We start from the raw sequence: 55499 nt of genomic DNA, 5'->3' as shown, positions 1-55499 counted from the left end.
CCTCGACACAAACCAGCATCATATCGAGCGCATCGGGAAAACCGCCCTCGATCTCTTCTTTGCGTGCGCCGATGCGGCGTGTGACCCAGTATTTGGGTAGGTAATAGCCAATCGCACCGGGGCCGATTGTCCACATCATGGTCTTTTGTGTGGTCATCTCGACCTCGACGATGATGTTGGTATAGACCACACCGATGATCAGGCCGATGATCCCCAGCGCCATCTGCGCAAAGTAGAACATGCGCACCGCATCGCGTGACTGATAGCCCGCCTGACGCAGCTCAAGCTGCTTCTGGCTCATTTCCTCGACGTCTTTTGGTTCAAGGAAGGTCGCGAATTTCTCCAGCTGGGCGTTGCCCTCTTTCTGGCGCAGCGTTGCGGGCGCGTCGCCGCCGCCTTTGCGTGGCGCGCTTTCCTGCCGCTTGAGCTTGTCCAGCGGATCTTCGGGTTGGTTCATCATCATGGCGACGGTCGCCAGCACCAGAATGGTGCCGATCACGCCGAGGATAATGATAAGACCAAATGGCCCCATGACATCCGATATGGCTGTGTTGATGGAGTTGAACATGACTGCCCCTTACACTTTGATGTTTGTGAGCACGCGCATCACAAGAAGGTTTACGCCCAGAAAGATGCCGACGAAGAAGCATGCGGGGATGAAGTAAGGGGTTTCCTTGACCTCGTCGTAATAGTTGGGATCACCCACGCTGATCACCACAAGCGCCATCAGCGGGAAAGCCGACAGGAACTTGCCCGACCACTTCGCCTCGGCCGTGATTGCCTTGACGCGGCGAAACAGGCGGAAGCGGGCGCGGATCACCTTGGCCAGACCCGCGAGGATTTCGGCGAGGTTACCACCTGATTGCTGCTGGATGGTCACGGCGACAGCGAGAAAGCGCATGTCTTGCATGTCCAGCCGCTCTGCCATGTCTTTCAGCGCCTCGCCCACATCGCGGCCATAGGCGGCCTCGTCCGAGATTACGCCGAATTCGGATGCCAGCGGGTCCTGAATTTCTTTGGACACAATCGCCAGCGCGTTGGTGAACGGGTGGCCTACGCGCAAACTACGCACCATCAACTCAACTGCGTCGGGCAACTGCTCTTCGATGAGGGCCATACGTTTGTTGGCCTTCATGGATATCCACATGAATACCGCGCCAACACCCATCCCCACAGACATCACCAGACGCACGGGGGCCTCGGTGGCGGTGCCGATGGTCAAACCCAGAAATACGATCACTGAAATGCCGGCCATCACCAGCAGCAATTGCTGCGGGGTAAAGGCAATCGCCGCCTTTTGCGCCTTGTCCGACAGAAGGGAATAGAGCGGGATTGTCCGCGCTTTCATGTGCTGCTGCATTTCCTTGCGCAGCTTGTCCAACACCTCTTCGCGGCGCTGGCCCTTCTCTAGCATCTCAAGGCGGCGGTTAACGCGGCTGTTCAGCGAGATGGATTTGCCGAAGGCAACAAGATACAGGCCCTCGACGAGCACAAGCACGCCGATAAAGATCAGTCCGTAGATGATTGGTTCTGCACTCATGGTCTTGGTCCTTTATGCACCTGTGTGGCGCGTCGTTGGGTAGGTCGTGGCATTATTGTGCGGCGATCGGCTCATAAATCGAGGATGGCAGATCATAGCCCCACATGCGGAAACGCTCGGCGTAGTGGCTGCGCACGCCAGTGGCCGTGAAGTGGCCAATAATCTTGTTGTCGGGTGTCAGGCCTACGCGCTGGTAGCGGAAGATCTCCTGCATGGAGATCACGTCCCCCTCCATCCCGGTGATTTCGGTGATGGATGTCATGCGGCGCGAGCCATCCTGCAGACGGCTGGCCTGCACGATGAGGTTCACAGCAGATGAAATCTGGCTGCGCACCGCCTTGAGGGGCATTTCGATACCGGCCATGGCGATCATATTTTCCAGACGCGATACACCGTCCCGAGCAGAGTTCGCGTGGATCGTCGTCATGGAGCCGTCATGGCCGGTGTTCATGGCTTGAAGCATATCGATAACTTCTTCGCCACGTGTCTCGCCAACGATAATGCGGTCAGGGCGCATACGAAGGGCGTTTTTCAGACAGTCGCGGGGCGATACCTCGCCTTTGCCTTCCACGTTTGGCGGACGGCTTTCCATCCGGCCAACGTGTGTCTGTTGCAGCTGGAGTTCGGCCGTATCCTCGATGGTCAGGATGCGTTCGGCGTTGTCGATGAAGGACGACAGCGCGTTGAGTGTGGTTGTTTTACCAGAACCCGTACCACCCGACACGATCACATTGAGGCGCGTAGCTACGGCGGCTTGCAGATATGCGGCCATCTCTTCGGTGAAGGCACCGAATTGCACCAGATCGTCGATGCCCAGCTTGTCCTTTTTGAACTTACGGATGGAGACGAGGGAACCATCCACAGCAACGGGCGGAACCATCGCGTTGAAACGCGAGCCGTCTTTGAGGCGCGCATCGACGTATGGGTTGGATTCGTCCACACGGCGACCCACGGCCGATACGATCTTGTCGATGATTCGCAGCAGGTGACGCTCGTCCTTGAACGTCACATCCGTCAGCTCCAGCTTACCAGAGCGTTCTACAAAAATCTGTTGCGGACCGTTCACAAGAATATCGTTCACGGTTTCGTCTTTGAGAAGTGTTTCAAGCGGGCCGAGGCCCGTGACTTCGTCATAAAGCTCGGAGTTGAGGGTGATGCGGTCCTCGCGGCCCAGCACGATAGATTTCTCTGCCAGATGCTCGGCAGAGATCGAGTTGATCTCGGCGCGCAGATCCGCCTCTGTCGCATGCTCAAGAGCTGCGAGGTTGAGGTTGTCGAGCAGAACGCGGTGCAGTTCCAGCTTGATGTCGCCCATGCGCTGCTTGCGCTTGACCTCTTTGTCGATGGCAGCAGGGGCTGCGGGCTGTGACGCGCGACGCATGGAGGCTGATGCGGCAGGTTTTGCCACCTCTATCGGTGTTACCGTGGCCTCTGCTGCCGGGGCGCTTTCCGTCTTTTTGTACTTGGAGAACATGTGGTGGTGCTTTCTATACTCGAGGAGGCGTGGCGTTTACGCCGCGGCGGCATCCGCATCGCGCAGGCTGTGGATAGAGGCGGCCAGTTTGACGATCTCTTTGCGCAGTGGGCTTTTTGGGGCAGAGGCCGCAAGCGGCATCCCGTGATCATTGGCCTGGGTGATCGGCTTGCCACCATCGGGCAGTTGCAGATCAATGCCGATGGCAAGGCTCTCGGCCATGCGCTTGACGCGGCTTTTGGCGTTCAGATCGGTGAATTTCGGCGCGCGGTTCAGTACATAGCGCAGCTTTTCAATCGGCAGCTCTTCAGACTGTAGCGCGCGTTTGAACCGCAGCGTGTTCTGGGCGGAGCGCATATCCAGCTCTAGCGTGGCGAAATAGATATGCGCTGCTGTCAGCACGGTCTCGGACCATTGCACCAAGGTAGAGGGCATATCGACAATCACATAGTCAAACTGGTTGCGGGCCATATTCAGCACGCGCTCAATGTCTTCGGCAGTGATCAGATCCAGCGGCAACATGTCCGATGGCGCTGTCAGTACGCTCAGCTTCTCTTCATAGGTCAGCAGGGCCTGTCCAAAAATCTCTTCGTCCATGCCTTCGGTATCTGACAGCATTTCATAGACGACCTCGCGGCGGGGGAGATCAAGGAAGGTCGAGACTGATCCATACTGAAGATCAAAGTCGATCAGACAGACGGAAGGGCCGCCCGTTGTCTCGATATTGGCCAGCTCCCATGCGAGATTGACGGCCAGCGTTGTGGCACCTGTGCCACCTGCCAGACCATGCACCACGATCACGGCGCCGTCTTTTTGCGCGCGTGCATCCAGCGTGGTGCCACCTGCGGCCGCCGCGGGGGCGGGGGGCGGTGTGCGAAGACGCTCGATCGCTTCGGCCAGCTCCCCCTCGGGGAGCGGGTAGGGGACGAATTCATCCGCGCCCTGACGCAACAGGGAGTGCAACGCGCTGGGCGTCACATCCTCGGCGATGAGAATCACTTTTAATCCACGCGCTTTGGCCTGGGTGATGATCTCGGTCATCAGAGGCATGTTTTCCTCGTCCGCATCATCCATCGCGAGCGCGATAAACTCCATACCGTCTGCTTCGGGCTGTCCGAAGAAGGCGAGGGCTTCGGCGAAGCCCAGATCGCCCCAGCTTTCGCCCAATGCGCTTTCCATATCTTCGATCAACAGATCGAAGTTCTGGACATCGCGGCTGACTGTGCATGCCAGGATTGCGTCCGTGGCGGGTTGTGGCATTACGCTGCTCATTGCCTTGTTCCTTCTATCAAAGGGCAAACCCTGCCGGATACGCTCGGAGTGGGAGCGGCGTGCGGCGTGGTGGCCCCCTGCCGGATCTCGGTCCGGACAGAGTTTTCTCGTTGATAGAGGTATCGCAGCGAACTGGGGCGAGATTGGGGCCGAAAAGCTGCGATTGTTGGGTATCTTGAAACGATCACAGGGATCAGAGGGGGATTAGCCCACGCGCAAGAGAAGGCGGAAACAATCAAAAGCCACCCCGAGGGATGGCTTTTTTAAATTAAATTAACGGCTTATTCGGTCGCGATGCCTGTGACGGCGCCCGATGACAGTGTTGTCGCAGCAACCGAGCTGCGCACGTAGTCGCGGTAGATGATCTGGGCGTATTTGCCGTCCATTACCGTTGGGTGACGTTTCACGAAACCGCTTACTTCTGTGACTGTGCGGCGGTTACGACGCTCGCGGCCTTGGGTCACAACCAGTGGCTGTGTCTCGCCGAACGATACGACCGCTTCGAGACGGGAGCGGCTGATGCCTTGGGTCGAAAGATAGCGCACAACGGCGTCCGCGCGGCGTTTGCCCAGATGTTTGTTTGCCCGATTCGACCCGACGGCGTCGGTGTGGCCGTATACTTTGAAACGGATTTCAGGGAACTGCCTGATCCAGCTGGCCTGCTTGCGCAGGATTGCTTGGGCATTTGCATCCAACTGAGAGGAATTGAAGGCAAAGTTCACCGTGCTGTCGACCTCGGAGGCAAAACGCTTTGCCAAATCAAAGGTATACTGACGTTCGCCCGTCATGACCAAGCGGTTGTTCAGCGTGGCATTGCCGAAATCACCTGTGTCTACCAATGCACCCGCTTCGGAATAGAATTGGGTATAAACCGGATCGGTGCTGGTGGTGCAGGCAGAAAGCCCCACTGCGGCGGACAGCAGGCTGCCTGTGATGATGTGCCGTTTGCTCATGGGGTTCACTGTCTTAATCCAATACGTAGCCATATGACCCGGTAAAGTCCTGCTTGGCAACCTCACCAGCAGCGCCTTTTTTCGGCGTGCGGGTGCCAGCGGCGGTCCGACCGTACAAAAACAGGTCTTTTTCCGTCGGTGGTTTGATACGGTCGGTTGGCAGGGCCAATGCTTCGCCGCGCGTCGGCGTCACAAGATGCGAGCTGATGATAATGACCAATTCGGTCTGGCGGCGCTGGTAGTTGGCCGAGCGGAAGAGCGCGCCCAACACCGGCACATCGCCGATCCATGGCAATTGAGACGAATTATCGCTGAAATCATCCTGCAACAGGCCTGCAATCGCAAAACTTTCGCCATCGCGCATCTCAACCGTGGTTGATGTCTCGCGCCGAGAGAAGGCTGCAACAGAGAAGCCGCCATCAAGCGTGATGCCGTTGGCCGGATCAATAGCAGAAACGGCTGCCTTCAGCTCAAGATTGATGAGGTCTTTGTCCACCACGCGGGGGATAAAGGACAGCTCAACACCGAAGGGTTTGAACTCAATAGATGTTCTGCCGTCTGATTGGGCAACAGGGATGGGGTATTCACCACCCGCAAGGAACTTGGCCTCTTGGCCCGAGAGGGCGACGAGATTCGGTTCTGCCAAAAAGCGGACAACGCCTTTTTGCTCAAGTGCCTCGAGCAGGATGCCGACCTGGGTCGATCCTGCGTTGAAACCGAACAAGATAGCGCCTGTGTTTGTGTTTGTGTCGGGTAGGGCGCCTGCAATCGCGGCAGTACTGCCGCCATTCGTGGTCAGACCACCAGTACCTGCGCGCACGCCCAGATCACTGCCGATGCCGCCACTAAGTGAAAGCGACGAGCTGAGGGATTTGGAAACGGACCGCTGCATTTCGGCAAAGCGCACTTTGAGCATGACTTGCTGGATGCCGCCCACGCTCATCAGGTTCGAGACACGCTCTGGCGCGTAGCGCTGTGCGAGTTCGAGGGCGCGCTGGAGCTTTTGTGCAGAAGACACGATGCCCGACAGCACGATACCATCGTTGGCAGAGCGTACTTCGATCTTTTCACCCGGAAGAATCTGGCGCAGACGCTCTTTGAACTCCGACAGGTCGGGGGTGACTTGCACCTCGACGTTGGTGATCAGACGCCCGGCTGCATCAAACAGCGTCAGCGTTGTTGTCCCTGGCGATTTGCCCAGCACATAGATCGTGCGGTCAGACAGCGAGGAGAGGTCCGCAATGCCGGGGTTGGCAATGCTCAACTCCGCAAAGGGTGTGTCGCTCTCTACTACAATGGCGCGGTTAAGCGGCACCTGCAGTTTGGAGCTTGTACCGCTTTTGACCACGCGCAGGTTGTCCGCGTGAACAGCCGTTGGGGCGGTCATCGCATAAGCAGATACGCTCAGCGTCAGCCCCAGCAGGGCTGCCTTAAGAAATCTATCAATTTTCATGTGACCTGCCTTTTTGATCACGCCTCAAAATAGGGTCTTTTTGCCCGTCGTTTGGATAACTCTGGGGCAATTCCGATTTTATTGCAAGAATCAATGCGTTCGCCTGCTGTCCTGTTGTGGATAAATGGCAACAGGGGGCACATGCAAAACGCCGCCCCGCATCCGGAGCGGCGTCTCAATACTTACGTAGATCAGGAGGTTAGCCCTGAAAAGGGATCAGTTTGTGCAAGGAATGGGCAGGTTCACAACCTCGGCACCGCGGCGTGTACGAATGGTACATACCTTCTCTTTGGCGATGACTGGTGCCTGTGCTTCTTCTTCGATCCCCAAAAGGTCTTGCTGGTTCACTTCAATATTGCTGGCGATCTCGATATCGTCACCTGCGCCAACCAAGGACAGCGACAAGCGGCCAGTGGATTGGGCCTGTGCCAGTGACGCAACCTGATTGGGGTCTACAGCCACTGTTACGGTGCGGGCGATGCGCGCACCTTCCACGCTGCCGGAGCTTTGGTCGACGGCAATCAGCGGAACGCTCGATTCAATCAACTTGGTGACTTCCTGACGGCTCTGGCCGTTGCCGACACGGCCGGTCCAGTAGACATCTACGCGGTCGCCGGGACGTAGAAAACCGGACACGCCAGAGGATACGTCAACCGATATTGCAAAGGCCCGCATGCCACGCTCGAGGCGTGAAGTGAGGCCCGCGTCTTCACCCGGTTTGGTTACTTTGATGTCCAGCAAGGCCTCATCTTTCTCGATAGGGCGCAGGACGATCCGTGGTTTATCTGTGTTTTCAGGGAAAATCGCCGCCAGCTCTGTAAAATGGCCCTCGGGGAGGGCGGCCTTTGGGAAATCAACGACGCGTACATCGTCTTTGGTGAGTTTTTCACCGTATTCGAGTTTCCGTGTCACGACGAAAATCTTTTCTGTCGCAATAATCTGTTGCTTTGCGGCTTCTGCGCGCGCAATCGCGTTCTTGTATTGGCCGATCTGTCCTTTAGCGAGATACACCGCGCCGCCAGCCAACGCGATGCCGACCAACAGCACGAGCCCAAAAATCATACGCATTTTGTGTTCCTCTTTACCTCAAGGTTCGGGGTGACCCGAACGGTTTTCGCTCTCCGACTATTTTGCCGGTTGATTGTGGTGATTTTAGGACCCGAAGGGGCAAATCACATGCCAGAGGCGCCGTAAGCAGGCGGCGCCCTTTAGCTGTCGAGATCCATCAGATCTTCGATGTCTGTATCGGTCAGGTATTCACCGACTTTGTTGCCAACGCTTTGGCTGCCTTGCTGGATTGACGCGAACGATGCAATCGCAAGCCCGCAAACAGCAGCTGTCAGGACGACCCAGTCCACGGTTACGGCGCCGTTTTCGTCGGCGTAGAATGATTTGATCTGGTCAATCATAAGAGATCTTTCTGTACTGTGGTCGCGTGCAGCGCGAGGCCAAAGAAAAAGGGGACTGCATTCCATGCAGAACGCAGCCCCCTGATAACAGGCGATAGCCCTAGGCTATCAGCCGATGCGCCGATTACTCGGAAACTGGTGCACCAACTTCGCCGATTGTCTGGCCGCCGAGGAAGGTGGCGGTGTTTGCTGTCATGTCGGCTGCGCCGGACTGGATGGAGCCGTAGGCAGCAATCGCCAGGCCAACAACCGCAGCTGTCAGAACAACCCAGTCAACTGTTACTGCGCCGTCTTCGTCATTGCGGAAGTTTTTTACGAATTTCATCATGGTAGTATCCCTCCAAAGGATTTTAAGGTTTTAAGTTTCCAACCCTGCCTTGCGTTCCGACCCGCTCTCATTCAGGCCTGCTCGACTTGGTATGACGCTATATAGCTGTATGAATGGGGCATGAATTTGGCGGCAAATGCGGCTTTTGCAGTGGCAATGAATAATTTTGGATAAAAACTACCAAGTGTCTGATTCTAAGCGTTTTATTAGTTTTGGGTTTTTAAAAATGGTTAACGCATGCGGCGCAAACACCCCAATTGAGGCAAAATCGCCATAATCCAATGCCTCATTTACTGGATTGAACGCGGTTTTTGCGCGATATTAGCGAAAAAAGCAGACAAAAAATGAGAGCAGGCACAGTGAAATCACTAATTTCAGTTCTGGCGATAGGTGCCGCACTTGCTTTTGCGCCTCCAACAGCGCCCGTTTGGGCAGAATCCCCCCCGCCGTTTCCCGATTTTAAGCCGAAATTTGTAAAACCGCCCAAAGCAGGGGCCAGAAAACGGGTAAATGTACAAATAAATCGTCCTTCCCCTGCTGTGGGGGCCGAATCTGTTGTGGCTGCTGCACCTTCTGGCGCGATCACGCGGCCCAAGGCAGGGCAATATGATTGGTTCTGGACCAAAGTCTCGCCAGCGGCATCGGATTCGGGGCCAGGGCGGTTGGAGAAAGCGATGGTAACGCTGTCGGGAGCCACTTCTAAGGTCGCGGCACCCCGTCTCCAGCATATGCAGGACATCGCAAAGCTGCACGGCGTGGATATCCTCCGCTCAACCATCGGGACCAAAGTGTCACCTGCGCTGGCGCTGGCTGTTATCTCTGTAGAATCGTCTGGTCGTGTTGATGCGGTAAGTAGTGCAGGTGCCCAAGGGCTGATGCAGCTGATGCCCGCCACTGCCAGCCGCTTTGGCGTAGAAGACAGTACTGTGCCGCAACAGAACATCGCGGGCGGGATCAAGTATCTGGATTGGCTGATGGGCGAATTCAGCAATGACCCGATTTTGGTGTTGGCAGGGTATAATGCAGGTGAGGGATCGGTGCGTAAGCACGAGGGTGTCCCACCTTTCCCGGAAACGCGCGATTATGTGCCGAAAGTGCTGGCAGCGTTTCAAGTGGCCAAAGGCCTGTGTAAAACGCCGCCCGAGTTGATCTCGGACGGCTGTGTTTTCGCGGCAATGAACTAGACGTCGAAGGCGTCAGCCCAATCAGGGTGTTTGCGGCGCATGGCGTTTACAAACGGACACAGCGGAACAATCAAAAAGCCCTCGGCCCGCGCATCTGCAACCAACCGTTCGACCAGACGCAAGCCTGCGCCCGTTCCGGCAAGCGCCTCTGCCACGGCGGTATGGTCGGCAATCACCCGCGTTTCGCCCATGCGCGAATAGGTCAGGTCGGCCTCGTGCCCGTCTTGCACCAGCACATAGCGCCCTTTGCTGCCGTCCTGTTCGCGGGTGATTACAACTTCAGACAAGTGTTGCTTCGGTCGCTGCGCGCAGCTCTTCCTCGGTCACGCCATCCGCGCATTCTACAATGCGCAAACCACCTTCGACCACGTCCAGTACGCCCATATTGGTGATGATACGGTCAACCACACCTTTGCCCGTCAGTGGCAGAGTACATTCCTTGAGCACTTTGCTTTCGCCATGCTTGTTGGCGTGATCCATGACCACGATCACGCGGCCAACACCAGCAACAAGGTCCATCGCACCGCCCATGCCTTTGACCAGCTTGCCGGGAATCATCCAGTTCGCCAGATCGCCGTTTTCGGCCACTTCCATAGCGCCCAGAATAGCTGCAGCGATTTTGCCGCCACGGATCATGGCAAAAGAGGTCGCAGAATCGAAATAGGCCGTGCGGTCCATCTCGGTAATGGTTTGTTTGCCCGCGTTGATCAGATCGGGGTCTTCTTCGCCCTCATAGGGAAAAGCGCCCATGCCCAGCATTCCGTTTTCCGATTGCAAGGTGATGTCCTTGTCACCGACATAGTTGGCCACCAGCGTTGGAATACCAATGCCGAGGTTCACATACATGCCGTCTTCAAGCTCTTGTGCGGCGCGTGCCGCCATTTGATTGCGATCCCACATCTTATGCTTCCTCACGTTTGCGCGTCGTGCGCTGTTCAATACGTTTCTCATGCTCACCCTGCACAATGCGGTGCACGTAAATGCCGGGTAGGTGGATGTGATCGGGATCGAGGCTGCCTGTCGGCACGATCTCTTCTACTTCTACCACGCAGATTTTGCCGCACATGGCGGCGGGCGGGTTAAAGTTGCGCGCGGTCTTGCGGAAGATCAGATTGCCTGTCTCGTCCGCTTTCCATGCTTTGACGATGGCTAGATCGGCAAAGATGCCTTCTTCGAGGATATAGTCCTGACCGCCCCAGTTTTTCACTTCCTTACCTTCGGCGATCACGGTGCCGACACCTGTCTTGGTGTAGAACCCCGGAATACCGGCGCCGCCTGCGCGCATCCGCTCGGCCAAGGTGCCTTGGGGGTTGAACTCCAGCTCCAACTCGCCAGAGAGATACTGGCGCATGAATTCCGCGTTCTCACCCACGTAGGAGGAGATCATCTTTTTCACCTGCTTGGTCTGCAACAGGATGCCGATACCAAAATCATCAACGCCTGCGTTGTTGGACGCAAACGTCAGATCCTTGACCCCTGCATCGCGGATCGCGGCCAGCAGCAATTCGGGAATGCCGCACAAACCGAAACCACCCGAGGCGATCAACATGCCGTCCGTGAGGATCCCGTCTAGGGCCTCTGCGGCGGTTGGGTAGATTTTCTTCATGTCATAGTGCTCCCCTGATCGGTGAAATGATTGGGGAGGTTGTGACGCGGGGGCAGGGTAGTGTCAATGTTTGCGCCGCACTGCAGCACGCTTGCCCGTCAGAGCAGACGGACCTGCGTGCCGACGGGTGTCATATTAAACAGCTCTTCAATGGCGAAGTTATAAAGGCCAATGCACCCTGAAGACGACAATCGTCCGATTTTGCGCGTGTCGTGGGTGCCGTGGATCAAATATGCGGGCCACGTCAGATACATCGCATGGGTCCCCAGCGGGTTGCCGGGGCCGGGGGGCATATATTCCAGCGTCGGGTCTTCTTTCAGCATATTGGGAGTTGGGGTCCAATCGGGGCCGACGCGCTTGCGCACGATCTCGGTATAGCCGCGGCGGGTCAGTTCATCCGTGCGGGGAACAGAGCTGGGGAAAATTTTATAGGTTTCGCCATCACCGCTCCAGAAATGCAGCGCGCGTGAAGAAATATCGCACAGGATCGCACCTTTGCCCAAAGACTCGAAGTGATCCTGCCAACGCTGGGTGGAAAAGCTCATGATATTGCGGCGGACGGGCTGTTGCGGAAGGATGGGTTGTGGTGTCTCAACCGCCAAAGCGACGCTTGGCGCGGACAGGGCGGCACCTGTTGCAGCAAGCATGGTGCGGCGTGTGAAAATTGGTTTTGTCATTGCTCGGCCCCTCTATGTGGTCTGTTCCCGCACAGATGGGCAGTCCCAGCGAAGATGCAAGATGGGTCAGGTGAATTGACGTGAATGTGATGTTGTGCGTTTGCGGCCCTGACATGTTTCAGAGCCGCATTGTCGCTATGCTTCCTTGGCGGCTGCGGTTTTCTTCACAGCGGCTTTTTTCGCTGCCGGTTTCTTTGCAGCGGGCTTTTTCTTGGGGGCTGCCTTCTTCTTGGGGGCAGCTTTCTTCTTTGCAGCAGGCTTCTTTTTGCCAGCTTTCTCGGCTCGCTCGTCAATCAGATGCACGGCTTGGGCCATCGTGATTTCTTCGGGATCAACTGTGTCGGGGATGGTCGCATTGATCTTTTCCCACTTCACGTAGGGACCGTATTTGCCCTTCATCACATTGACGGGGCCGCCTGCTTCGGGGTGTTCGCCCAATTCGCGCAGGGGAGCTGCGGCTTTGCCTCGCGCGCCGCGTGATGCAACCTTTTCCGCCAGCAGCTGCACCGCACGGTTCATGCCGACGGTAAACACCTCGTCAAGCCCTTCAAGATTGGCATTTGTGCCGCCCCTATCCGAGGTAGAGGGAGCATGTTTGAGGTAGGGGCCATAACGCCCGATGTTAGACCAGACCATGATCCCGTCCTCGGGGTGCGGCCCGATTTCGCGCGGCAGCGAGAGCAGCATAAGTGCGCGCTCCAGTTCCAGCTCTTCTGGGGGCCATTCTTTGGGCACCGACTGGCGCGGCGGTTTGGGTGTCTCTTCTGTTGCGGCACCGCGTTGCACATAGGGGCCAAAGCGGCCCTTGAAAACGCGAATCTCGTCGCCTGCATCTTCGCCCAGCAGCTTGCCTTCGGGCGGGATGGCCGATGCTTCCGCCTCGGGATTGGGCGGTCCGAAGGGGCGGGTATAGCGACACTCGGGGTAATTCGAGCAGCCAATGAAAGCGCCGCCGGACCGCGCGGTGCGCATGCTCAGGCGGCCAATCTCGCAGTTTGGGCAAAGGCGCGGATCGCTGCCATCTTCCGTTGCTGGAAAGAGGTGGGGGGCCAGAACATCGTTGATCTTTTCCAGCACTTCCGTGATCCGCAGATCAGCTGTCTCGGCAATGGCGGCGGAAAAATCGTTCCAGAAGCGGTGCAGTACTTTCTTGTACTCCGCGTCGCCCGCGCTGACCTTATCCAGCTGGTCTTCCAGATCGGCGGTGAAATCATAGCCGATGTATTTGCGGAAATAGTTCTCGAGGAAGGCGGTTACGAGGCGGCCCTTGTCCTCGGGAATCAGACGCTGGCCTTCGCGGCGGACATAGCCGCGATCCTGAATGGTGGTCACGATGCTGGCATAGGTGGAGGGGCGGCCTATCCCCAACTCTTCCATCCGCTTGACGAGTGTCGCCTCGGTATAGCGTGGGGGCGGCTGGGTGAAGTGCTGCGCGCCCAGAACGGCGGCGTTTTCAGCCAGCAGTGCGCCGGATTTGCGCTGCATGCCGCTGGGTTTTGGCGCGCCTTGATCGCCATCATCCAGCACATCGCCATCCACAACGGTGCCTTCTGCCTTGTCAAAGTCAGCTTGCAAGCGGGCTGGAGCCGCCTTTTTCAGCGTGTCACCCTTGGAAATCTGGGGCAGACGCTTTTCATCATCATCCGCCACATCATCGCGGCCTTCTTCATAAACGCGCAGAAAACCGTCAAAGAGCACAACCTGACCCGTTGCACGCAGGGTAACTTGGGCATCTGGCGAGGAAATCTCGACAGTCGTCCGCTCCATCCGCGCGCTTTCCATTTGGCAAGCCAGCGTACGTTTCCAGATCAGATCATAGAGCTTGCGCTGGTCACCATCCATCAGCTTCAGCGCATCCGCGTCTTTGGACATCTCGGTGGGGCGCACGCATTCATGCGCCTCTTGCGCGTTCTTGGCTTTGTTTTTGTAGATGCGCGGTTTGGCCGGCACATATTTGTCACCATAGCGGTCGGCAATAGCACTGCGCGCCATGTCCATGGCTTCGGGCGCCATATCAATGCCGTCTGTCCGCATGTAGGTGATGTGGCCCGCTTCGTAGAGACGCTGAGCCGTACTCATCGTTTGGCGCGCACCCATGCCGAATTTGCGGCTGGCCTCTTGCTGCAAGGTCGAGGTCATAAAAGGCGGGGAAGGGTTGCGCGAGGCGGGCTTTGCCTCAACCGAGGACACGCTCAGATCACGGCTCGACACGGCCTGAACTGCCATTTCTGCCTTGGTGACGCCGTCCAGATCGAATTTATCCAGCTTCTTACCGGCAAGCTCGGTCAGGCGTACTTCAAATTCCTGACCCGCAGGTGTGGCCAGCAACGCCTTCACACTCCAGTATTCACGGGGGCGAAAGGCCTCGATCTCCATCTCGCGTTCGGTAATCAGGCGCAGGGTGACCGATTGTACGCGGCCTGCCGATTTTGCACCGGGCAACTTGCGCCACAAAACGGGGCTGAGATTGAAGCCTACAAGATAGTCCAGCGCACGGCGGGCCAGATAGGCCTCCACCAGTGGCATGTCGACCTGACGGGGGTTTTTCATCGCCTCTGTGACGGCTGTTTTGGTGATCGCGTTGAACACCACGCGGCTGACAGGCGTGTCTTTCTTGATTGATTTGCGGGCGGTCAGCGCCTCTTGCAAATGCCAGCTGATCGCTTCGCCCTCGCGGTCGGGGTCGGTTGCGAGGATAAGTTCGTTGTCGTCTTTCAGCGCATCGGCAATCGCCTTCATGTGCTTTTTCGAGCCACTGTCGATCTCCCAAAGCATCTCGAAATCGTTGTCTGTGTCGACCGATCCGTTCTTGGGGGGCAGATCACGTACGTGGCCATAAGATGCCAGAACTGTGAAATTATCGCCGAGATATTTGTTGATTGTCTTGGCCTTGGCGGGAGATTCGACAACGACTACTGGCATCTAATTACAGTCCTTCGGGGGAATTTACGCGGCGTCTTGGGCCTTTGTCATGTGGGATGCAAGGGGTCTTTGTCAATGCAAGGCGCAGTCGGTGTGCTGTGATCGTACGGGGAAATTCGCTGTGCCAGTGTCAACATCGGGGTGTTGCGAGGGGCTGCTTGGCCAGAAATACGGCGCTAGATCGCGCGTGACAACATGCCGCCTGCGCTGCGTGTGACCTTGCCGTCCATCTCAAGCTCGACAAGCGTGGGCGTGATGGCTGCGGGTGTGATTTGCAGATCACGGATCAGCTGGTCTTCGGGCACGGGGGAGGGGCCGAGACGTTGAAGAATGGTGAGGTGCAAGCTGGCTGTTTCACGTAGGCTGCGGCGTGGTTTGCGCGCTTGCGATGCTTGTGGCTTTGGCGGGGCGAGCGGCAATTCAGCGGGTTCTGCGTGCAGCGGGCCAAGGGCCTCGATGATATCGGCGGCATTGCGTACGAGGGTGGCGCCATCGCGGATCAGCATGTTGCAACCCGCAGCACGCGCATCAAACGGATGGCCGGGCACGGCAAGCACGTCGCGCCCCTGATCGAGGGCGTCGCGGGCCGTAATCAGGCTGCCGGATTTTGCCGCAGCTTCAACCACTACTGTGGCGCGTGACAGACCCGAAATGATGCGGTTGCGGCGCGGGAAATGCCGTGCAGTAGGTTGCAGACCGATGGGTTGTTCGGACAGACGAAGGCCTTGTGTCGCAATATCGCCTGCCAGTGCGGTGTTTTCGGCGGGATACATTATATCGACGCCGCCTGCCTGTACGGCAATGGTGCCAAAGGGCAGGGCGGCAAGGTGTGCGGCGGCATCAACACCGCGCGCAAGGCCCGAGACAACGACAAAACCAGCCTCACCCAGATCATGGGCCAGCGTCCGCGCCATACGGGTACCAAGCGATGACGCATTGCGCGCACCAACAAGCGCGATCATGGGCCGCGCCAACCATTCGGGATTGCCCACGAGCCATAGAAACGGCGGGGCATCATCGAGTTCGGCCAAAGAAGAAGGATAATCGGGATGATCTATGTGAAGAAGCTTTGCGCCGAGTGTATGAGCTGCGCGCAATTCGGCACGCACGACGCCTTCGGGGCAAATTTCATAGCCAGAAACGCCCGCGGCGCGCGCTACCTCTGGTAGCGCGGCCAGCGCGTTTTGCGCAGTGCCGTGTTCAATCAGCAGTCGTTTATACGTGGATATGCCGACCCGGCGCGAACGCAACAAACGGAGACGGGCAAACTGTTCGTCTTCCGGGGTGGGTGGGAGTGGGGGGTGAGTGGAAGAAGGATTGTGGTCCTTGATAGTCATCCCGATGCTCCGTCTGTTGCTGGAATCAGTATTACCTTTTGGTGGTTAACAAGGGATGAATCGTTTCAGGGCAATTCGGTTCAACAGGCGGGTTCAGGATGAAGTTTTGCGTGGCGCAACTGCTTCAGGACACCGGAGGAACAAGGACACCCACATAACAGCGCCATGCAGTGCCGCAGATATAGCTAAGTTGGCAGCAGCTTTAAATTGAACGCCATCTAAAATATGAACTGGAAGTAAAGCGACTGCGCCAATGAAAAAGATTGCAGCGGGTGCGGCAAGTGCGGTTCCCAAGCCAGCCCAGCCGACCCTGAGTAGCCCCAAAAGCACGAACATCGCAGGTACAATCAGGAATATGGTGAGCAACGGCGCAAATGCGTGGGAATACAAAAATCTCAAATAGAAACTTATCAAGTCCGACTTTGATGTGCCGCGCAGCAAATGATTTGCAAGCGATGCAGTTCCGTAGGCTAATATCGGGGTTACAAAAACTGTGGAAAGGGCAACGACTGTCCAATCATCTCGATTGAGAAATTCTTGTCCGAACTCTCGTGTTTTCCACATTCTCAAGCTGCCGCACCACCGATCGTCAGCCCGCTAATCATTAGCGTTGGCTGGCCCACGCCCACTGGCACCCATTGGCCCTGTTTGCCGCAGTTCCCCATGCCGGGGTCAAGGCTGGGGTCATTGCCGATGGCGCGGATTTGTTTCAGCGCGGTTGCGCCGTCTCCGATTAGGGTTGCACCTTTGACGGGCGCGCCGACGACGCCATTCTCCACGCGGTAGGCTTCGGTGCAGGAGAAGACGAACTTGCCATTGGTAATGTCGACTTGGCCGCCGCCGAATCCTACGGCGTAGATGCCGTCTTTGAGGTCGGCCACGATGTCACCGGGTGCTGTATCGCCGCCCAGCATATAGGTGTTGGTCATGCGTGGCATGGGGATGTGGGCAAAGCTTTGGCGGCGGCCGTTGCCGGTGCTCTTGACCCCCATCAGGCGCGCGTTCTGGCGGTCTTGCATGTAGCCGACTAGCTTGCCGTCCTCGATCAGCACATTTTTGGCGCTCGGCGTGCCTTCATCGTCGACAGAGATGGAGCCGCGGCGGTCGGGGATGGTGCCATCGTCCAGTACAGTCACACCTTTTGCGGCGATCTGCTGGCCCATGAGGCCTGCAAAAGCAGAGGTGCCTTTGCGGTTGAAGTCCCCCTCAAGGCCGTGGCCGATGGCCTCGTGTAGCAAAATGCCTGGCCAGCCGGGGCCGAGGACCACGTCCATCACGCCCGCGGGCGCAGGCACAGCTTCGAGATTGACCAGCGCGATGCGCAAGGCTTCGCGTGCTTTGGCCTGCCAGTCGGAGGCGGCCAGCATGCCGTCCAGCCCGATGCGCCCGCCACCACCAGCCGTGCCACTCTCGCGGCGGCCTTCATGCTCAACGATCACGGATACATTTACACGGGTCATCGGGCGCACATCGCGGAACGAGGTGCCTTCGGGGCGCAGAATCTCGACCTCTTGGATGGAGGCGGCGATGGAGGCGCTGACCTGCACCACGCGGCCATCAAGACTGCGGCAGAAATCATCAATTTCGCGGAGTGTCTCGACTTTTACCGAAAAAGCCGCGCCTGCAATCGGGTCTTCGTCGGTGTAGAGCTTTTTATTGGTGCCTTCGGGCGCATCGGCCCATGTACCGCCGCCATCGCCGACGGCCAGCCGCGCGGTTTGTGCAGCGCGGCGCAAAGCGGCCTCAGATATTTCGGTCGAATGGGCGTATCCAGCCACCTCGCCGCGCACGGCGCGCAGGCCAAAACCCGTTGCAGCGTCATAGCTTGCTGTCTTGAGGCGGCCATCGTCAAACATCAGACCCTCGGAGCGGCGGCGCTCAAAAAACAGCTCTCCGTCATCTGCGCCAGCGACTGCATCGCGCAAAATAGCGAGGGCGGTGTCGCGGTCGAGGACATCATCGAGAGGCAGGAAGGGCGTGTCGGCCATGAGGCGTGCTCCGTTTGGATTGGCGGCAGAATTTGTGCTATGTGATGGGCGCTTCGCGTCTATCTGACGCAAGCATGGGTCTTTCTTTCGTAATCAGAATATGATTGTAAGGCGCCAGATTACAACGGCGGCTTGCCAGCCTGCACGTTTTAGCCAACTAGGGTCAAGAATATCAGGACGAATATGATGACAAAGCACCTCACACTTGCCGGTCTTTTGGCTGGCTTCACAAGCTTGCCCGCATGGGCGCAAAGCGTTGATCCACAAGGACTTGAGGTGATCGGTGTTCCCGTTGACCGCGAGATGGGCTTTCAGCCTGCTGTGACCGAACTGGCCACCGACCTGCAATGGCTCGACGGAATGATTCTGGTAATCATTACGCTGATTACTGTGTTTGTAACCGGTTTGATGATCTGGGTGGCGATCCGCTACAATGCCAAGCGTAACCCGACACCTGCTTCGTTTACGCACCACACCCCTGTCGAGATCGCATGGACGATTGTGCCGATCCTGATTCTGGTCGGCATCGGGGCATGGTCACTTCCGATCCTGTTCCGCCAGCAAGAAATTCCCGTCGCTGACGTGACGATCAAGGCGACAGGCAACCAATGGTACTGGACGCATGAGTATGTAGACGAGGGCTTCGGCTTTGACAGCTACATGATCGGCGCGCCGGCGCTGGGCGGCGACAACATGAAAACGCCTGAAGTGATCGCGCAGCTGGAAGCCGCAGGTTACTCCGAGAGCGAATGGCTGCTGGCGACTGACACAGCCGTGGTTGTGCCGGTAAACCAGACAATTGTTGTGCAGGTTACAGGCTCTGACGTGATCCATGCTTGGACGATCCCCGCTTTCGGCGTGAAGCAAGACGCTGTACCGGGTCGTTTGGCCGAGTTGTGGTTCAAAGCCGAGAAAGAAGGCGTATACTTTGGTCAATGCTCCGAACTTTGCGGGCAGGCACATGCGTATATGCCCATCACCGTAAAAGTGGTGTCGGAAGAAGCATACGAAGAGTGGCTGGGCCGCGCGCGTGAAGAATACGCTGGTATCCCACAACCTTTGAGAGTCGCGTCTGCCGACTGATAAAAGTGCGGGCAGGGCACTACCGCCCTGCCTGACCCGTTTGCTGCGGCGCCTTTGAGAACGCTGCAGGCCCGAGTACACGAATTGCCATGGGATGCCCCGACAATGACGGATGCTACAACCACACAAAGCTATGAGGCAGAGCCACAGCTCGGCGACTATTATGCGTTGCTCAAGCCGCGCGTGATGCAATTGGTGGTTTTCACTGCCGTTGTAGGTATGTTGGCGGCACCCGTTGGCGTGAATCCCATCGTAGGCTTCGCCTCCATCCTGTTTCTGGCCATCGGTGCAGGCGCATCGGGCGCGCTGAACATGTGGTGGGACGCGGATATTGATGCGGTGATGAAGCGGACTGCCAATCGTCCGATCCCTGCGGGCAAAGTCGATGCGCAGTCTGCCATGTATCTTGGCGTGGCCCTGTCAGGCCTGTCGGTCATGATGCTGTCGCTCAGCGCAAACCTGCTGGCGGGTTTCATGCTGGCCTTTACGATCTTTTTCTACGTCGTACCTTATTCCATGTGGCTCAAACGCTCGACCCCGCAGAACATCGTGATCGGTGGGGCAGCGGGTGCTTTTCCGCCTGTGATCGGCTGGATCATTGCGACAGGTGATATTCTGGTCCTTGAGCCTTGGTTGATGTTTGCATTAATCTTTATGTGGACACCGCCGCATTTCTGGGCACTCGCCCTCTTCATGCGCAACGACTATGACGATGCCAAAGTGCCGATGCTGACCGTGACGCACGGCCGCCGCGCGACCCGTAATCACATCCTCGGCTATACTGTTTTGCTTGTGATTCTCGCCGTTGGTGCGGCCTTTACCGCGATTGGCGGCTGGGTCTATCTGGTAACGGCTGTGGTGCTGAACGGGCTGTTCCTCAAGGGCGCCTATGACATCTGGCAGCGCGACGAGGACATGTCCGAGGCTGATAATTTCGCCACTGAGCGCAAGTTTTTCCGCTTGTCGTTGTGGTATCTTTTCGCGCACTTCGGCGCGATCCTGATCGAAGCAGGGCTGAAGCCCTTTGGGCTGGGAGGCTGGTAATGGCATTGCGTCCTGAACACGAAATTCATAGCCGTCGCAAAAGTCTGAACATTGGTGTTGGTGTCATGCTCGGCTCATTTGTTGTGCTGATTATGCTTCTGACGTTCAACAAAATCACCTCGCCCGAATTCGCAGTGCCTGCGTCGGCGGCAAAAGGATACGGCGAGCAGACAACCACGGGAGGGAGTGACTAATGCCGTTAACCGGACCACAAAAAACTGTTGCCCAGACTGTTGGGCTTGTTGTTGTGATGGGCGGACTGGCTTGGGCTTCTGTCCCTTTTTATGACTGGTTCTGCCGTGTCACGGGTTTTGGCGGCACTGTTGGCTATGCCTCTGTCGCGCCCGAGGACGTGTTGGAGCAGACGGTCAAAGTGCGCTTTGACGGATCTCTTAACAACGATATGGCGTGGGAGTTTACGCCTGTCGTACGGGAAATGGAAATTCGCATTGGCGAGACAGGGTTGGCATTCTATGAGGCCTATAACCCCACCGATCGTCCCGTTGCAGGTATGGCGTCATACAACGTAACGCCCTATCAGGCCGGTGGTTTCTTTGAGAAGATCGACTGCTTCTGCTTTGAAGAGCAGGTGCTCGCCCCAGGCGAACGGGTGCAGATGCCTGTCAGCTTTTTTGTTGACCCCGAAATCGTAGGTGACCGTGAAGGACAGTATATACATACCATCACACTCTCCTATACATTCTACGAAATTGATCTGCCCGAGGGGTACGCCGCCCTTGAGACAGATCAGCCCACTGAATTAAACTAAGACAGAACATAGGGACGCCCATCATGGCCCATGCAAAAGACCACGACTATCATATTCTGAACCCCTCTATCTGGCCCTTGCTCAGCTCTCTGTTTGCATTTGTGATGCTTACAGGTGGCGTACTCTGGATGCACGCGGTCACGCCGTTTGTTTTCCTGATCGGCTTTGTCGGCACGCTGTACTGTATGTTTGCGTGGTGGTCCGAAGTTGTTGAGGAAAGCAAGATCGGCGATCACACCGCAGTGGTCCAAATCGGCCTGCGCTACGGTTTCATTCTGTTCATCATGTCCGAAGTGATGTTCTTTGCTGCGTGGTTCTGGAGCTTTTTCAAACACGCGCTCTACCCGATGAACGAATATGTCGGCTCCACCTATATTCCACCACAGATCTATCAGGTTGATGCATTCCACCTGCCGCTGATCAATACGCTGATCCTGCTGCTGTCGGGCTGTGCGGTAACATGGGCGCACCACGCGCTGGTACACGGCAACAATCGCGCCGACCTCAAGAACGGTCTGATCATCGCTGTTGTGCTGGGCATCCTGTTCACTGGCCTTCAGGCGTATGAATATAACTACCTGCTCTACAAAGGCTGGGAGTTCGGTGGCGACAAGTTCTTCTCCAACTTCTTTATGGCCACAGGCTTCCACGGTGTTCACGTCATCATCGGGACAATCTTCCTGTTTGTCTGCTGGATGCGCGCACGTGCGGGCCACTTCACCTCCGAGCGCCACGTTGGGTTCGAGGCAGCTGCATGGTACTGGCACTTCGTTGATGTGGTATGGCTGTTCTTGTTCTTTGCTGTCTACATCTGGGGCATCCCTGCGAACTAAGGGCGCACTTGCACCTTTAGCGACAGACGTTAAACACCAACGCGCGGGGCCACGCCTCGCGCGTTTTTCATTCCAATTTGCTTTTGGGGGCCTTCATGCGCCGCAGTCTATTCCTCATTGTCATTGGTGCTGGCGGGGCCGCGATCCTGCTCTGGCTCGGCTTTTGGCAGATGCAGCGGTTGGAGTGGAAGCTGGGCGTGATTGCCGACATTGATGCGCGGATTGCAGCGGCCCCTGTGGTATTGCCGCAAACGCCTGACCCGCAGAGTGATTCCTATTTGCCGGTTGAGGTGAGTGGTACGCTTGCCCCCGATTACCTGCGCGTTCTGGTCAGCCAGAAAGAGATCGGCGCAGGCTACCGCATCATCTCGGCGCTGGAGGGGGCCGATGGTAGGCGGGTGTTGCTGGACCGTGGATTTACTCCCGTTGCAATGACAGACATTCAGACCCACGAAGGGACAGTGACCGTGCAGGGAAATCTGCAATGGCCGCAAGAGACAGATGGTTTCACGCCTGAACCTGACATCGACGGCAATATCTGGTTCGCCCGTGATGTGGCCGCAATGGCGCAGGCACTTGGGACCGAGCCTGTGCTTGTGGTGGCCAAGACAACAGCCTTTAATGATGCGCCCGTTTTGCCCCTGCCTGTTGACACCACAGCGATTCCAAACGACCACCTGTCCTATGCTATTACGTGGTTCTCGCTTGCTGCGATCTGGATCGCGATGAGCCTCGCCTTTATTCTGCGCGCCCGCCGCGCCACAACCGATTGATCTGACTGATGCGCTATATCTCTACCCGTGGGACCGCCCCGAACCTGAGCTTTGAAGAAGCGATGCTGACCGGGCTTGCCCGTGATGGCGGCCTCTATGTTCCTGAAAGTATCCCGCAGCTGAGCCATGCAGATATCAAAGCCATGGCAGGACAATCCTACGAAGAGGTCGCCTACACGGTGATGCGCCCGTTTATCGGTGATACCTTCACCGATGCCGAGTTTCGCGATCTGATTACCAAGGCCTATGCCGGATTTGGCCATGCGAGCCGCGCCCCGCTCAAAGAACTCGCCCCGAACCATTTCCTGCTGGAGCTGTTTCACGGCCCAACGCTGGCCTTCAAAGACTTTGCCATGCAGCTGATCGGCCAGATGTTCCAACTGGCGCTAGGCCGCAAGGGGGAGCGTGTGACGATCGTAGGCGCTACCTCGGGCGATACAGGCTCTGCCGCGATTGAGGCGTTTCGCGGCCTCGACAACGTCGATGTGGTGATCCTTTATCCTCATGGCCGCGTGTCCGAGGTACAGCGCCGCCAGATGACAACGCCAGTCGAAAGCAACGTACATGCGCTGGCCGTCGACGGTGATTTCGACGATTGTCAAGCACGCCTGAAAGACATGTTCAACGATTTCGAATTCCGCGATGGCGTAAAGCTGGCGGGTGTCAATTCGATCAACTGGGGCCGTGTGCTGGCGCAGGTAGTCTACTATTTCTCTTCCGCTGTCAGCCTTGGCGCGCCTGAACGCAAGGTCAGCTTTACGGTGCCCACAGGCAACTTCGGCGATATTTTCGCGGGGTATATTGCCAAGAAGATGGGCCTGCCGATTGACCAACTGATTGTGGCCACCAATCAGAACGACATCCTGCACCGCTGCCTCTCGGGCCACGGCTATCACAAAGATACCGTGCACCCCTCGATCAGCCCGTCGATGGATATTCAGGTCAGCTCCAACTTCGAGCGGGCCCTGTTTGACGCATACGACCGTGACGGCAATGCCGTAGCGCAGCTGATGACTGAACTGGGGCAGGGCGGTTTTGACGTGAGCCAAGGAGCGGCGCAGGCATTGTCGGAGCATTACGCATCTGGCCGCGCCTCTGAAGAAGAAACCAGCCAAACCATCACTGAGACGTTGGCCAGCAGCGCCGAGCTGCTCTGCCCCCATTCTGCCATCGGTGTGAAAGTGGCAAACGAGTTGCGCGATCCCAAGACACCCATGGTCACGCTTGCCACAGCACACCCCGCCAAATTTCCTGACGCGGTGGAGGCTGCGACGGGTATCCGCCCGCCATTGCCCCCGCGTATGGCCGATCTTTATGACCGCCCCGAGCGGCTGACCCGTGTTCCAAACGATCTGGACGCGCTCAAGACCCAAATCAAAGGACTGATTGCTCAGTGACACTGCAAACGCACCGCCTTTCCAACGGCTTTCGCATCGTGACAGAACATATGCCGGGGCTTGCTTCGGCCTCTATCGGGGTCTGGGTCGGAGCCGGTGGGCGCCACGAGACGCCCGCGCAAAACGGCATCGCCCATTTTCTGGAGCATATGGCCTTCAAAGGAACCAAGACGCGAACAGCCTTGCAAATTGCCGAGGCGATCGAGGATGTGGGCGGATATATCAACGCCTATACCTCGCGCGAAGTGACTGCCTACTACGTGCGGGTGTTGGAAAACGATGTGCCGCTGGGCCTCGAGGTGATCGCCGATATCCTGCGTAATCCGATCATGGAGGATTCCGAGATCGAGGTGGAGCGCGGTGTCATCCTGCAAGAGATCGGGCAAGCATTGGATACCCCCGATGATGTGATCTTCGATTGGCTGCAAGAGCAGGCCTATCCCGATCAACCCATGGGCCGCACAATTCTTGGCCCGCAAGAGCGCGTATCGAATTTTAACCGTGATGACCTCACAGGGTTCATTGACCAGCATTATGGCCCAGAGCAGATGATCCTTTCGGCGGCGGGCGCGGTGGATCACGAGGCGCTGGTGGCGATGGCCGAGAAACTGTTTGGTGATATGGCGCCAAAGCCTCTTCTGCGCGCCTTGCCCGGCAGTTTTGTCGGTGGTGAGCATCGGCAGGTCAAAGAGCTGGAGCAGGCGCATTTTGCGCTGGGGTTCGAGAGCCCTGGCTACCGCGCTGATGATATTTATGTGGCGCAGATCTATGCCTCGGCCCTTGGCGGCGGCATGTCGTCGCGTCTGTTTCAAGAGGTGCGCGAGAACCGCGGCCTCTGCTACACCATCTTCGCCCAAGCGGGCGCTTATGCCGATACGGGTATGATGACAGTCTATGCGGGCACCTCTGGCGACCAGTTGCCCGAGCTTGCAGGTATCACCATCGACGAGATGAAGCGTGCGGCCACCGATATGTCGCCCGCCGAAGTTGCCCGTGCGCGTGCGCAGATGAAGGCAGGGTTGCTCATGGGGTTGGAAAGCCCCAGCAACCGCGCGGAGCGTTTGGCCCGCCTGATCCAGATTTGGGATCGTATCCCGCCACTGGAGGAAACGATTGCCCAGATCGACGCTGTGACCACAGGCGATGTACGTGACTTTGCAGAGAATATGGCTGCTTCCGCCCCTGCGGCGCTGGCTCTTTATGGCCCTGTCCAAGATGCGCCAACGCTCGCGGCACTTGAGGCAAGGCGCGCTGCCTGATGCTGCTGGCGCGGCGAAAACTGAAGCTGGAGACCGAGCGCATGACACTGCGCCCGCCTGTGCATCAGGATTTTCGCCCGTGGGTCGCACTGCGCAGCGCCAGCAGAGATTTTCTGACCCCTTGGGAGCCAGCATGGTCGCCCGACCATCTGAGCCGCAAGGCCTTCTCCAACCGTGTCTATTGGGCCAACCGCTCGATCAATGCAGGTACGGCAATGCCGCTGTTTTTGGTCCGCCGTGAAGATCAGGCACTGCTGGGGGCGATTACGCTGGATAACATCCGGCGCGGTCCTGCGCTTGCGGGGACACTGGGGTATTGGACGGGGGCGGCCTTTGCGCGGCAGGGCTATATGCGCGAAGCGATCGAGACTGTTGTACATTACGCCTTCACCCATCTTGAGCTAAGCCGGATCGAGGCGGCCTGCCTGCCTGAAAATACTCCGTCGCGTGGACTGCTGGAGCGGTCAGGCTTTAAGTACGAGGGTGTTGCACAAAGCTATCTGCAAATTGACGGGCGTTGGCGGACCCATGTTCTCTATGCAAGCCTGCGCGGTGATCGTCGGGGGAAGACGACCACCACGTAATGCTGCAGGCCTTAGTTGCGGCCCACATCTACCCGCGTTTTGCTGCGGCGGTTGTTGGCATTAAGCGCATCATACACGGGTTTGGAATAGACCCCCTCACGGCTGTAGGTGCCATGCAACGGTGTGCCGAAATGTCCGCCATGACGGTGCTCGCTATAGGCGCGGTCACGGGTGCGGGACGCAAAGACGCTGATGTTGTTTGACGTGCTCCATGTTACACCATTCTGCTGATAGGTGATGCGGTCACTGCCTGCTGTCGCAGCAGAGCCGACAAGGGCCAGACCTGCAGCAAGGGAGAGGGCGGCGAAGGTTGCGAGGATCGGTTTCATGATGTGCTCCTTTCGGGGGCAGGGAGGGTCGTTGGTATGTAACTGAATTGGGGCGTTATCCTGCTCCGTTCAAATGAATTGGCTGTGACGGGATGTGAGGGCGGCGGGACTACACGCTTTTGTTGTCGTCGAAAACAACTGGGAATGGTCTGAGCTGCGTGAAACAATCGATCACGCGGCTGCGCAAACAGGCAATGCACAAAGTTTGCGCAAGGGGCAGTGCAGCTTCTCTTTTGTGAAATTGAAAAGCAGTGTTACCCTAGGGTCATGTTGATCCGTGTCATCGCCACCCTCGTTGGTTTTCTTTTTGCAGGCCCTCTATTTGCGCAAGAAACGCCTGCCACCCGAACGCCCAGCCATTGTCACGCGCTGGCGGATGCCACGCAGGGGATGGAATACCTGCACCGCGCCGCCCTGCGCGACGTACCCGACGAGACGGTTGATTTGCATTATGTGGGCCACGCCAGTTTTGTGATCCGCAGCGCGGGTGGCCTTAACTTGGTGACGGATTTCACAGGTTTTATCGGCAGCACAAAGATGATCCCTGATGTGGTCACGATGAACCATGCCCATGATACCCACTGGACCCCCTTTCCCGATCCTGCAATTCCCCATGTGCTGCGCGGTTGGGGGCCGCACGGGGTTGGAATTGACCACCGCGTTGATCTGGGTGAGGTGCTGGTGCGCAATGTTTCTACCGACATCCGTTCGCAATTCTCGGGGGTGGAGGAGAACGGCAATTCGATCTTCGTCTTTGAGATAGCGGGCCTGTGTATCGGGCATCTGGGCCATTTGCACCATGCCCCCAATGATGAACAATACGCAGCCATCGGGCGGCTGGATGTGGTGATGGCCCCTGTGGATGGTGGCTATACCCTTGATCTGGCGACGATGACGTCGGTGCTCAAGCGGCTGCGGTCGCGCATTGTGATCCCGATGCACTGGTTTTCGGATTTCGCACTCGAGGATTTTCTGGATGGCATGTCGGACGAATTTGCAGTGGTCCGCGTGGAAGGGCCGATGTTGAATGTGCGCCGTGATCTGCTGCCTTCGCAACCGACGATCATGGTACTGCGGCCAAATTATCTGCGCGACGAATAGGCCTTATCCCTTGCATCCTGTGCGGCGACATTAGATCAAACTGTATGACACATGATCTGAATCCCGCCGACGCCGCCTTTTCCGAGACTTTGCGTGCAGCCTTGCCTGATGGCACACTGCATGAGACAACCGCCCGCTATCTTGAAGAGCCACGGGGCCGTTATGCAGGCCAAGCGGGGGTTCTGGCTAAACCGCGCGATGCGCAGCAGGTTGCAACGCTGGTGCGCATGGCAGCCGATGCACGTGTGGCAGTGGTGCCTTATGGAGGCGGTACTGGTCTGGTGGGCGGGCAGGTGGCGCCCGAAGGCTCAACCCCGCTAATCATCTCGCTGGAGCGGATGACGGCGATCCGCGCGGTCTATCCCGACGAAAACGTCATGGTTGCCGAAGCGGGTGCCATTCTGGCGGACGTGCAAAACGCAGCCGAGGCGGCGAACCGTCTCTTCCCGCTCAGCCTTGCGGCGCAAGGCTCGGCGCGGATCGGTGGCAATCTGGCGACAAATGCAGGTGGTACTGGGGTGCTGCGCTATGGCAATGCCCGCGATCTGTGTCTGGGGCTGGAGGCGGTGCTGCCGGACGGTCAGATATGGAACGGGCTGTCGCGTTTGCGCAAAAACAATACTGGCTATGACCTGCGCCATTTGCTGATCGGGGCAGAAGGTACATTGGGCATTATCACAGCAGCCGCGCTCAAGATGTTCCCGCGCCCCGCGCTGACGGGAACCGCGATGCTTGTGGTCGAGAGCCCTGCTGCCGCGCTGAAGCTGCTGAGCATGGCGCGCGGGCTCTTTGGTGAGATGATAAGCGCGTTTGAATTGATCCATCGTCAGGGGTTTGATTTTCTGTCCGAAACCATGCCCGAAGTGCGCCAGCCCTTTGAGACAGCACCCGAATGGTCGGTTTTGATTGAGTTGGGACTGGCCGCGGATATGGACCCGCAAGAGGCGTTGGAAAACCTCTTTGCCAATGCTTCTGAGGCAGGGTTGGTGCAGGACGGTTTGATCGCGGGATCAGGCGCGCAGGCCGAGGCCTTTTGGACAATCCGCGAAAGCATACCCGAGGCGAACCGCCGCGTGGGGTCTGTCTCCAGCCACGATATATCAGTGCCTTTGAGCGCGATTCCCGAATTTATCATCAAAGCAGGTGATGCGCTGGCGCAGATGGGGGATTTTCGGATCAATTGCTTCGGGCATGTGGGTGACGGAAACCTGCACTACAATGTCTTTCCGCAGATCGGGCGCAGCCGTGCGGACCATGAAAACCAGCGTGACGCGATCAAGGCTTGCGTGCATGATTTGGTGGATTCACTGGGTGGGTCAATCTCGGCCGAGCATGGGGTGGGGCGCCTAAAAGTTGCCGATCTGGAGAAATATGGCGATCCGGCCAAGCTCTCTGCTATGCGCGCGATCAAAGCTGCGCTGGACCCCATGGGAATCATGAACCCCGGTGCGGTGCTGCGCGGTTAACGGCGGGGAGGGGGCCAGCCCCCGACTTTGCATACGCAAAGCCTCCCCCGGAGGATTTATGGCCAAGAAAAATAGAAGATCTACGCGCCGTCGAACGCACAGAGGATTTGCACGTCTATGCCCATGGCCTTCAGACGATCGCCGCCGCCAAGGGCGGGCAGGTCGATGATGAAGCTGGCCGAGATGATTTCTGCGCCGAGACGTTCGAGCAATTTGATCCCCGCCTCTGCGGTGCCACCTGTGGCGAGCAGATCATCGACGACCAGCACTTTTTCACCAGGTTTTACGGCATCATCGTGGATTTCCATTGTCGCTTCGCCATATTCCAGCTTGTAGTCTTGGCTAAGGGTTTTTCCGGGTAGTTTGCCTTTTTTACGGATTGGCACAAAGCCCACACTGAGCTGGTGTGCGATTGCGCCTCCCATAATGAAACCGCGTGCTTCAAGCCCTACAACCTTATCGATGCGCTTGCCGGCATAAGGGTGCAACATCTGGTCGATTGCCATGCGAAACCCGCGCGGGTCGGCAAACAGGGTGGTTACGTCGCGGAACATGATCCCTTCATGCGGAAAGTCGGGGATGGTGCGGATATAGTCACGAACGGTCTTCATGTTGTGCTCCTGCGGAGGGTGGCGGTGAGCACACCCATGGTAATAAGGGTGGCGCCACCTGCGCGGGTGATCCATGCAATCACGCCGGGTCGTTTGATAACGCTGCGCAAGCGGTCAGCCAGAAGCGCATAAACGAGAGCATTCAAGCCGCCCATGGTGACAAAAGTAGCGATCAGTATCATGAATTGCGGCAGCAAAGGCGCATCGGCTTTGATAAACTGCGGGACGAAAGCGATAAAGAAGGCGATTGATTTCGGGTTAAGCGCCGTCACTGCCGCGGTGTGACGAAAAACGCGTGGGCCTGTGATATCGGTCGCTTCTGGCATCTCCAAACCTGTCGAACCTGCAGATCGGAACAGCTTTATCCCGATATAAACCAGATAGATAGCGCCTAACCATTTGAGCACTGTAAATGCTGTCGCAGAGGCCAGTACCAGCGCACCGAGACCTGCCAACGAGGCGGTCATTGCAACCAGATCTCCAAAAGCGACACCCGCGGCCGAGGCAACAGCGACAGAGCGTCCCTTACTCAGCGCATAGCTGAGGACAAGCAGGACTGTCGGCCCCGGGATGAGCATCATGATAGCGGTGGCGGCCACGAAGGTGAGCCATAGGTCAAAGGGCATGGGCGTGCTTTTCAGTTAGGAGGGTAGTGGCGGATGAGTGCAACCTTGTCCTGTTGGCCCAAGGTTTTCAAGCTGTTGTCGCTGTCTTGGGACAGGATAGAGCGGCTGCGGTAATGCGGGTTCTGGATGTCGGTGATCAGGCCGAGGGCTTGGGTGATCTCCTCTAGCATGACAGATTCGTATTGACGGATCGGTAGCGTGTTTGAAAACCCGATGGTCGCACCTTTGACGACAGTACCTTCGACGTCGAGAGCCGTGATTGCGTTTGCCATGGTCAAGCCATTGAGAAGGCTTTGGTCCGGCATTGAAATCACCTCTCCGCGTGCAGTGTCGAGCAGGTGGATTTTTATGTCGGGGTCGTTTGTGTCAGGCATCAGCGTGAGCCCCATGTCGACAGCGTTGAGGTGTTGCAACGCGCGTACAACTGCGGCGGACGCCCGTTTTTGCTTGCCGCCCATAAAGGCGGGCGCACGGGTGATGATGCCAATGGTGATTTTTGTTTTATCCCATTTATAGAACGGCTTGCCGCATTTCCCCTGCGGTGGCGCCGCGCATGCAACCAAGCGGTAGAAGGCGTCATCGCTTAGCGGGCCTTCACTGTCGACGAAATCTTGCGCCTGCGCGGGCAGGGCCGCACAGACGAGAGCTGCGATGCATGTACATGCCCTGTTCAGAGCAGTCGGCCTGCGATTGCGTCAAGCTTGGCTATGAGGGCCGGATCGCGGGCCTCGGGGGCGGTCATGATCGCATATTCCAATGCGCGGTCACAGCCGTGCGGGCAGGGTGCGCGCGTGGCGCCAAGCAGGGCGGGCAAGCGGGCCACCAGATCGCGGGCGTTTGCGGCGTTACCTTGCAAAGTTTTAATGATTTCAGTTACATCCACCTCGCCATGATCAGGGTGCCAACTGTCGTAATCGGTAATCATCGCGACGCTTGCATAGCACAGCTCGGCCTCGCGGGCGAGTTTGGCTTCGGGCATATTGGTCATGCCGATGACATCCGCGCCCCAACTGTTTCTGTACATGTTGCTCTCGGCGAGGGTCGAGAACTGCGGCCCTTCCATTGCCAGATAGGTGCCGCCGCGATGCACGTTTACTCCCGTCGCTGTTGCCGCTGTTTCACACGCATCCGAAAGGCGGGGACAGGTTGGGTGGGCGACGCTGACATGGGCTACGCAGCCTGTGCCGAAGAACGATTTTTCACGCGCGAAAGTTCGGTCAATGAACTGATCTACAATGACAAAATCACCTGGTGCCATTTCCTCACGGAAGGAACCGCAAGCGGAGACCGAGATCACATCGGTGCAGCCGATACGTTTGAGTGCGTCGATATTGGCGCGGTAGGGAACGGTGGTGGGAGAGTGGATATGACCGCGGCCATGACGTGGCAGAAAGGCCATCTCGACCCCGTCCAATGACCCTGTGAGGATGGCATCGGAGGGCGCGCCCCAAGGTGTTTCGACCGTGGTCCATTGGGCATCCGCCAGCCCGTCGATGTCGTAGATGCCTGAGCCGCCGATGACGGCGATTTTGGTGTTGGTCATGGGGGTTTCCTCTGGTCGGTTTGGGGTGATGGTGGCGCGGGGCAGGGGGTAATGCAACCTGACAAATGGCGCGTTGTGAAGGGGGTGCCATAGGTACACCTCACGTACACCCCCTGTACACCCTCTGCGGTGTACGCGCGAAGCTGCGTCGTCTGTCTACTCGCGCCGGATGATGCCGGTGATCGCAGCAGCGCCAAGGGCGGTTACGATCCAGCCAAAGACGGTAAAGACCCACCTGAGCCACCAAAGGTGCCAGCCCCATTGTCCGCGGGCGGTTGAAGGGGCCCAAGCCTCGGTCTGGCCGAAGTTGATGAGCGGTATCACGATGTCGGCGGCGTAGGCGTAGCGGTTGAACGTCTCCCAATCGCGGCCCGGGGCGGTCATCGACCATGACGGATCGCGGGGTGCGGGCGACCAGCCTGCGGGCTCGGTATCTCCTGACCAGACCTGTGCGGGGTTCGGCGCAGAGGCTTGCAGGCGTTGCCAGCCTTGCGAGATCAGGACGGGGCTGGAATTTGGGGCAAAAGAGCCTTCTTCCCAAGTTTTGTGCGCAGGGATGGTGGCAAGAACGATAAGCAACGCAAGCCATCCGAGAGACCAGAAAGGTGCGTGGCCGTGGCCGACGACCACCAGTTGCAGCCCGTCCCAGAAATAGCGCCACGCGCGCAGCAAAGGGCCGAACTCCTTCCGCTCGTAACGGCGCACCATACGCTCGCGGGTGAGCAGAACCTTGCGCGATTGTGCATCATGGCCCGTGTCGCGGAGAAATTTGGCGTATTGGGTGTAGGGCTGCGGAAAGAACTGGTCTTTGTAGAGTGACCCGTTGAGGAGCCATTCTTTGCGGGCGGGCGAGGTTGAAACTTTGCCGCGAATACGGTCATAGGTAAATCCGTCAAGGTGCAGGTTGCCCGCATCGGGCCAGTTGGCGGGATCATCGTCCAGTTCGCCGACATGTGCGCCATTGAGGCTGACCTTGCCCTGCGGGTTATCCACCTTTTTCCATATGAAGGATTGATCGACCCGCATCCGTTGGCCGTTGAATGCATGCCCATTGGCGTTTTGGAACGTGGCCCCCGCGCAAGAGAGGTCACCTGCGATTTGCGAACCCGCCAGTTTCACTTCACCTGTGGCGATGCATCCGCCCAGCTTTACATCGCCGTTCACGCTCATGTTGCGCGCGGTCAGGCTTTTGGAATTTGCCAGCCCTGTCAGTTTGGTGTTTTCGGCAAACAGACCGCCAAGCTTGGCGGATACGAGGTATATCTCGCCTGTGGCGGAAAATGGTGCCGTGACTTTGTCCTGTTCTTCCTCGGTGCGTGGATGCAGGAAGATGCCGCCGCGGATGTCTGCACTGTGCGCGCTGATCGCAAAACGCGATTGCGTTGATATTTTTGCACCGACAAGCGAGAGTTGTCCCCCGATCGTGGCCCCTGCAATATCAACCGATCCCGTTATTTGAGCCCCGTTCATCAACACAGAATCCTGCACTGCGATGCCTTGGGCATGCAGCCCCGAAAAGGCGCTGTCGCTGAGAACCAAGAGATGGAATTTTGACTGTTGTAGGTAGAGTGGGCTTTGGAATTTACATGCGAACAGGCTCAGGACGGCGGAGGTACTCACATAGTTCAGGTCCAGCCCGCCTGAGATATACGCCCCTTCGAGCCAGATGCCGCGGGTATCGACGGGGCATTCGTCACAGCCACCCAAAATCAGATAGCGCAAAAATTCGGGGCGGATTTCACATGCGCCGTACTGTTCGGGCTCCGGCAGGTGCCCATCGTTAAAGATGCAGTGTTCGCCGGCGGTTGCGCATTCCAGCAGCTGTTCTTCGGGATCTGTCGGTTCTAACGCCAATAGCTGTTGGTAGGTTCTGATATGCGCCATGATTCCCCGACGTTCCTGTACTGTGCCTACTCTAGCGGACTGATCGGAGTTTCCCAGTTGCTTTCCTTCTTTGCGCGCATGGGCTAGGTGCTGGCCAAAGGCCCATCCGAACCATTCCGCAGGAGACATTATTTTGCGCGCGACATTTCGTAGTTTCACCAAGAATTTGACACCCACAGACGTCACCGATTTGCGCTGGATGGGCGAGGACGGGTTCAGTGTCGGCCGTATGCGGATTGAATTGCTGTCTGGCCTGACCGTGGCCCTGGCGCTGGTGCCCGAGGCGGTGGCCTTTGCGTTTGTGGCCGGTGTGCATCCGCTGGTCGGGCTATATGCAGCGTTTCTGGTCGGGCTGATTACGGCGCTGATCGGTGGCCGTCCGGGTATGATCTCGGGGGCGACGGGTGCTTTGGCTGTTGTGATGGTGGCTTTGGTTGCCCAGCACGGGGTTGAGTATCTGTTTGCGACTGTTGTTTTGATGGGACTGTTGCAGATTTTTGCAGGCGTGATGCAATGGGGTAAGTTTATCCGTCTGGTGCCGCACCCTGTTATGCTGGGGTTTGTGAATGGCCTCGCGATTGTGATTTTTCTGGCGCAGATGGGTCAATTCAAAGTGCCGGGCACAATGGTGGATACAGGCCACGGCATGGGCGGCGGTGAATGGCTGTCGGGTATGCCGCTGTATCTGATGCTGGCGCTGGTTGCAGCGACCATGGCGATTATCTGGGTGATGCCGCGCATCACCAAGGCGATCCCCGCACCGCTGGCCGGTATCGGGATCGTAGCTGCTGTGGTGATTTTCACAGGCATGGAAGTGCCGCGCGTGGGGGATCTGGCCTCCATTCAGGGTGGTTTGCCTAGCTTCCACAATCCGTTTGGCACGGGTGAGGGTCTTTATGGGACGCCGATGGCCCCGCTGAACATGGAGACATTCTATATCATCGCACCCTATGCGGTGATCCTTGCGGCGATTGGCCTGATCGAGAGTTTGCTGACGCTGAACCTTGTGGGCGACATGACCAACACGCGCGGCGGCGCATCGCAGGAGTGTTTGGCGCAGGGTGTGGCCAATACCGTGACGGGGTTCTTTGGCGGCATGGGCGGTTGTGCCATGATCGGCCAGTCGATGATCAACGTGAAATCGGGCGGGCGCACGCGGGTGGCGGGCATTGCTGCTGCCGTATTCTTGCTACTGTTTATTGTCGTTGCTGCCCCGTTGATCGAGCTGATCCCGCTCGCGGCGCTTGTGGGTGTGATGTTCATGGTGGTGATTGGCACATTCGCATGGAACAGCCTGACCATTCTGCGCAAAGTGCCGCTGACGGATGCTTTTGTGATCCTGCTGGTGACGGTTGTGACGGTCTATGAAGACCTTGCCGTGGCCGTGGTGGTGGGCGTGATTGTCAGCGCGCTGGCCTATGCGTGGAACAACGCCCGCCGCATCCATGCCAAGACCTACACCACGCCCGAAGGGGCCAAAGTGTATCAGGTACAAGGGCCGCTGTTCTTCGGCTCTGCCGCCGGATTTATCGAGCTGTTCGACATACATAATGACCCTGCTGTGGTGGTCGTTGATTTCAACGACAGCCGCGTTGTGGACCAGTCTGCGCTGCAAGCGATCGAAGCGATTGCAGGGAAATACGAGAGCGCAGGCAAGCGGATCGAACTGCGCCACCTGACCCGCGATTGTCACGCATTGCTGACCAAAGCGGGGCACCTGATGGTCGATAGTGATGACGATCCTGAATACCAGATCGCGGTGGACTACCAAGTGCGTACGGGGATTTTGGGCGGCCACTAGGGCGCGTTCACTTGTCTTTTCTCTGACAGGGATTTTTTAACATTTTGTCTCCAAGGTGCAGGCAACGGCACTGGAAGGGCCGCGTTTGATACGCGGCCTTTTGCACGCCGTTTGCGCCGCGCAAAAGCGTCCAAGAGAGAGACTGCGATGAGAAGCTTCCCCGTACCCTTCAACGAAGAGGCCCGCCTGAAATCCACCCGCGAAATGCCGGGTTTGTCTGGGCAGAACGATGAGGTATTCAGGCGTATATCCAATGCTGCAAAATCGCTGTTGGGCTGCCCGTGCGCGCAGATCAGCATCGTGGAAGAGGCCCATTTACTGTACCGCGACGGCACTGGCGATTTTCTGGCAGAGATGGTGCGGGCCGAAACGCTGTGCACGCATACAATTATGTCGGACAGCCCGTTGATCTTTCCCGATTTGCAGCAGGAGGTGCAATTTCAGGGGCACCCGATGGTGCAGGCTGGTGGATTTGGCCTGCGTTTTTACATTGGTATTCCGCTGATGCTGTCTTCGGGGTTCAAGGTTGGCAGCCTGTGTGTCTTTGATACAGAGCCGCATCCGCACCCTTCGGAAGGGATGATAGGCGCGATGATTGAATTGGGGGCCGCGATTATCGCCACATTGGAGCAGGTCCCCGCCCAGCGGGTTGTCACCCCACCCGCCGAGGCGGCATCCAATTTTTTGACGTTGGTGGGCCATGAATTGCGCACTCCGTTGACCGTGATGAAAGGGGCGCTGAGCCTGATGGAGGGGCGGTTGAATGATCCGGTGAATCTACGCCTGGCACAAAGCGCGACGCGCTCTACCGAGCATCTCGCCAAGCTGATCGATACAATATTGAGGTTCAGCGATGCAGAGACGGGTGATTTGCATCTGAACGCCCAACCCGTGACTTTGTGCGCGTTGATGGAGGAAATGCACCTTGCCCATAGCCCCGGTGTAGACGCCAGCGGCAAGCGGTTTGACCCGCCGCACTGTGCTGTTGGTCGGGCGGTCTTGATGGACCCCGATCATATGCGAATATGCATCACATCTTTGCTGCTGAACAGTATTCTGCATGGGGGTGACGAAATGCGCCTGTGGTCCGAGTTTGACGCGGACGGGAATGTGCTGGTTTCTGTGCATGACACGGGAACACTGGAGGCGCATGTCGAATTGGCCGAGCTGTACAAGCCTTTTGTTGTCGGCGGATCCTTGGATACGCGTGGTGCGCATGGTGGCCTTGGCCTTGGCCTGCCGCTTACCCGTAAACTGGTTGAATTGCACAGTGGCGCGTTTGAGGTATTGGCAGATGCACAAGGCACGACAGCGCGTATCCGGTTGCCGAAATGGCGGCTGGAGGCGGTGAACTGATTACTATGGGCGAAGCCCGCAGGTGGTGATTTTATAAGGTGCGCTAGTGTGGGAGTGGCACTTTGCCCATGTGTGCCTAAATTTAGACGAAGAGTCATCTTAGGTTTTGGAGAAAGCCAATGGATGCCCGATGACCGAACCCCAAGATCACCGCCTGACGATAGAGCGTGCCGAGCAGATCCTTGGCGTCGTATTGCCGCCCGGACTACGGGCTGACCTGATCGAAAACGGGGCGGCGGCGCTTGGGACACCCGATGGTGGTACGGTCGAATTTTATCTGTCTGAACAGGCGGAAGGCTCAGCTATATTCGAGGTTGATAGCGGTTATTTGCTGAAAGACATGGGCGGTTGGGGCGACTATGCCGAAAACTGGCATCTGACCGAGGGCGCGTTTCTTGTGGCGGAAAACGGGTGTGGCGATTATTATCTGCTGGCGCCCGATAAGGACGGCGTTGCGCGCAAACTGGTCTTTGCCGATCATGAGGTCGGGGTCATTTTTGTGATACGGCCCGATGTCGATGCGCCGCTGGTTGAACTCCCAAGGCGGCAGACTGCGGCGCTGGAAGAGGGCGACATCGAAGCCGCTGAATGTGACGGCTTTCTTGAACACCAGCATCCCAAGCCGCCGCCGCTGCGCCCCGTGCGGGCCATGTCTATCTATCCCGCGTTGGTATTCGCGCTAAGTGCTGCGGGCATTGTGACAGTGGTTTCGATGTTTCTGGGTGCGTTTCTAGCCTATCGTTGGCGCGCGGCAGAGCCAGAAAACCAGACCGAGTATACGCGTCAGATCAAACTGTTCTGGCGCGCCGCCTCTGGATGGGCAGTGGCATTGGTGCTGTTTTTGGCTGCTGTTATGTTGGCAAAGACCGGTAGGGGTGATGTCGGCGTGGTGGTTTTCAAAGCGGCGGTGGTGATCGCGTTTTGCACACAGCTATTGTTCACGGTGGTCGCTCTTTTCCACTCCATCCGTTTGTCATGGAAATATGCGACCGCTGGCAGCCCCGCCTGACACCGGCAGGGCCACACCAGCCGTCCATCAATCGTCTGGGCGGATGATTTCGAATACTTCGCGTACGGCGGTGTAGTCACGATAACCCAAGCGGCTGAGCGGGGTGTAGCGTGTTACGTCAAAGCGCCCGTCGACCACACAATCATCGCGCATATGCACGCCGATAACTTCGCCGAAACATACAAAATTTGTCGCGCCTTCCAACTGGACAATCTGGGTCATACGACACTCCAGGGCGGCGGGGGCATTGGCGACACGGGGGCAATCAATCGCTTCGCACTCGGCTTTTTCAATGCCCGCGTGGGCGAATTCATCTGTGCCGTGGGGCAGGGTGGCGGAGGATTTGTTCATCGCGTCGGCGGCGGCAAATTCCACCACATTCACGCAGAACACGCCGGTTTCGCGGATGTTGGCCATGCTGTCTTTGGTGCCGTCTACATCGCCTTTGGCCCCTGTAGACGAGAACATGACCTGCGGCGGCACATACGCCACGCCGTTGAAGAATGAATATGGCGCGATGTTGTCGCGGCCTTGCCCGTCGCGGGTGGAGATCCAGCCGATGGGGCGCGGTGCGATGATAGCGTTGAACGGGTTGTGGGGCAGGCCGTGGCCATCGGCGGGGCGGTAAAACATGTACGGGTCTTTCTGTTGTGATTGATAACAGAGCTAACGCCGTGATAGGCCGCTGACCAGTAGAAAACCCGCCGGAGCGCTGCCAGCCGTGTATGACCTTGCCGCAGAGACAGCCTCAGACCGTTGGGAGGTCGAAGCGCTCTATGATACCTGCTTTGCGCCCGGACGCACGGCGCTGTCTTCCTATCGCCTGCGCGAGGGCGTGCCGCCTGTTGCGGGCCTGAGCCTTGTGGCGCGGGACGATCTGGGGATTCTGGCGGGTGCGATCCGGTTCTGGCCTGTAAACGTAGGGGGCCACGAGGCGCTGTTGCTGGGCCCCGTGGCCGTGCACCCGACGCGGCAGGGCGAGGGACTGGGCGCGCTTTTGATCGAGACATCGCTGGCGTTGGCGACACCTGAGGGGGGCGAAGTGCATCAAAGCGCGCAGTTGGCCCGCGCGGACCAAAAGACATGGGAACGCGTAATGCTGGTGGGGGATGCCCCCTATTACGGGCGTTACGGCTTTGCGCCCTTGCAAGGTGTCATCATGCCGCCGCCTACAAATCCCGAGCGTGTTTTGGGCCGCGCGCTGCGGGTGGGCGCATGGGACGGTGTGACAGGAGATGTGACGCGCGCAGGTTGAAAGATTCGCCTTCGCCGCCCACATTGTAGTCCAGAGGAGAACCCGATGACCGAATATACTGTGCCTGTTGCCATTGATGTAGAAGCCGAGCTGGAGCAGATCGCACGGCGGTACAAGAACGCAGGCGGCGTCGGGATCAACGTGCTGAATTTGATAGGCGGGCAGGCCGAAAGCCTGCTGGACAGGTTACCCAAATCTGTGCGCGACCAGTTGGAGGCCGCCACGGTGCGCGCACTGGACCACGCAATGGAGGCGGCCCATAAAAGCCGCGCACGCGTGCCTGATCAGGCCTCTTGGCTAAACTCTGCCGTGTCTGCTGCGATGGGGGCTGCGGGCGGTGCTGGCGGTTTGCCCACCGCTCTGGCCGAATTGCCCGTGACTACCACGCTTTTGCTGCGGGTGATCGAGGGGGTTGCGGTGGAACACGGCTTTGACCCCGAGCTTGACTCGGTTCGGTTTGACTGTGTTCAGGTGTTTTCGGCGGCAGGACCGCTGGCCGAGGATGACGGGTCGGACCTTGCCTTTTTGACCGCGCGGTTGGCGCTGTCGGGCAAAGCGGTGCAAGCGGTGATCCACAAGATCGCGCCGCGCCTTGCCGTGGTGATGGGCCAAAAGCTGGCTGCGCAGACTGTGCCTGTGCTGGGCGCTGTGGCGGGGGCGGCGACGAATTACGCCTACACCAGCTATTATCAGGACATGGCGCATGTGCATTTTGGTCTGCGCAAGCTGGCGATTGAGGCGGATGTGCCGCCCGAAGAGTTGAACAAAAGGCTGGCCGAGAAAATGCGCAGCGTGGTCAAGGCATAGGCTAAAGCCTTGTCACAGCGGGCTATTTGGGCCAATGTGGGCGGATATCCGAGGAGTGCTGTCGATGTTCCGCCTGTCCGTTATTATGTGCGCCTTCGCCGCCTTTACCCTGCCTGCCTTCGCAGAGGTACGTTTTGGCAATAACGTGCGGATTGGTGGCAATGACGTCTCTAACCAGACGTTCACCAAGCAAAAGCGCGGCAAGTTTATCATTCACGAAAAAGCACCCAAAAACGCGGGTTGCGCGTGGCGCAAGAATTCGGATGGATCGCGCACCAAAGTGTGCAACTTCCAACGCAAAAAGACCAAAGAATCCCGCTAATCTAACGGCCCACACTGGTGGGCGCGATTGTCGTCGACTTCAGCACGGCAAAGCACGATGTGCCGACGCGCAGGCCCAACGCCTCGACGGCGCGGCGGGTAATGCGCGCAAGGATGCGCTCTCCGCCCACATCCAGCGTAACGGCCACTCCGGGTCCGGCCCCTTCATGCAGCCCGACGACACTGGCCGCGAGGATGTTGAGCGCGCTGATATCCGTGGGCCGCGTGCGGGCGATCATCACGTCCTGTGCCTTGATCCGCAGGCGCAGTTTTGCGCCGACGGGGGCAGCTACGGTCGGCAGGACAAGCGTGCCTGCGCGTAGTTTCAGGGTGCTTAGTCCGTCCGCATCATGGCTTTGCACAACTGCTTCAATCACCGATCCCGCCTCGCGCACGCCAAGCAGTGGCACGGCGGCGGGGTTGGACATTACCTCGCGCAGCGGGCCTTGGGCGGCGATGCGCCCGTCTTTGAGCAGTACCAGCGTGTCGGCAAGGCGGGTAATCTCGTCCACCGCATGGCTGACATAGAGAATGGGCAGACCCAGTGGGCCATCGCGCAACTGTTCCAGATAGGGCAGAATCTCGTGTTTGCGCGCGGCATCCAGACTGGCAAGCGGCTCGTCCATCAGCAACATGCGTGGCGCGCTGAGCAGGGCACGGCCCAAGGCCACACGCTGTTTTTCGCCGCCCGAAAGGGTGTTTGGCGACCGCTCTAACAGAGCGGCGAGGCCCAGCAGATCAATCACCGCGTCGCGTGGGACATCCGCGTTGCGCGGGGCATAGCGGGTGCCAAAGTCAAGGTTTTGCGCCACGCTGAGGTGCGGAAACAGGCGCGCATCTTGAAATACGGTGCCAAAACGGCGTTTGTGCGGGGGCATGTGCAGGGCGCTTTCGGTGTCCATCAGCACTTCGCCCGCCACCTCTAGCCGCCCGCGATCGGGGCGCAGCAGGCCCGCGACGGCATTGATGATCGTGCTTTTGCCTGCCCCTGACTGGCCGAACAGGGCAGTGATGCCCGCGCCTGCATTTAGCTCCAGATCAAGGGAAAAGCCACCAAAGCTGTGGCGCAGCGACAATTTCACTGGGCACCCCCGATGCGGGTCGCCACACGGCGGGCCAACGCTTCGGAGGCAAATATCGCGCCGAAAGCCACTGCACAGGACAGCAACGCCATGGCTGCTGCCGCCCCTTCACCGCCAGGAATTTGCAAGGCGGTCCAGATGGCGATTGGCAGGGTTTGCGTCTGGCCGGGGATATTGGCGACAAAGGTGATGGTGGCTCCGAATTCGCCCATCGCCTTGGCAAAGCCCATCACGGCGCCCGCAAGGATACCGGGCGCGATGAGGGGCAGGGTGACGCGGGCAAACACTTGGGCGCGCGCAGCACCCAGCGTGCCTGCGGCTTCCTCCAGCTTGGGGTCCACCGCTTCGATGGCAAGGCGCATGGCGCGCACCATCAACGGAAAGCCCATGACGATGGCCGCCAGCACAGCGCCTGTCCATTTGAACGCCAGCGTGAGCCCGATGGTGGCAAGGGCCGCACCCGCAGGGGCGCTGGGCGAAAAGAGGACCAGCAGCACATAGCCCGTGACCACAGGGGGCAAGACCAGTGGCAGATGCACCAGCGCGTTGAGCACGGATTTACCGCGAAACTCCCACCGTGCCAGTATCCACGCCACCCACAGGGCCAGCGGCACAGCGATGACTGTTGCCCAGACCGCCACCCAGAGCGACAGACGCAGCGCGTCCCATGCGACGGCATCAAGGGTCATGGGGCAAACCCGTGCTTGGCAAATGTTTGGGCAGCTTGGGGCGTGGTGAGATGGGCCACAAATGCGCGGCCAGCCGCTGTTGCAGCGGCGGCGGGATAGCGGATCGGGCTATGGGTTGCAGCGGGGATGTCATAGACGATGCGCACCCGCGGCTCTGCCACAGCGTCCGAGGCATAGACCACGCCCAAGGGGGCCGCCCCTGCGGCCACAAGGGCGAGGGCTGCGCGGACATTGTCGGTCTCGGCCAGTTGCGGGGCCAATGCCTGCCATGCACCAATGGAGGTTAGCCATTCGCGTGCGTATGTTCCGGCAGGTACGCCATCGCGCTGGCCCATGGCAATTCGCCCGCCATTCAAGGCGGCCGTCAGGCTGGCGGTATTGGCCTGCGCGATATCTGGTGCATCTGCTGCGCCCACGACAACCAGACGCCCGCCCGCCACATCCCGTAGGCTGTCAGGCAGAACGAGGTCTTGGGCCTGCATCCAAAGAGCCCAATCGCGGTGTGCCAGCACCACCACATCCGCAGGCGCGCCCGCTGCCACCTGCCGCGCCACTGTGCCCGATCCCGCAAACGAAAGTGTAACCTTATCGGGATAGCTTTGGGCGATATCGCTCAGGGCGTCGCGTAGGGAGGCTGCGGCAAAAACCGTAACAGGCTGCGCCAGCGCAGGCAGGGCAAACCACAGGCTTGCGAAGAGAAGGGAAAACACGCGGCGCATATGGCGCAGACTATCCGCCAACGGGCGCAGCCCCGCAAGAGGCGGCAAGGCTGGTCATGGCAATGAACTAGCGGTATAATCAGAAAAAAAGCAGTTAGAGGCGAAACAGTCGCACGATGAGCAACCAGATGCCGATCTCCCTGCATGGTGGGACAAAAGACAGCGCGCGCACGCAGTTTGCCGCCCTTTGCTGGCGCAGGCAGCGCGGCAAGGTGCAGGTGCTGTTGGTTACTTCACGCCGCCGCAAACGCTGGATCGTGCCAAAGGGCTGGCCGATGGACGGCAAGACACCGGGTGAATGTGCGCTGATCGAAGCGTGGGAAGAGGCGGGTGTGATTGGCCATCAGGGTGAGGATTGCATCGGGGTCTATTCCTACGAGCGTTTGCGCGAGGGGCAGGATACAACCCCCTGTCTGGCCTTGCTTTATCCTGTAAAGGTACAAAAAGTTGCCAAAAAATTCCCTGAGGCGCGTGATCGCCGCCGCAAATGGGTGTCGCGCAAGAAAGCCGCGCGGATGGTCAAGCACCGCGAGCTGGGCCGTTTGATAACAGGCTTCAAGCCGCCCAAGAAAGAAGTGGTTTCTTGACCCGCCGCCCCGTGATGCCACATTGTGATGCAGGCCAACGAGTATCTTGGGGGTAGTATGATCCGTTATGCGCTGAAATGTCCGGAGGGGCATGTGTTTGACAGCTGGTTCCAGTCGGCAGCGGCGTTTGACGCCCTGGCTGCTGCGGGGCATCTGAGCTGTGCGGAATGTGGTGCGCGCGAGGTCGAAAAAACGCTGATGGCGCCCAAAGTGGTCAAGGCCACAGCACCCGTTGCAGCCGCCCGGCCCCAAGACGCGCCACAGGCGCCCGAAGGTCCGCCATCGGATCATGCATTGGCCGAAATGCGCCGCGCCGTTGAGGAAAACGCCACCTATGTGGGCGGAAATTTTGCCGAGAAAGCGCGCGAGATGCATGCAGGCACCGCACCAGAGACGTCGATTTATGGCGAGGCGAATGCTGCCGAGGCACGCGCGCTGATCGAAGAGGGAGTGCCTGTTGTGCCGCTGCCGTTCAAGCCGAAACAGAAATTGCAATAACGCCTGCCGCATCCCCGTGAGGCAGGAAAAAATATGCAGAACAAGGATTTAGACATGGCAGTAGTAATTACAGGCGCAAGCCGCGGCATCGGTCTGGGATTGGCCGAGCATTACCGCGCCCAAGGCATCGATGTGTTGGGCACAGGCCGTTCCGTTACAGCGGATATCACGCTGGACGTGACCCAGCCCTCAAGCCACACTGAAATGGCCGAAAAGCTGGGCGATCGCGCGGTGGAATTGCTGGTGTGCAATGCAGGCGTATTTCTGGACCGTGGCAACGATATTGATACCGGCTATGGCGTTGATCTCTGGGCGCAGAGTTTTGCAACCAATGTCACGGGTGTTTTCCTGAGCATTCAGGCGCTGCTGCCGCATCTGCGCCGCGCTGGCAATCCGCGGATCGCCATCATCTCGTCCCAGATGGGGTCGAGCGAGCGGGCAGGCGGGGCCAGCTACATCTACCGCTCGTCCAAGGCGGCTGTGCTCAACCTTGGGCGTAACCTTGCGCTTGATCTGAAAGACGAAGGTATTGCCGTGGGCATCTATCATCCTGGCTGGGTGCAGACCGACATGGGCGGCGAGGCCGCAGCGATCACGGTGGAACAGTCGGTTGCAGGGCTGACCGCGCGGTTTGCCGCCCTCAACCTTGAGACAACGGGCTGTTTTGAGGCATGGGACGGCGCCACACTTCCCTACTGATCTTGCGTCTGTTCCCCCGCTGGCGTAAACGCGGCGCAGCGTGACAAAGGCGCGGTAAGATCGGGGGTCTGATGCCTGTATTGGTTATGAAATTTGGTGGCACATCGGTGGCCACACTTGACCGTATCCGCCGTGCGGCCAAACGCGTGGGCGTCGAAGTGGCCAAGGGCTATGACGTGATTGTCATCGTTTCGGCCATGTCGGGCAAGACGAACGAGCTGGTCGGCTGGGTTGGCGAGACATCGGCGCTGTATGATGCGCGCGAATATGATGCGGTTGTGTCATCGGGCGAGAACGTGACAGCTGGCCTGATGGCGCTGACCTTGCAGGAAATGGACGTACCCGCGCGCAGCTGGCAAGGCTGGCAAGTGCCGGTGCAGACCACGTCGGCGCACTCGGCTGCGCGGATCGAAGATATTCCGCCCGCAAACATCATGGCAAAATTCGCCGATGGCATGAAGGTCGCCGTGGTTGCAGGGTTTCAGGGTGTCAGCCCCGAGGGCCGCATCACCACGCTGGGGCGCGGCGGGTCTGACACGACAGCTGTGGCTTTTGCAGCGTCCTTCGGGGCCGAGCGGTGCGATATTTATACAGACGTGGACGGCGTCTATACCACCGACCCGCGGGTCGAGAGCAAGGCGCGCAAGCTCGACAAGATCAGCTTTGAAGAAATGCTGGAACTGGCGAGCCTTGGGGCCAAGGTTTTGCAGACGCGCTCGGTTGAATTGGCGATGCGCTACAAGGTCAAACTGCGCGTGCTGAGCAGTTTTGAAGAACAAAGCGACGGTGCTGGTACGCTCGTCTGCGACGAGGAGGAAATCATGGAAAGCAATGTAGTGGCAGGCGTGGCGTTCAGCCGTGACGAGGCAAAGATGACGCTGGTATCGGTCGCTGACCGCCCGGGCATCGCTGCCAGCATCTTTACCGCGCTCAGCGATGGTGGTGTCAACGTGGACATGATTGTGCAAAACATCGCCGAGGAAGGCCGCACCGACATGACGTGGTCGTGCCCCGTAGATCAGGTGAAACGCGCCGATGCGGCCATGCAAAAAGCTGCAGATGACGGTGTGATCAACTATCAGGAACTGATCGCGGACGAGGGCGTTGCAAAAGTTTCTGTGGTGGGGATCGGGATGCGCAGCCACACGGGTGTTGCCGCCAAGATGTTCAAAGTGCTGTCGGATGAAGGTGTGAACATCAAAGTCATCACCACCTCCGAGATCAAGATCAGCGTATTGATCGACCGCAAATACATGGAGCTGGCCGTGCAGGCGCTGCATGATGCGTTCGAGTTGGACAAAGTCGCCTAAGCCCTTTTTTCGTTTTTGTCGTCCGTATCCAGTAGATTTGTTGCCTTGTATTGCGGCAAAATCCGCTCTGGTCTGTGCCATTCGCTCTGGCTGTGCATTTGCCTCTCCCCATTCGGGCGAGCGAGGTTTATAAGCAGCTTTGAGCATAGACTGGCTTGAGCATAGGCTGGCTTGAACAAAAATTGGGAACGCCATGCAAGAACGTACAGAAAGCGACAGTCGCAAGCTGTTGGGCCGTCTGCGGGATGCGATGGCAGGCGATGACGAAGGTCAGGCGCGGCTGGATAAAATCACCCATCTGATCGCCACCTCGATGGGGTGTGAGGTCTGCTCGATCTATCTGTTCCGTGACGAGGATACGCTGGAGCTTTGCGCCACCGAGGGTTTGAACAAGGACGCCGTACACCAGACGCGCATGAAGATGGGCGAAGGTCTGGTGGGCCGTGTGGCCAAACGCCGCCGCGTGATTAATACGCCTGATGCGCCACAGGCCAAGGGCTTTCGCTATATGCCCGAAACGGGAGAGGAGATTTACTCCAGCTTCCTTGGTGTGCCGATCCAGCGGTTGGGCGATACGTTGGGCGTGCTGGTTGCGCAGTCCAAAACCGCACGGGAATTCAACACAGACGAGGTTTACGCGCTGGAAGTGGTCGCCATGGTGCTGGCCGAGATGACAGAGCTGGGCGCATTTGTGGGTGAAGGGGCCGCCATGTCGGCCCGCCACAGCCAGCCGGTGCTGATGCGTGGCACGGTGGCCCAGGAGGGTGTGGCCGAGGGTCATATTTGGCTGCATGAGCCGCGTGTCGTCGTCTCCAACCCCATTGCGGATGACCCCGATCGTGAGGCACAGCGCCTGACCGAAGCTGTCGATACCCTGCGCCTGAGCGTGGACCAGATGCTTACCATGTCTGCGGGCGACAAGGACCAGCAGGAAGTCATCCAGACCTACCGAATGTTTGCCAATTCCAAAGGTTGGATGAACCGGATGCAGGCGGATATCACCCAAGGCCTGTCCGCCGAGGCGGCGGTGGAAAAAGAACAGTCGCTGGCCCGCTCGCGGATCGGACAGTCTGCCGATAGCTACATGCGCGAACGTCTCAGCGATCTGGACGATCTGAGCAACCGTTTGCTTCGGATTCTGACAGGGCAGGGCAGTGATACAGGCGCCGAGATGCCAGCCGACCCGATCCTGGTCGCGCGGAACATCGGCCCTGCAGAGCTGTTGGAATACGGGCGCAGCCTGCGTGGTATCGTGCTGGAGCAGGGATCGGTCGGCAGCCATGCGGCCATTGTGGCGCGTGCGCTGGCAATCCCGCTGATTGTGCATGCGGGCCGCATCACCAACGAGGCGCTGAACGGCGATCATGTGATGGTGGACGGGGAACAGGGCGTGGTGCATCTGCGCCCCGATGATATGGTCGTTACGGCCTTTCGCGACAAAATCGCCATGCAGGCTGCTGCGCAGGAACGCTATGCCTCGATCCGTGACAAGCGGGCCGAAACAAAATGCGGCAATACCATAGGCTTGCATATGAATGCGGGCCTGATGGCGGATCTGCCTTCGCTGCAAAACTCGGGGGCAGAGGGGGTGGGCCTGTTCCGCACCGAACTGCAATTTCTGGTACGCAACCAGATGCCGCGCCGCGCGGACCTAAGTGTGCTCTACAAACGTGTGCTGGACGCCGCACAGGGCAAGCGGGTGGTGTTTCGCACCCTCGACATCGGCTCGGACAAAGTGCTGCCCTATATGAAGCCCAACGACGAGCCGAACCCCGCATTGGGCTGGCGCGCGATCCGTGTGGGGCTGGACAAGCCCGGCATCATGCGGATGCAGTTGCAGGCGCTTTTGCGCGCCGCAGATGGTGGGCCGCTGACGGTGATGTTCCCCTTTGTCGCACAGTTCGAGGAATACCGCGCCGCACGCGCGCAACTGGACAAGACCATCGCCGCCGAGGTGAAGCTGGGCCACAAGATACCGTCAAAGATCGAAGTGGGCGCGATGCTGGAGACCCCCAGCCTTGCCTTTGCGCCTGACAAATTTTTTGAGGAAGTCGGGTTTTTGTCCATCGGTGGCAATGACCTGAAACAGTTTTTCTTTGCCGCCGACAGGGAGAACGAGCGTGTACGCAAACGCTATGACACGCTGAACGTGAGTTTCCTGACCTTTCTTGAGGGCATCGTGGAACGCTGTGACGCCACTGGCACGCCCTTGTCGTTTTGCGGCGAGGATGCGGGCCGTCCCGTTGAGGCACTGTGTTTTGCCGCAATTGGTCTGCGTACCCTTTCCATGCGCCCTGCCTCTATAGGACCAGTGAAAAGCCTGCTGCGGCGCTGTGATTTGGGGGAAGTCCGAGCGGTGATCGAAAAGGCGCGCACAGATGGCGACATGTCGGTGCGCCCTGCGATCATGGAGTACCTGCGCACGCAGTTCTAGCCGCTAGCGGCGCGACAGGACCAGCCCGCCCAACTCGCGCAGCAGCTTGGCCTCCATCGCTGCGGCATAATCCTCAAATCCCAAGGCGGTTTCTATAAATGCGTCGGGGCCGAGGATGACTTCGGCACGGAAATAGGCGCTTAGCTCGGCTATTTCGATCTGGCGCACATCGCCTGTTGCGGGATCGTCCGCGCCGATTACCAGCGCGTTTATCGTGATGCCAGCATCTGCCAGTTGCGGTTTCACGCTGCGGGGGCGGGGACCAAGGTTGCTTTTGCCGTCGCCCGAAATATCCAGTGTTTTGCGCCAGCAGGTACTGCGCTGCGCCAGATGTTGCGCGCCACGCATCATCGCCACGCCCAGTGCGGTGCCGGGGGTGGCATCGCTCCGCCGCTCGACCGTGCCAAGGGTGGCAATCACGCTGTCCAGTGCCGCTGCTGTGCTGATCCGCGTCCATGGCACCAACGTCACGTTGTCCTCTGGTCCGCTCCACTCATAGACCAATATCTCAACAGGTGTTTCCGGCTGTTCCAGCAAGGCCGCGCGCACTGCTGCACTGTTCAGGGCCTGCGCCAGACCGCCCATCTGCAGGCGGTATTCGCGCGCATCCACCGATCCCGATACATCAAGCCCCAGTGCCAGCGCCTGACGGCAAGCGGCCTGCGCGGGAGCAGCGATTGCGCCGAGCAGCAGCGCCAGAAGGGCCGCGCGCATCGGTTTCATCCTGCATCGCCTTGTGTCTCGAGCGCGCCAATGGCGGGTGGCGCCAATTCACGTTCCAATTTGCGGCGCATCGCGCGCTCGTAATCGGCAAACCCGTCTGCCACCACCACAAAGGCACCGGGGCCGTGCATCACCTCGCCTTGGTAAAAGGCAATCAGCCCGACCTCGCCCTCGAAATCAGCGGCATTCACCACCAGACCGTTGACCGTGACGCCCTGAAACGGAAATTCGCGGTAGGCACTTGCGGGGGGAAAGCCCTCGTTGCTGATGCCATCCCCCGCCATATCCAGTGTTTTGCGCAGACATGCAGGCGCACGCGCCAGCAGATTAGCGCCATAGCCCAAAGCATAGCCCATGGCGGTCGGGAAATCATTGTGGCTGCGCGTGGAGGCGGCCACGGTTTCGGCAGCGCCGATCAGGGCGGCGGGGCTGTCTATCATTACCCAATCAAGGATCATTTCCTGATTATAGCGGCCTGACCACTCATAAACGGCCAGCGCCACAGGCAGATCACCCTCGAAAAACGCCTCTTGCACCTCGGGCGCGGTAAGGGCGGCGACGACGCCGCCGCGTTGCAACGCATCCTCGGCCGCGTCGACCGAGCTGGACACATCAATAGCCAAGGCCAGCGCCAGACGACATTCAATCGCGTGGGCGGGCAGGGCGGCACAGGCCAGCCCTGCGGCAATGAGGCTTGCGCGGATCACCAGTGGCCAGTGTTGCCCATCGACGTCCAAGGCTCTGCCGGTTCCAGCGCATCACCTTCTTGCAACAACTCGACCGAGATGTTGTCGGGCGAACGGACAAAGGCCATGCGCCCGTCATGGGGCGGGCGGTTGATGGTCACGCCATTGTCCATCAGATGCTGGCAGGTCTCATAGATATTCTCGACCGTATAGGCCAGATGCCCGAAATGGCGGCTGTCGGACGGCAGGCCATCATCGCCGTCCCAATTATAGGTCAGCTCAACATCCGCGTGGCCATCGGCCATGTCAGGGGGGCAAAGGAACACCAGCGTAAACCGCCCGCCTTCATGGTCGATGCGCCGCCGCTCGATCAGGCCCAGCAGTTTGTAGAACGCGATGGAGGCATCGAGGTCTTTTACACGCACCATCGTGTGCAGGTATTTGATTGGCATGGGGCAGGCTCCTGTCAGGGGAATTTAACTCTCTGCTATATCCTAGCACCCTGCCGCCCCTTGTCGAGACGCAGTGCCTAGAACGAAGAGGCGATCCCGATGCTCAGCCCGACACGGTTCACGTCATAAAGGCCGATGTTGCTGTCCGTGGTTGACGCACTGAGGCTGACGGTGGGGTTGAACCCGTAATAGTCGATCTGTTTGAAGGTCGCTGTGACCTCTGCTGCGACCTGAAATTCGCGGCGGCCTGACGGGTCATGGGGCGACACATCATAGTCGCGAAAGCTGGTGCTGATCCCGAATTGCAGGCGCGTACCCATCACATCACGGCCCAGCACATAGCCAGAGCGCAGGCGCAATTCGTCATACTCCAACCGTTCCAGATCGGCGCGGGTCGAGGTGACGGCGACGCCCAGATAAAGCCCATCGCCGTTGGCGAGAGCACGGCTCATCCCTGCGCTCAGGCTCATGACGTGCTGGTCACTGCCGCCTTCGCTGCGCCGCTTTTCGGCGGCGGCGCCAAAATCATATTTGGTGGTCTGGTTGGCGTAATAGGTTTGTCCTACGCGCGCGCGCAGGTAGCGGTTATACCGCTCGCCGCCATAAAAGCTCTGTCCCAGATCGGCGCTAAGGCTGAATTCGCCGCGCTTGTCGGCGCGCAGTTGCTTATAGCCATACCCCAGTTCCAGCGTACCATAGGCAAAATCGCTGCCTGTCAGGTTGTTCGCTTCTTCGCCGCGCGCCACCCGTGCTGCATCATCCGCCGCCAGATCATCCTTGGAGGAGCTGGACAGGTGGTAGGTGCGGTACGACAGGCCCAGCCGCAGATCATGGGCGGTCCGTTCTGTCTGGTGGAAGCGGTAGCGCGATTGCACCTGCACGCCTGTCTCGATCCCGGAAAGGGCTTGGCTGGCAGCGCCAAGGGCAATCTCGCCCGCGCCATCAATGTTGAACGGGTTTGTCAGTTGGTACAGCAGGCTGGAGCTGTCGCGCGAGGAGCCGTTGTTGATATTGCTATTGGGGGCCAGCGTGAATGACAGATGCGTCCGCCACTGGTTCTGCCGGCGCACATATTTGAAATCCCGCGCGGCGCGGGCGGCGTGCCGCTCGCTGGGGGCGATTTGCGCGGCACGGCGCAGCCACAACTGGGCGCGCGTCCGCTTACCCTGCGATGAGAGCGATTGCGCCATCAGCATGGCGGCGGCGAATTTGTGATTGTCGCTTTGTGCCGCGCGCCATGCGGTGCGGGCGGTGGTCTGTGCTGTTGTATACTCGCCCCTAGCGCGCAGGGCATGGGCACGGATCAGCAGCGCCGTGATATCCATAGGATCGCGCTGCAACAATGCATTGGCAAAGGCGAGCGCGCGGGCCGTGTCGCCATTGTGCAGGTTCAGCTCTGCTGCCATGCGCATCTGGGTAACGTCGAGGGCGATCTGGTTTTCCTGAGTGCTGTCAGCAAGGGCGAAGGGGGCTGCGGCGTATCCCGCCGCAAGCCCCACCACCAGCATGATAGCGCGCTGTGCCCTGCGCCTCATGGCCGTGTCGGCACGTCTCGGTAGACGATAAAGCCGCTGGTGTCGCGGCTGATTGTCTCGGTGTTCTCGGATTCGAGAACAAAGACGCCGACAACCTCATCGGGGTTTTCGCCTGATACGATGGCATAGAAGGTGCCTGTCTCGTACACACCGCCCGTTGAGAACTGGCTTTGGATTTCGGTGATGATATCACCGTTGTTGTCGAGCACGTCAGGCCCCACGACAAAGACCGCATTGGGGATCGCGGTGACATCCTCGCCCAGCTCGTTGGCCACGCGGGAGGTGACGTCATTGCCATCCAGATCAATAATGCGGCGGTTGGAAACCGTCCCTTTTACACCGTCGCCGCGGATGGTTGCCCCATCGTTGAAATCGTCAAAGTCGATGTCGAGGGTCACGTCGCCGGTGGTGTATTGCAGCCCGCCTGCATTTTCGAAGTCCCGCAGGCCTGCGGATTTGCCCCTAAAGGTCGCCTGAAGCGTGTTGGGCAGGCTCACGGATGTGTCGCGCTGATAGATGAAGCCGCCAAAGCCGTAGTTGACGTAGCTGCCGGTGCGCACGATCGCAAATTGCGTGGTGGGGCGAACTGTACCATCGCTGTCTGTGAATGAATTACGGCTCTGCCCGTAGACGGCGCGATAGACAAATTGGCGGATTTCGTCGTTGTTGACGGGATCGACGGCTGTTTCCAGCCCCTCGTAAACCGCGAATTCACCGTTGCCGTCGGCATTGGTGTTCAGGCTGCTGACAATTGTCCCGCGGTTATAGGGCGCGTCCCCGTCGAAGGCGAGGTTGTCGACGGAAAAGGTATCATCGGCGCTGTTGTAGGAAATGCCGGTGGCAAAGCCGTTGCCCGCATCTGCGCCATCGCCATCAACTGTCGGTTCGGACCTGAACAGTGATTCGCCGGGCGAGGGGGAGGCTGTCCCGGGAGGGATGCCATCGCGGTTGATTCCCGTTCCTTCGCCGTCCCCGATCACTTCGCCATCAGGCACATCAGGATCAGGCGTTACAGGTTCGTCAAACGGGTTCCCGCCGCTGCATGCGGCCAATCCCGCAACCAACGCGAGGCTGATAATCTGGTTTTTCAATATTCTGCCCTCGGATACGCAAAGCGTGCTGTTTTGAGGGACAATCGCCGCAGCGCACCGCCCTTGTCAACGCCGTGTGACCCTGCGCCCTATTTAACCCTCGCACCATGACGAAAATGCAATACCGTATATGGCGTTCACGCTGACGCAACTACCAGATATAGTCGGCTACGAATCCCCGTGACAGGAAAAATCATGCCCATCAGCCCAGACCAACAAGCCGAGATCGACGCCCAGCGAGCCACCGCAAAACCCACTCTGCGTGCGGTTTCCGAAGGGATGGAGGCGCATCTATATACCGCGCACGAAGTTCTCGACCACGGATTTATTCGCGTCATCGACTATATGGGCGATGATGCCGCTATCTGTCAGGCCGCGCGCGTATCTTACGGTAAAGGCACCAAATCGGTGCAAAACGACGAAGGCCTGATCCGCTATCTGATGCGCCACTGGCACAGCACCCCCTTCGAGATGTGCGAGATCAAGCTGCACGTGAAACTGCCCGTCTTTGTCGCCCGCCAGTGGATCCGCCACCGCACCGCCAACGTTAACGAGTACTCGGCCCGTTATTCGATACTGGATCGCGAATTCTATATTCCCGAAGCCTCTCACATTAACGCGCAGTCGGTCGTCAACAACCAAGGCCGCGGCGGTGTGCTGGAAGGGGCGGAGGCGGCGCGTGTGCTGGAAATCCTCAAATCCGATTCCAACCGCGCCTATGACCATTACGAGAGCATGATCGGCGAGACAGGCCCCGACGGAGAGCCCCAAGACGGCCTCGCGCGGGAGCTGGCACGCATGAACCTGCCCGCCAATATCTATACCCAGTGGTACTGGAAGGTCGATTTGCACAACCTCTTCCACTTCCTGAGGCTGCGCGCTGACAGCCACGCCCAGTATGAAATCCGCGTCTACGCCGATGCCATCTGCAAAGTGGTGGCCGATTGGGTGCCAGCGGCCTACGGCGCGTTTGAGGACTACCGTTTGGGTGGGGCTACGCTATCGGGCAAGGCGCTGGATTGTTTGCGGCGGATGCTGAAGGGGGAAGAGGTCACGCAGGAGAATAGCGGGATGAGCAAGGGGGAGTGGAGGGAGTTTGAGGGGGCGATTAGGTGAGTGCTTTTTCACAATGCCGAATATTATCCGATGTGGAAATTGACTATGCAATTTCGATAAATATACCTTCCGATGTAGCGTTACACGAGCATAGAGATTGTATAAGAATAGCCTATGGGTGGTTGGACGCACAAAAGAAACGCGCCAATATTAACAGGATAAGCACATTTCCTCTTAAACATATAATCGAAAGCTGGGGAAAAAGGTATGTTTCACAAGCAGACGTGGAAGTTGCAGCAAGTCTTCACCCTCACATAAAGGGAAGTTATCCATATTATAACATCAGTGCTAGTTTGATCAAACCAAGTGAAGGCAGGTTAATTAACATCGGTGAAGCTGGGAAACATCAAGATTATGTCCGTTACGATGACAGCGAGTTTTACAGGTATTCTGAATAGGTGATTTGTAGGGTGCGCATTTACTGCGCACCGTGCGCCATTGCCCGCATACGCACCGTCCGACCTTTGCCCGCATACGCACCGTCCGCCCTTTAACCCACGCATCGGTGCGCATAAATGCACACCCTACGGCCCGCGATGATCGCGGTGCCATGATGAATATGGCCAATCGCGGACATCATCCACCAACCCGTGCTTCACTGGATTGTGCCAACAATACGCGATGTGGTTCTCGAAATCGGCGGCATCGCGGATGTGGTGCTCCCAGAACCGGCGTTGCCAGATGCCCTTCTCGCGCCGCGCGATGTGGCTGGGTCTGCGTGGCCCCTTCGGCAACTGGCGTGAAAACTGCGCTTTGATCGCTTGCACACGCTGGCTGTAGTCGGCGTCCCCCTTTGGCAGGGTCCAGACGCAATGCATGTGGTCTGGCAAGACAACCCAAGCCTCAACCCTGAAGGGCCGCGCCGCCATCGTCTTGCGCACCGCTTGGCGCAGAGTTTCTATCCGCTCCACAAGGGTTGATGATCCACGTTGCGCCAGATTGATGGTCAGAAAAACACGCGCGCCTTCATGACGGGGTCGAATATAATTCGACATGCGGGCATGATAGCGGCGACATGGTTAACAAAGATTGAGACGGGCTTGTGTTTTGCGCGCGCCGCGACACAAGGCATACGCCATCCGGTATACGAGCCGTGCACACATGGCCCCACGGTTTTCCTCGCAACACCTATCCCATTTCGGGGAAAAAGCTGGACTTGCCGCAGCACCTCGGCAAAACTGATGCAACAGCAGCAAAAACCCGAGGTATATCATGCTCAAATTCAATGGATTAGTGATCGCCGCCGCTTTTGGCGTCATGGCCACCCTGCCGCAGGCGGCTCAGGCAGAGGTCAAGATTTACCCCTACAAATCCTCGGCCAATTATTGCCCTGCAGGTTTGCAGCCTGTTTCGATCAACGGCACGATTTGTTGTGGTACGCCCAACACGCACACCAGCTATCAATCGGCCATGGCGCATCCCGTCGCCAAAAAGAAAGTGCACAAGGTCCGCCACAAGCCGCGCCGCGCGCGCAGCCATTGCGCCATTGGCACCAAGGGCTGCACCTTCGACTAATGCACTAGAATAATTGATCTTCCCCGACGCATTACACCGTGGTCGGGGAGGAACATTTACAGCAGGGTGATGTCTGACGCCATCTGCCGCCCGTCGCGGCCCTCGGCCATCTCAAAGCTGACTTTCTGGTCATCCGCCAGCCCCGTCAGGCCTGACCGTTCCACCGCGGAGATGTGGACAAACACATCATTGCCGCCACCCTCAGGGGCGATAAACCCATATCCTTTGGTCGTGTTAAACCACTTTACGGTTCCCGTTGGCATTTAATTCACGCCTCCTCTTGCAGTACCTTCCCGCGCGTCGCCGCGGAGCCTGCGGCACACACGGATGCGCGGCCCAGACCCTTAAAATAATTGTGCAATGACGCGA

60 protein-coding genes (1 of these 60 only partly in view) are annotated in these 55499 nt (G+C 58.5%); 26 read left to right on the top strand and 34 right to left on the bottom strand.

The annotated features are described in order from the left end of the window. The 9 genes from Q0903_RS11020 to Q0903_RS10980 all read right to left on the bottom strand — a co-directional run. Positions 1–568: the 5' portion of a type II secretion system F family protein gene (locus Q0903_RS11020; RefSeq protein WP_299028761.1), read on the bottom strand. 419 nt of this gene lie to the left of the window's left edge; the window shows 568 of its 987 coding nt (coding positions 1–568); it begins with the start codon at positions 566–568; its stop codon lies off the left edge, out of view. Between the two features lie 9 nt (positions 569–577). Continuing rightward, complete coding sequence (locus Q0903_RS11015; protein WP_299028764.1) at positions 578–1540, bottom strand: type II secretion system F family protein; 963 nt, start codon at positions 1538–1540, stop codon at positions 578–580. A 52-nt stretch (positions 1541–1592) separates the two neighbouring features. Continuing rightward, positions 1593–3014 carry a CpaF family protein gene (locus Q0903_RS11010; protein WP_299028767.1) on the bottom strand — a complete coding sequence of 474 codons (1422 nt, stop codon included), beginning with the start codon at positions 3012–3014 and terminating at the stop codon, positions 1593–1595. Positions 3015–3050: 36 nt separating this feature from the next. After that, positions 3051–4286: an AAA family ATPase gene (locus tag Q0903_RS11005; RefSeq protein ID WP_299415174.1), complete on the bottom strand. Its 1236-nt coding sequence runs from the start codon at positions 4284–4286 to the stop codon at positions 3051–3053. Between the two features lie 281 nt (positions 4287–4567). Then, positions 4568–5239 carry an OmpA family protein gene (locus tag Q0903_RS11000; protein WP_299415173.1) on the bottom strand — a complete coding sequence of 224 codons (672 nt, stop codon included), beginning with the start codon at positions 5237–5239 and terminating at the stop codon, positions 4568–4570. A gap of 13 nt (positions 5240–5252) precedes the next feature. After that, positions 5253–6692 (bottom strand): type II and III secretion system protein family protein, encoded by a 1440-nt coding sequence (locus Q0903_RS10995; RefSeq protein ID WP_299028776.1) that lies wholly within the window; start codon positions 6690–6692, stop codon positions 5253–5255. A 216-nt stretch (positions 6693–6908) separates the two neighbouring features. Beyond that, positions 6909–7760 (bottom strand): Flp pilus assembly protein CpaB, encoded by an 852-nt coding sequence (gene cpaB / locus Q0903_RS10990; protein WP_299415171.1) that lies wholly within the window; start codon positions 7758–7760, stop codon positions 6909–6911. 140 nt (positions 7761–7900) lie between these two features. Next, on the bottom strand, positions 7901–8101 hold the full coding sequence (locus tag Q0903_RS10985; RefSeq protein WP_299028785.1) for a hypothetical protein: 201 nt from the start codon (positions 8099–8101) through the stop codon (positions 7901–7903). A 124-nt stretch (positions 8102–8225) separates the two neighbouring features. After that, positions 8226–8429: a hypothetical protein gene (locus Q0903_RS10980; RefSeq protein ID WP_299028788.1), complete on the bottom strand. Its 204-nt coding sequence runs from the start codon at positions 8427–8429 to the stop codon at positions 8226–8228. A 344-nt stretch (positions 8430–8773) separates the two neighbouring features. Here Q0903_RS10980 and Q0903_RS10975 point away from each other — a divergent pair, with 344 nt between their 5' ends. Further along, a complete protein-coding gene (locus tag Q0903_RS10975) occupies positions 8774–9613 on the top strand; it encodes a lytic transglycosylase domain-containing protein (RefSeq protein WP_299028794.1) in 840 nt (279 codons plus the stop codon). Here the strand turns inward: Q0903_RS10975 and Q0903_RS10970 are convergent. The 8 genes from Q0903_RS10970 to tldD all read right to left on the bottom strand — a co-directional run bounded on the left by Q0903_RS10970 (position 9610) and on the right by tldD (position 18143). Then, entirely contained in the window at positions 9610–9900 is a 291-nt protein-coding gene (locus Q0903_RS10970) for a GNAT family N-acetyltransferase (RefSeq protein ID WP_299028797.1), read from the bottom strand. The two genes, Q0903_RS10975 and Q0903_RS10970, sit on opposite strands and share 4 nt — an antisense overlap. Further along, positions 9893–10513: a CoA transferase subunit B gene (locus Q0903_RS10965; RefSeq protein ID WP_299028800.1), complete on the bottom strand. Its 621-nt coding sequence runs from the start codon at positions 10511–10513 to the stop codon at positions 9893–9895. The genes Q0903_RS10970 and Q0903_RS10965 overlap by 8 nt, the downstream gene beginning before the upstream one ends. A 1-nt stretch (position 10514) precedes the next feature. Beyond that, positions 10515–11219 (bottom strand): CoA transferase subunit A, encoded by a 705-nt coding sequence (locus tag Q0903_RS10960; protein ID WP_299028803.1) that lies wholly within the window; start codon positions 11217–11219, stop codon positions 10515–10517. Positions 11220–11317: 98 nt separating this feature from the next. Beyond that, on the bottom strand, positions 11318–11896 hold the full coding sequence (locus tag Q0903_RS10955) for a L,D-transpeptidase (protein WP_299415168.1): 579 nt from the start codon (positions 11894–11896) through the stop codon (positions 11318–11320). A 135-nt stretch (positions 11897–12031) separates the two neighbouring features. Next, complete coding sequence (topA, locus tag Q0903_RS10950; protein ID WP_299415166.1) at positions 12032–14818, bottom strand: type I DNA topoisomerase; 2787 nt, start codon at positions 14816–14818, stop codon at positions 12032–12034. A 176-nt stretch (positions 14819–14994) separates the two neighbouring features. Continuing rightward, a complete protein-coding gene (gene dprA, locus Q0903_RS10945) occupies positions 14995–16155 on the bottom strand; it encodes a DNA-processing protein DprA (RefSeq protein ID WP_299028811.1) in 1161 nt (386 codons plus the stop codon). 93 nt (positions 16156–16248) lie between these two features. Further along, the gene (locus Q0903_RS10940; RefSeq protein WP_298857854.1) at positions 16249–16719 is read right to left on the bottom strand and encodes a hypothetical protein; all 471 of its coding nucleotides are present in this window, start codon (positions 16717–16719) and stop codon (positions 16249–16251) included. A 2-nt stretch (positions 16720–16721) separates the two neighbouring features. Continuing rightward, the gene (tldD, locus tag Q0903_RS10935) at positions 16722–18143 is read right to left on the bottom strand and encodes a metalloprotease TldD (protein WP_299415164.1); all 1422 of its coding nucleotides are present in this window, start codon (positions 18141–18143) and stop codon (positions 16722–16724) included. 186 nt (positions 18144–18329) lie between these two features. Between tldD and coxB the strand changes: the two genes are divergently transcribed. From coxB to Q0903_RS10890, 9 genes are all read left to right on the top strand, one after another. Next, positions 18330–19226 carry a cytochrome c oxidase subunit II gene (gene coxB, locus Q0903_RS10930; protein WP_299028817.1) on the top strand — a complete coding sequence of 299 codons (897 nt, stop codon included), beginning with the start codon at positions 18330–18332 and terminating at the stop codon, positions 19224–19226. 105 nt (positions 19227–19331) lie between these two features. After that, a complete protein-coding gene (cyoE, locus tag Q0903_RS10925) occupies positions 19332–20270 on the top strand; it encodes a heme o synthase (protein WP_299028820.1) in 939 nt (312 codons plus the stop codon). Continuing rightward, complete coding sequence (locus tag Q0903_RS10920; RefSeq protein ID WP_299028823.1) at positions 20270–20464, top strand: cytochrome C oxidase assembly protein; 195 nt, start codon at positions 20270–20272, stop codon at positions 20462–20464. Before cyoE ends, Q0903_RS10920 begins: the two co-directional genes overlap by 1 nt. After that, the gene (locus tag Q0903_RS10915; protein ID WP_299028826.1) at positions 20464–21039 is read left to right on the top strand and encodes a cytochrome c oxidase assembly protein; all 576 of its coding nucleotides are present in this window, start codon (positions 20464–20466) and stop codon (positions 21037–21039) included. The genes Q0903_RS10920 and Q0903_RS10915 overlap by 1 nt, the downstream gene beginning before the upstream one ends. A gap of 23 nt (positions 21040–21062) precedes the next feature. Continuing rightward, entirely contained in the window at positions 21063–21872 is an 810-nt protein-coding gene (locus Q0903_RS10910; RefSeq protein ID WP_299415162.1) for a cytochrome c oxidase subunit 3, read from the top strand. Between the two features lie 95 nt (positions 21873–21967). Further along, positions 21968–22645, top strand: a complete 678-nt coding sequence (locus tag Q0903_RS10905) for an SURF1 family protein (protein WP_299028832.1) — start codon at positions 21968–21970, stop codon at positions 22643–22645. An 8-nt stretch (positions 22646–22653) separates the two neighbouring features. Next, the gene (gene thrC, locus Q0903_RS10900) at positions 22654–24042 is read left to right on the top strand and encodes a threonine synthase (RefSeq protein ID WP_299415159.1); all 1389 of its coding nucleotides are present in this window, start codon (positions 22654–22656) and stop codon (positions 24040–24042) included. After that, positions 24039–25301 carry a pitrilysin family protein gene (locus Q0903_RS10895; protein WP_299028837.1) on the top strand — a complete coding sequence of 421 codons (1263 nt, stop codon included), beginning with the start codon at positions 24039–24041 and terminating at the stop codon, positions 25299–25301. The genes thrC and Q0903_RS10895 overlap by 4 nt, the downstream gene beginning before the upstream one ends. Continuing rightward, positions 25301–25885, top strand: coding sequence for a GNAT family protein (locus Q0903_RS10890; RefSeq protein ID WP_299028841.1), 585 nt, complete (start codon positions 25301–25303; stop codon positions 25883–25885). The genes Q0903_RS10895 and Q0903_RS10890 overlap by 1 nt, the downstream gene beginning before the upstream one ends. An 11-nt stretch (positions 25886–25896) precedes the next feature. Here the strand turns inward: Q0903_RS10890 and Q0903_RS10885 are convergent, their stop codons facing one another. After that, a complete protein-coding gene (locus Q0903_RS10885; protein WP_299415157.1) occupies positions 25897–26214 on the bottom strand; it encodes a hypothetical protein in 318 nt (105 codons plus the stop codon). Between the two features lie 267 nt (positions 26215–26481). On the opposite strand from Q0903_RS10885, the gene Q0903_RS10880 reads away from it, so the two are divergent. Further along, complete coding sequence (locus tag Q0903_RS10880; protein WP_299028847.1) at positions 26482–27315, top strand: MBL fold metallo-hydrolase; 834 nt, start codon at positions 26482–26484, stop codon at positions 27313–27315. A gap of 44 nt (positions 27316–27359) precedes the next feature. Then, positions 27360–28781: an FAD-binding oxidoreductase gene (locus tag Q0903_RS10875; protein ID WP_299415155.1), complete on the top strand. Its 1422-nt coding sequence runs from the start codon at positions 27360–27362 to the stop codon at positions 28779–28781. 80 nt (positions 28782–28861) lie between these two features. On the opposite strand, the gene Q0903_RS10870 is transcribed toward Q0903_RS10875, so the two are convergent. From Q0903_RS10870 to Q0903_RS10850, 5 genes are all read right to left on the bottom strand, one after another. Then, positions 28862–29392, bottom strand: a complete 531-nt coding sequence (locus tag Q0903_RS10870; protein ID WP_299415154.1) for an adenine phosphoribosyltransferase — start codon at positions 29390–29392, stop codon at positions 28862–28864. After that, entirely contained in the window at positions 29389–30018 is a 630-nt protein-coding gene (locus tag Q0903_RS10865; protein WP_299415152.1) for a LysE family translocator, read from the bottom strand. The genes Q0903_RS10870 and Q0903_RS10865 overlap by 4 nt, the downstream gene beginning before the upstream one ends. Before the next feature lie 11 nt (positions 30019–30029). Next, positions 30030–30581 carry a DUF2927 domain-containing protein gene (locus tag Q0903_RS10860; RefSeq protein WP_299415150.1) on the bottom strand — a complete coding sequence of 184 codons (552 nt, stop codon included), beginning with the start codon at positions 30579–30581 and terminating at the stop codon, positions 30030–30032. Positions 30582–30688: 107 nt separating this feature from the next. Continuing rightward, positions 30689–31561 (bottom strand): S-methyl-5'-thioadenosine phosphorylase, encoded by an 873-nt coding sequence (locus tag Q0903_RS10855; RefSeq protein ID WP_299415149.1) that lies wholly within the window; start codon positions 31559–31561, stop codon positions 30689–30691. 156 nt (positions 31562–31717) lie between these two features. Beyond that, a complete protein-coding gene (locus tag Q0903_RS10850; protein WP_299415147.1) occupies positions 31718–33445 on the bottom strand; it encodes a hypothetical protein in 1728 nt (575 codons plus the stop codon). Between the two features lie 130 nt (positions 33446–33575). Between Q0903_RS10850 and Q0903_RS10845 the strand changes: the two genes are divergently transcribed. From Q0903_RS10845 to Q0903_RS10835, 3 genes are all read left to right on the top strand, one after another. Then, positions 33576–35246 (top strand): SulP family inorganic anion transporter, encoded by a 1671-nt coding sequence (locus tag Q0903_RS10845; RefSeq protein ID WP_299029839.1) that lies wholly within the window; start codon positions 33576–33578, stop codon positions 35244–35246. Between the two features lie 147 nt (positions 35247–35393). Then, positions 35394–36602 carry a GAF domain-containing sensor histidine kinase gene (locus Q0903_RS10840; RefSeq protein ID WP_299415145.1) on the top strand — a complete coding sequence of 403 codons (1209 nt, stop codon included), beginning with the start codon at positions 35394–35396 and terminating at the stop codon, positions 36600–36602. A gap of 130 nt (positions 36603–36732) precedes the next feature. Beyond that, complete coding sequence (locus tag Q0903_RS10835) at positions 36733–37611, top strand: SMI1/KNR4 family protein (protein WP_299415143.1); 879 nt, start codon at positions 36733–36735, stop codon at positions 37609–37611. A gap of 27 nt (positions 37612–37638) precedes the next feature. Here Q0903_RS10835 and Q0903_RS10830 read toward each other — a convergent pair whose 3' ends face one another. Next, positions 37639–38244, bottom strand: coding sequence for a flavin reductase family protein (locus Q0903_RS10830; protein WP_299028871.1), 606 nt, complete (start codon positions 38242–38244; stop codon positions 37639–37641). Positions 38245–38332: 88 nt separating this feature from the next. Between Q0903_RS10830 and Q0903_RS10825 the strand changes: the two genes are divergently transcribed. The 3 genes from Q0903_RS10825 to Q0903_RS10815 all read left to right on the top strand — a co-directional run bounded on the left by Q0903_RS10825 (position 38333) and on the right by Q0903_RS10815 (position 39995). Further along, positions 38333–38866, top strand: a complete 534-nt coding sequence (locus tag Q0903_RS10825; RefSeq protein ID WP_299415142.1) for an N-acetyltransferase — start codon at positions 38333–38335, stop codon at positions 38864–38866. A gap of 45 nt (positions 38867–38911) precedes the next feature. After that, positions 38912–39673 carry an EcsC family protein gene (locus Q0903_RS10820; RefSeq protein ID WP_299028889.1) on the top strand — a complete coding sequence of 254 codons (762 nt, stop codon included), beginning with the start codon at positions 38912–38914 and terminating at the stop codon, positions 39671–39673. 64 nt (positions 39674–39737) lie between these two features. Beyond that, positions 39738–39995 (top strand): hypothetical protein, encoded by a 258-nt coding sequence (locus tag Q0903_RS10815; RefSeq protein WP_299415140.1) that lies wholly within the window; start codon positions 39738–39740, stop codon positions 39993–39995. Position 39996: 1 nt separating this feature from the next. On the opposite strand, the gene modC is transcribed toward Q0903_RS10815, so the two are convergent. From modC to modA, 3 genes are read right to left on the bottom strand one after another with little or no spacing between them, the layout of a single operon-like run. Next, positions 39997–41076, bottom strand: coding sequence for a molybdenum ABC transporter ATP-binding protein (modC, locus tag Q0903_RS10810; RefSeq protein ID WP_299415138.1), 1080 nt, complete (start codon positions 41074–41076; stop codon positions 39997–39999). After that, positions 41073–41765 (bottom strand): molybdate ABC transporter permease subunit, encoded by a 693-nt coding sequence (gene modB, locus Q0903_RS10805; protein ID WP_299415136.1) that lies wholly within the window; start codon positions 41763–41765, stop codon positions 41073–41075. The genes modC and modB overlap by 4 nt, the downstream gene beginning before the upstream one ends. Next, entirely contained in the window at positions 41762–42532 is a 771-nt protein-coding gene (gene modA / locus Q0903_RS10800) for a molybdate ABC transporter substrate-binding protein (RefSeq protein ID WP_299415135.1), read from the bottom strand. The genes modB and modA overlap by 4 nt, the downstream gene beginning before the upstream one ends. Before the next feature lie 68 nt (positions 42533–42600). Between modA and Q0903_RS10795 the strand changes: the two genes are divergently transcribed. From Q0903_RS10795 to ptsP, 5 genes are all read left to right on the top strand, one after another. Continuing rightward, positions 42601–43071 carry an NUDIX hydrolase gene (locus Q0903_RS10795; RefSeq protein ID WP_299415133.1) on the top strand — a complete coding sequence of 157 codons (471 nt, stop codon included), beginning with the start codon at positions 42601–42603 and terminating at the stop codon, positions 43069–43071. Between the two features lie 57 nt (positions 43072–43128). Then, positions 43129–43569, top strand: coding sequence for a DUF1178 family protein (locus Q0903_RS10790; RefSeq protein ID WP_299029842.1), 441 nt, complete (start codon positions 43129–43131; stop codon positions 43567–43569). 54 nt (positions 43570–43623) lie between these two features. Further along, on the top strand, positions 43624–44268 hold the full coding sequence (locus Q0903_RS10785) for an SDR family oxidoreductase (protein WP_299415131.1): 645 nt from the start codon (positions 43624–43626) through the stop codon (positions 44266–44268). 71 nt (positions 44269–44339) lie between these two features. Then, complete coding sequence (locus Q0903_RS10780) at positions 44340–45578, top strand: aspartate kinase (protein ID WP_299415129.1); 1239 nt, start codon at positions 44340–44342, stop codon at positions 45576–45578. A 193-nt stretch (positions 45579–45771) separates the two neighbouring features. Continuing rightward, entirely contained in the window at positions 45772–48012 is a 2241-nt protein-coding gene (gene ptsP, locus Q0903_RS10775; protein WP_299415128.1) for a phosphoenolpyruvate--protein phosphotransferase, read from the top strand. Positions 48013–48015: 3 nt separating this feature from the next. Here the strand turns inward: ptsP and Q0903_RS10770 are convergent, their stop codons facing one another. From Q0903_RS10770 to Q0903_RS10750, 5 genes are all read right to left on the bottom strand, one after another. Continuing rightward, entirely contained in the window at positions 48016–48726 is a 711-nt protein-coding gene (locus Q0903_RS10770; RefSeq protein WP_299416052.1) for a DUF1194 domain-containing protein, read from the bottom strand. 5 nt (positions 48727–48731) lie between these two features. After that, entirely contained in the window at positions 48732–49424 is a 693-nt protein-coding gene (locus Q0903_RS10765) for a DUF1194 domain-containing protein (protein ID WP_299416049.1), read from the bottom strand. A 14-nt stretch (positions 49425–49438) separates the two neighbouring features. Beyond that, entirely contained in the window at positions 49439–49873 is a 435-nt protein-coding gene (locus tag Q0903_RS10760) for a VOC family protein (RefSeq protein ID WP_299028917.1), read from the bottom strand. A 77-nt stretch (positions 49874–49950) separates the two neighbouring features. Next, positions 49951–51408, bottom strand: coding sequence for a surface lipoprotein assembly modifier (locus Q0903_RS10755; protein WP_299415126.1), 1458 nt, complete (start codon positions 51406–51408; stop codon positions 49951–49953). Next, positions 51405–52499, bottom strand: a complete 1095-nt coding sequence (locus tag Q0903_RS10750) for a hypothetical protein (protein ID WP_299028923.1) — start codon at positions 52497–52499, stop codon at positions 51405–51407. The genes Q0903_RS10755 and Q0903_RS10750 overlap by 4 nt, the downstream gene beginning before the upstream one ends. A 195-nt stretch (positions 52500–52694) precedes the next feature. Here Q0903_RS10750 and thyX point away from each other — a divergent pair, with 195 nt between their 5' ends. Both thyX and Q0903_RS10740 read left to right on the top strand, forming a co-directional pair. Next, positions 52695–53615 carry an FAD-dependent thymidylate synthase gene (gene thyX / locus Q0903_RS10745; protein ID WP_299415124.1) on the top strand — a complete coding sequence of 307 codons (921 nt, stop codon included), beginning with the start codon at positions 52695–52697 and terminating at the stop codon, positions 53613–53615. Continuing rightward, a complete protein-coding gene (locus Q0903_RS10740; protein WP_299415122.1) occupies positions 53612–54013 on the top strand; it encodes a hypothetical protein in 402 nt (133 codons plus the stop codon). Before thyX ends, Q0903_RS10740 begins: the two co-directional genes overlap by 4 nt. A gap of 126 nt (positions 54014–54139) precedes the next feature. Here Q0903_RS10740 and Q0903_RS10735 read toward each other — a convergent pair whose 3' ends face one another. Beyond that, positions 54140–54610: a transposase gene (locus Q0903_RS10735; protein ID WP_299415120.1), complete on the bottom strand. Its 471-nt coding sequence runs from the start codon at positions 54608–54610 to the stop codon at positions 54140–54142. 262 nt (positions 54611–54872) lie between these two features. Between Q0903_RS10735 and Q0903_RS10730 the strand changes: the two genes are divergently transcribed. Further along, positions 54873–55130, top strand: a complete 258-nt coding sequence (locus tag Q0903_RS10730) for a hypothetical protein (protein ID WP_299029848.1) — start codon at positions 54873–54875, stop codon at positions 55128–55130. A 56-nt stretch (positions 55131–55186) separates the two neighbouring features. Here Q0903_RS10730 and Q0903_RS10725 read toward each other — a convergent pair whose 3' ends face one another. Continuing rightward, on the bottom strand, positions 55187–55393 hold the full coding sequence (locus tag Q0903_RS10725) for a cold-shock protein (RefSeq protein WP_299028934.1): 207 nt from the start codon (positions 55391–55393) through the stop codon (positions 55187–55189). Positions 55394–55499 lie beyond the last annotated feature (106 nt).

It is taken from the genome of uncultured Sulfitobacter sp., assembly GCF_947502895.1.
Lineage (GTDB): Bacteria > Pseudomonadota > Alphaproteobacteria > Rhodobacterales > Rhodobacteraceae > Sulfitobacter.
The sequence above is the reverse complement of the archived record's forward strand: the minus strand, read 5'-3'. Positions and strand labels throughout refer to the sequence as shown.

What these genes read in the sequence shown, in the direction of transcription:
- Q0903_RS11015 (WP_299028764.1), bottom strand. Translation starts at nt 1,540, where the DNA reads ATGAGTGCAGAACCAATCATCTACGGACTGATCTTTATCGGCGTGCTT.
- Q0903_RS11010 (WP_299028767.1), bottom strand. Translation starts at nt 3,014, where the DNA reads ATGTTCTCCAAGTACAAAAAGACGGAAAGCGCCCCGGCAGCAGAGGCC.
- Q0903_RS11005 (WP_299415174.1), bottom strand. Translation starts at nt 4,286, where the DNA reads ATGAGCAGCGTAATGCCACAACCCGCCACGGACGCAATCCTGGCATGC.
- Q0903_RS11000 (WP_299415173.1), bottom strand. Translation starts at nt 5,239, where the DNA reads ATGAGCAAACGGCACATCATCACAGGCAGCCTGCTGTCCGCCGCAGTG.
- Q0903_RS10995 (WP_299028776.1), bottom strand. Translation starts at nt 6,692, where the DNA reads ATGAAAATTGATAGATTTCTTAAGGCAGCCCTGCTGGGGCTGACGCTG.
- cpaB (WP_299415171.1), bottom strand. Translation starts at nt 7,760, where the DNA reads ATGCGTATGATTTTTGGGCTCGTGCTGTTGGTCGGCATCGCGTTGGCT.
- Q0903_RS10985 (WP_299028785.1), bottom strand. Translation starts at nt 8,101, where the DNA reads ATGATTGACCAGATCAAATCATTCTACGCCGACGAAAACGGCGCCGTA.
- Q0903_RS10980 (WP_299028788.1), bottom strand. Translation starts at nt 8,429, where the DNA reads ATGATGAAATTCGTAAAAAACTTCCGCAATGACGAAGACGGCGCAGTA.
- Q0903_RS10975 (WP_299028794.1), top strand. Translation starts at nt 8,774, where the DNA reads ATGAGAGCAGGCACAGTGAAATCACTAATTTCAGTTCTGGCGATAGGT.
- Q0903_RS10965 (WP_299028800.1), bottom strand. Translation starts at nt 10,513, where the DNA reads ATGTGGGATCGCAATCAAATGGCGGCACGCGCCGCACAAGAGCTTGAA.
- Q0903_RS10960 (WP_299028803.1), bottom strand. Translation starts at nt 11,219, where the DNA reads ATGAAGAAAATCTACCCAACCGCCGCAGAGGCCCTAGACGGGATCCTC.
- Q0903_RS10955 (WP_299415168.1), bottom strand. Translation starts at nt 11,896, where the DNA reads ATGACAAAACCAATTTTCACACGCCGCACCATGCTTGCTGCAACAGGT.
- topA (WP_299415166.1), bottom strand. Translation starts at nt 14,818, where the DNA reads ATGCCAGTAGTCGTTGTCGAATCTCCCGCCAAGGCCAAGACAATCAAC.
- dprA (WP_299028811.1), bottom strand. Translation starts at nt 16,155, where the DNA reads ATGACTATCAAGGACCACAATCCTTCTTCCACTCACCCCCCACTCCCA.
- Q0903_RS10940 (WP_298857854.1), bottom strand. Translation starts at nt 16,719, where the DNA reads ATGTGGAAAACACGAGAGTTCGGACAAGAATTTCTCAATCGAGATGAT.
- tldD (WP_299415164.1), bottom strand. Translation starts at nt 18,143, where the DNA reads ATGGCCGACACGCCCTTCCTGCCTCTCGATGATGTCCTCGACCGCGAC.
- coxB (WP_299028817.1), top strand. Translation starts at nt 18,330, where the DNA reads ATGACAAAGCACCTCACACTTGCCGGTCTTTTGGCTGGCTTCACAAGC.
- cyoE (WP_299028820.1), top strand. Translation starts at nt 19,332, where the DNA reads ATGACGGATGCTACAACCACACAAAGCTATGAGGCAGAGCCACAGCTC.
- Q0903_RS10920 (WP_299028823.1), top strand. Translation starts at nt 20,270, where the DNA reads ATGGCATTGCGTCCTGAACACGAAATTCATAGCCGTCGCAAAAGTCTG.
- Q0903_RS10915 (WP_299028826.1), top strand. Translation starts at nt 20,464, where the DNA reads ATGCCGTTAACCGGACCACAAAAAACTGTTGCCCAGACTGTTGGGCTT.
- Q0903_RS10910 (WP_299415162.1), top strand. Translation starts at nt 21,063, where the DNA reads ATGGCCCATGCAAAAGACCACGACTATCATATTCTGAACCCCTCTATC.
- Q0903_RS10905 (WP_299028832.1), top strand. Translation starts at nt 21,968, where the DNA reads ATGCGCCGCAGTCTATTCCTCATTGTCATTGGTGCTGGCGGGGCCGCG.
- thrC (WP_299415159.1), top strand. Translation starts at nt 22,654, where the DNA reads ATGCGCTATATCTCTACCCGTGGGACCGCCCCGAACCTGAGCTTTGAA.
- Q0903_RS10890 (WP_299028841.1), top strand. Translation starts at nt 25,301, where the DNA reads ATGCTGCTGGCGCGGCGAAAACTGAAGCTGGAGACCGAGCGCATGACA.
- Q0903_RS10885 (WP_299415157.1), bottom strand. Translation starts at nt 26,214, where the DNA reads ATGAAACCGATCCTCGCAACCTTCGCCGCCCTCTCCCTTGCTGCAGGT.
- Q0903_RS10880 (WP_299028847.1), top strand. Translation starts at nt 26,482, where the DNA reads ATGTTGATCCGTGTCATCGCCACCCTCGTTGGTTTTCTTTTTGCAGGC.
- Q0903_RS10875 (WP_299415155.1), top strand. Translation starts at nt 27,360, where the DNA reads ATGACACATGATCTGAATCCCGCCGACGCCGCCTTTTCCGAGACTTTG.
- Q0903_RS10870 (WP_299415154.1), bottom strand. Translation starts at nt 29,392, where the DNA reads ATGAAGACCGTTCGTGACTATATCCGCACCATCCCCGACTTTCCGCAT.
- Q0903_RS10865 (WP_299415152.1), bottom strand. Translation starts at nt 30,018, where the DNA reads ATGCCCTTTGACCTATGGCTCACCTTCGTGGCCGCCACCGCTATCATG.
- Q0903_RS10855 (WP_299415149.1), bottom strand. Translation starts at nt 31,561, where the DNA reads ATGACCAACACCAAAATCGCCGTCATCGGCGGCTCAGGCATCTACGAC.
- Q0903_RS10850 (WP_299415147.1), bottom strand. Translation starts at nt 33,445, where the DNA reads ATGGCGCATATCAGAACCTACCAACAGCTATTGGCGTTAGAACCGACA.
- Q0903_RS10840 (WP_299415145.1), top strand. Translation starts at nt 35,394, where the DNA reads ATGAGAAGCTTCCCCGTACCCTTCAACGAAGAGGCCCGCCTGAAATCC.
- Q0903_RS10835 (WP_299415143.1), top strand. Translation starts at nt 36,733, where the DNA reads ATGACCGAACCCCAAGATCACCGCCTGACGATAGAGCGTGCCGAGCAG.
- Q0903_RS10830 (WP_299028871.1), bottom strand. Translation starts at nt 38,244, where the DNA reads ATGTTTTACCGCCCCGCCGATGGCCACGGCCTGCCCCACAACCCGTTC.
- Q0903_RS10820 (WP_299028889.1), top strand. Translation starts at nt 38,912, where the DNA reads ATGACCGAATATACTGTGCCTGTTGCCATTGATGTAGAAGCCGAGCTG.
- Q0903_RS10815 (WP_299415140.1), top strand. Translation starts at nt 39,738, where the DNA reads ATGTTCCGCCTGTCCGTTATTATGTGCGCCTTCGCCGCCTTTACCCTG.
- modB (WP_299415136.1), bottom strand. Translation starts at nt 41,765, where the DNA reads ATGACCCTTGATGCCGTCGCATGGGACGCGCTGCGTCTGTCGCTCTGG.
- Q0903_RS10795 (WP_299415133.1), top strand. Translation starts at nt 42,601, where the DNA reads ATGAGCAACCAGATGCCGATCTCCCTGCATGGTGGGACAAAAGACAGC.
- Q0903_RS10790 (WP_299029842.1), top strand. Translation starts at nt 43,129, where the DNA reads ATGATCCGTTATGCGCTGAAATGTCCGGAGGGGCATGTGTTTGACAGC.
- Q0903_RS10785 (WP_299415131.1), top strand. Translation starts at nt 43,624, where the DNA reads ATGGCAGTAGTAATTACAGGCGCAAGCCGCGGCATCGGTCTGGGATTG.
- Q0903_RS10780 (WP_299415129.1), top strand. Translation starts at nt 44,340, where the DNA reads ATGCCTGTATTGGTTATGAAATTTGGTGGCACATCGGTGGCCACACTT.
- ptsP (WP_299415128.1), top strand. Translation starts at nt 45,772, where the DNA reads ATGCAAGAACGTACAGAAAGCGACAGTCGCAAGCTGTTGGGCCGTCTG.
- Q0903_RS10770 (WP_299416052.1), bottom strand. Translation starts at nt 48,726, where the DNA reads ATGCGCGCGGCCCTTCTGGCGCTGCTGCTCGGCGCAATCGCTGCTCCC.
- Q0903_RS10760 (WP_299028917.1), bottom strand. Translation starts at nt 49,873, where the DNA reads ATGCCAATCAAATACCTGCACACGATGGTGCGTGTAAAAGACCTCGAT.
- Q0903_RS10755 (WP_299415126.1), bottom strand. Translation starts at nt 51,408, where the DNA reads ATGAGGCGCAGGGCACAGCGCGCTATCATGCTGGTGGTGGGGCTTGCG.
- thyX (WP_299415124.1), top strand. Translation starts at nt 52,695, where the DNA reads ATGCCCATCAGCCCAGACCAACAAGCCGAGATCGACGCCCAGCGAGCC.
- Q0903_RS10735 (WP_299415120.1), bottom strand. Translation starts at nt 54,610, where the DNA reads ATGTCGAATTATATTCGACCCCGTCATGAAGGCGCGCGTGTTTTTCTG.
- Q0903_RS10730 (WP_299029848.1), top strand. Translation starts at nt 54,873, where the DNA reads ATGGCCACCCTGCCGCAGGCGGCTCAGGCAGAGGTCAAGATTTACCCC.
- Q0903_RS10725 (WP_299028934.1), bottom strand. Translation starts at nt 55,393, where the DNA reads ATGCCAACGGGAACCGTAAAGTGGTTTAACACGACCAAAGGATATGGG.